The organism is Flavobacterium xylosi (assembly GCF_042787345.1).
GTDB classification, from domain to species: domain Bacteria; phylum Bacteroidota; class Bacteroidia; order Flavobacteriales; family Flavobacteriaceae; genus Flavobacterium; species Flavobacterium xylosi.
Window position 1 is genome coordinate 1 of the sequence record NZ_JBHZPZ010000021.1, and the last position, 55,079, is coordinate 55,079.

48 protein-coding genes and 3 pseudogenes are annotated in these 55,079 nt (G+C 33.3%); 50 read left to right on the plus strand and 1 reads right to left on the minus strand.

Annotated features, from left to right (window positions below; genetic code table 11):
* The first annotated feature begins 209 nt into the window (after nucleotides 1-209).
* From ACFX5E_RS14460 to ACFX5E_RS14705, 50 genes and pseudogenes are all read left to right on the plus strand, one after another.
* Nucleotides 210-1,217 carry a mannose-1-phosphate guanylyltransferase gene (locus ACFX5E_RS14460; RefSeq protein ID WP_379855868.1) on the plus strand — a complete coding sequence of 336 codons (1,008 nt, stop codon included), beginning with the start codon at nucleotides 210-212 and terminating at the stop codon, nucleotides 1,215-1,217.
* Nucleotides 1,218-1,567: 350 nt separating this feature from the next.
* A complete protein-coding gene (locus ACFX5E_RS14465; RefSeq protein ID WP_379855869.1) occupies nucleotides 1,568-2,518 on the plus strand; it encodes a GDP-L-fucose synthase family protein in 951 nt (316 codons plus the stop codon).
* A gap of 873 nt (nucleotides 2,519-3,391) precedes the next feature.
* Nucleotides 3,392-3,784 carry a four helix bundle protein gene (locus ACFX5E_RS14470; protein WP_379855870.1) on the plus strand — a complete coding sequence of 131 codons (393 nt, stop codon included), beginning with the start codon at nucleotides 3,392-3,394 and terminating at the stop codon, nucleotides 3,782-3,784.
* A 736-nt stretch (nucleotides 3,785-4,520) separates the two neighbouring features.
* A complete protein-coding gene (locus ACFX5E_RS14475; protein ID WP_379855871.1) occupies nucleotides 4,521-4,838 on the plus strand; it encodes a four helix bundle protein in 318 nt (105 codons plus the stop codon).
* Between the two features lie 342 nt (nucleotides 4,839-5,180).
* Nucleotides 5,181-6,266 (plus strand): GDP-mannose 4,6-dehydratase, encoded by a 1,086-nt coding sequence (gmd, locus tag ACFX5E_RS14480; RefSeq protein WP_379855872.1) that lies wholly within the window; start codon nucleotides 5,181-5,183, stop codon nucleotides 6,264-6,266.
* A 337-nt stretch (nucleotides 6,267-6,603) separates the two neighbouring features.
* Nucleotides 6,604-6,756: pseudogene (gene rhuM, locus ACFX5E_RS14485) on the plus strand (RhuM family protein); the annotation flags it as partial.
* Nucleotides 6,757-6,908: 152 nt separating this feature from the next.
* The gene (locus ACFX5E_RS14490; RefSeq protein ID WP_379855873.1) at nucleotides 6,909-7,664 is read left to right on the plus strand and encodes a hypothetical protein; all 756 of its coding nucleotides are present in this window, start codon (nucleotides 6,909-6,911) and stop codon (nucleotides 7,662-7,664) included.
* Nucleotides 7,657-7,842, plus strand: a complete 186-nt coding sequence (locus ACFX5E_RS14495; RefSeq protein WP_379855874.1) for a hypothetical protein — start codon at nucleotides 7,657-7,659, stop codon at nucleotides 7,840-7,842. The genes ACFX5E_RS14490 and ACFX5E_RS14495 overlap by 8 nt, the downstream gene beginning before the upstream one ends.
* A gap of 197 nt (nucleotides 7,843-8,039) precedes the next feature.
* The gene (locus tag ACFX5E_RS14500) at nucleotides 8,040-9,566 is read left to right on the plus strand and encodes an oligosaccharide flippase family protein (RefSeq protein ID WP_379855875.1); all 1,527 of its coding nucleotides are present in this window, start codon (nucleotides 8,040-8,042) and stop codon (nucleotides 9,564-9,566) included.
* Nucleotides 9,567-9,631: 65 nt separating this feature from the next.
* Nucleotides 9,632-10,906: a glycosyltransferase family 4 protein gene (locus tag ACFX5E_RS14505; protein WP_379855876.1), complete on the plus strand. Its 1,275-nt coding sequence runs from the start codon at nucleotides 9,632-9,634 to the stop codon at nucleotides 10,904-10,906.
* Between the two features lie 44 nt (nucleotides 10,907-10,950).
* Nucleotides 10,951-12,093 (plus strand): acyltransferase family protein, encoded by a 1,143-nt coding sequence (locus tag ACFX5E_RS14510; RefSeq protein WP_379855877.1) that lies wholly within the window; start codon nucleotides 10,951-10,953, stop codon nucleotides 12,091-12,093.
* A gap of 8 nt (nucleotides 12,094-12,101) precedes the next feature.
* The gene (locus ACFX5E_RS14515) at nucleotides 12,102-13,208 is read left to right on the plus strand and encodes a glycosyltransferase family 4 protein (protein WP_379855878.1); all 1,107 of its coding nucleotides are present in this window, start codon (nucleotides 12,102-12,104) and stop codon (nucleotides 13,206-13,208) included.
* An 88-nt stretch (nucleotides 13,209-13,296) separates the two neighbouring features.
* Complete coding sequence (locus tag ACFX5E_RS14520) at nucleotides 13,297-14,583, plus strand: hypothetical protein (RefSeq protein WP_379855879.1); 1,287 nt, start codon at nucleotides 13,297-13,299, stop codon at nucleotides 14,581-14,583.
* A gap of 18 nt (nucleotides 14,584-14,601) precedes the next feature.
* Nucleotides 14,602-15,435, plus strand: a complete 834-nt coding sequence (locus tag ACFX5E_RS14525) for a glycosyltransferase family 2 protein (RefSeq protein ID WP_379855880.1) — start codon at nucleotides 14,602-14,604, stop codon at nucleotides 15,433-15,435.
* Between the two features lie 75 nt (nucleotides 15,436-15,510).
* Nucleotides 15,511-16,416 (plus strand): glycosyltransferase family 2 protein, encoded by a 906-nt coding sequence (locus ACFX5E_RS14530; protein WP_379855881.1) that lies wholly within the window; start codon nucleotides 15,511-15,513, stop codon nucleotides 16,414-16,416.
* 38 nt (nucleotides 16,417-16,454) lie between these two features.
* Nucleotides 16,455-17,354, plus strand: a complete 900-nt coding sequence (locus tag ACFX5E_RS14535) for a sugar transferase (RefSeq protein WP_379855882.1) — start codon at nucleotides 16,455-16,457, stop codon at nucleotides 17,352-17,354.
* A gap of 323 nt (nucleotides 17,355-17,677) precedes the next feature.
* Nucleotides 17,678-17,842 (plus strand): annotated as a pseudogene (locus ACFX5E_RS14540) (DapH/DapD/GlmU-related protein); the annotation flags it as partial.
* A 145-nt stretch (nucleotides 17,843-17,987) separates the two neighbouring features.
* Nucleotides 17,988-18,746, plus strand: a complete 759-nt coding sequence (locus ACFX5E_RS14545) for a WecB/TagA/CpsF family glycosyltransferase (protein WP_379855883.1) — start codon at nucleotides 17,988-17,990, stop codon at nucleotides 18,744-18,746.
* Between the two features lie 210 nt (nucleotides 18,747-18,956).
* On the plus strand, nucleotides 18,957-19,202 hold the full coding sequence (locus ACFX5E_RS14550) for a type II toxin-antitoxin system RelE/ParE family toxin (protein WP_379855915.1): 246 nt from the start codon (nucleotides 18,957-18,959) through the stop codon (nucleotides 19,200-19,202).
* A gap of 6 nt (nucleotides 19,203-19,208) precedes the next feature.
* Nucleotides 19,209-19,520, plus strand: coding sequence for a helix-turn-helix domain-containing protein (locus ACFX5E_RS14555; RefSeq protein WP_379855884.1), 312 nt, complete (start codon nucleotides 19,209-19,211; stop codon nucleotides 19,518-19,520).
* Nucleotides 19,521-19,866: 346 nt separating this feature from the next.
* Entirely contained in the window at nucleotides 19,867-20,073 is a 207-nt protein-coding gene (locus tag ACFX5E_RS14560) for a DUF2683 family protein (RefSeq protein WP_379855885.1), read from the plus strand.
* Nucleotides 20,064-20,333: a Txe/YoeB family addiction module toxin gene (locus tag ACFX5E_RS14565; protein ID WP_379855886.1), complete on the plus strand. Its 270-nt coding sequence runs from the start codon at nucleotides 20,064-20,066 to the stop codon at nucleotides 20,331-20,333. The genes ACFX5E_RS14560 and ACFX5E_RS14565 overlap by 10 nt, the downstream gene beginning before the upstream one ends.
* 219 nt (nucleotides 20,334-20,552) lie before the next feature.
* Complete coding sequence (locus ACFX5E_RS14570; protein ID WP_379855887.1) at nucleotides 20,553-21,971, plus strand: undecaprenyl-phosphate glucose phosphotransferase; 1,419 nt, start codon at nucleotides 20,553-20,555, stop codon at nucleotides 21,969-21,971.
* 2,581 nt (nucleotides 21,972-24,552) lie between these two features.
* Nucleotides 24,553-25,347, plus strand: a complete 795-nt coding sequence (locus ACFX5E_RS14575; protein ID WP_379855888.1) for a polysaccharide biosynthesis/export family protein — start codon at nucleotides 24,553-24,555, stop codon at nucleotides 25,345-25,347.
* A 7-nt stretch (nucleotides 25,348-25,354) separates the two neighbouring features.
* Nucleotides 25,355-27,730 (plus strand): GumC family protein, encoded by a 2,376-nt coding sequence (locus ACFX5E_RS14580; RefSeq protein ID WP_379855889.1) that lies wholly within the window; start codon nucleotides 25,355-25,357, stop codon nucleotides 27,728-27,730.
* 388 nt (nucleotides 27,731-28,118) lie between these two features.
* Complete coding sequence (locus ACFX5E_RS14585) at nucleotides 28,119-30,545, plus strand: SLBB domain-containing protein (protein WP_379855890.1); 2,427 nt, start codon at nucleotides 28,119-28,121, stop codon at nucleotides 30,543-30,545.
* A gap of 280 nt (nucleotides 30,546-30,825) precedes the next feature.
* Entirely contained in the window at nucleotides 30,826-31,899 is a 1,074-nt protein-coding gene (locus ACFX5E_RS14590; RefSeq protein ID WP_379855891.1) for a Wzz/FepE/Etk N-terminal domain-containing protein, read from the plus strand.
* Nucleotides 31,900-31,912: 13 nt separating this feature from the next.
* Nucleotides 31,913-32,935 carry a polysaccharide biosynthesis protein gene (locus ACFX5E_RS14595; RefSeq protein ID WP_379855892.1) on the plus strand — a complete coding sequence of 341 codons (1,023 nt, stop codon included), beginning with the start codon at nucleotides 31,913-31,915 and terminating at the stop codon, nucleotides 32,933-32,935.
* 6 nt (nucleotides 32,936-32,941) lie between these two features.
* A complete protein-coding gene (locus ACFX5E_RS14600; RefSeq protein WP_379855893.1) occupies nucleotides 32,942-34,030 on the plus strand; it encodes a DegT/DnrJ/EryC1/StrS family aminotransferase in 1,089 nt (362 codons plus the stop codon).
* Nucleotides 34,030-35,094, plus strand: a complete 1,065-nt coding sequence (locus tag ACFX5E_RS14605) for a DegT/DnrJ/EryC1/StrS family aminotransferase (protein WP_379855894.1) — start codon at nucleotides 34,030-34,032, stop codon at nucleotides 35,092-35,094. The genes ACFX5E_RS14600 and ACFX5E_RS14605 overlap by 1 nt, the downstream gene beginning before the upstream one ends.
* A gap of 4 nt (nucleotides 35,095-35,098) precedes the next feature.
* Nucleotides 35,099-36,073 (plus strand): DapH/DapD/GlmU-related protein, encoded by a 975-nt coding sequence (locus tag ACFX5E_RS14610; RefSeq protein WP_379855895.1) that lies wholly within the window; start codon nucleotides 35,099-35,101, stop codon nucleotides 36,071-36,073.
* The gene (locus ACFX5E_RS14615) at nucleotides 36,042-36,266 is read left to right on the plus strand and encodes a phosphopantetheine-binding protein (protein WP_379855896.1); all 225 of its coding nucleotides are present in this window, start codon (nucleotides 36,042-36,044) and stop codon (nucleotides 36,264-36,266) included. The genes ACFX5E_RS14610 and ACFX5E_RS14615 overlap by 32 nt, the downstream gene beginning before the upstream one ends.
* Nucleotides 36,266-37,486 (plus strand): ANL family adenylate-forming protein, encoded by a 1,221-nt coding sequence (locus tag ACFX5E_RS14620; protein ID WP_379855897.1) that lies wholly within the window; start codon nucleotides 36,266-36,268, stop codon nucleotides 37,484-37,486. Before ACFX5E_RS14615 ends, ACFX5E_RS14620 begins: the two co-directional genes overlap by 1 nt.
* Nucleotides 37,483-38,205, plus strand: a complete 723-nt coding sequence (locus tag ACFX5E_RS14625; protein WP_379855898.1) for an SDR family oxidoreductase — start codon at nucleotides 37,483-37,485, stop codon at nucleotides 38,203-38,205. Before ACFX5E_RS14620 ends, ACFX5E_RS14625 begins: the two co-directional genes overlap by 4 nt.
* A 44-nt stretch (nucleotides 38,206-38,249) precedes the next feature.
* Nucleotides 38,250-39,737 (plus strand): oligosaccharide flippase family protein, encoded by a 1,488-nt coding sequence (locus ACFX5E_RS14630; RefSeq protein ID WP_379855899.1) that lies wholly within the window; start codon nucleotides 38,250-38,252, stop codon nucleotides 39,735-39,737.
* On the plus strand, nucleotides 39,724-40,887 hold the full coding sequence (locus ACFX5E_RS14635) for a glycosyltransferase family 2 protein (protein ID WP_379855900.1): 1,164 nt from the start codon (nucleotides 39,724-39,726) through the stop codon (nucleotides 40,885-40,887). The genes ACFX5E_RS14630 and ACFX5E_RS14635 overlap by 14 nt, the downstream gene beginning before the upstream one ends.
* A gap of 4 nt (nucleotides 40,888-40,891) precedes the next feature.
* Nucleotides 40,892-42,064, plus strand: a complete 1,173-nt coding sequence (locus tag ACFX5E_RS14640) for a hypothetical protein (RefSeq protein WP_379855901.1) — start codon at nucleotides 40,892-40,894, stop codon at nucleotides 42,062-42,064.
* Between the two features lie 7 nt (nucleotides 42,065-42,071).
* Nucleotides 42,072-43,265: an oligosaccharide repeat unit polymerase gene (wzy, locus tag ACFX5E_RS14645; RefSeq protein ID WP_379855902.1), complete on the plus strand. Its 1,194-nt coding sequence runs from the start codon at nucleotides 42,072-42,074 to the stop codon at nucleotides 43,263-43,265.
* A 230-nt stretch (nucleotides 43,266-43,495) separates the two neighbouring features.
* Nucleotides 43,496-44,617 (plus strand): glycosyltransferase, encoded by a 1,122-nt coding sequence (locus ACFX5E_RS14650; protein ID WP_379855903.1) that lies wholly within the window; start codon nucleotides 43,496-43,498, stop codon nucleotides 44,615-44,617.
* A 69-nt stretch (nucleotides 44,618-44,686) separates the two neighbouring features.
* Nucleotides 44,687-45,649: an NAD-dependent epimerase/dehydratase family protein gene (locus ACFX5E_RS14655; RefSeq protein ID WP_379855904.1), complete on the plus strand. Its 963-nt coding sequence runs from the start codon at nucleotides 44,687-44,689 to the stop codon at nucleotides 45,647-45,649.
* A 5-nt stretch (nucleotides 45,650-45,654) separates the two neighbouring features.
* Entirely contained in the window at nucleotides 45,655-46,398 is a 744-nt protein-coding gene (locus ACFX5E_RS14660; protein ID WP_379855905.1) for a glycosyltransferase family 2 protein, read from the plus strand.
* Nucleotides 46,368-47,300, plus strand: coding sequence for an NAD-dependent epimerase/dehydratase family protein (locus tag ACFX5E_RS14665; RefSeq protein ID WP_379855906.1), 933 nt, complete (start codon nucleotides 46,368-46,370; stop codon nucleotides 47,298-47,300). Before ACFX5E_RS14660 ends, ACFX5E_RS14665 begins: the two co-directional genes overlap by 31 nt.
* 10 nt (nucleotides 47,301-47,310) lie before the next feature.
* Nucleotides 47,311-47,859 carry a dTDP-4-dehydrorhamnose 3,5-epimerase gene (gene rfbC, locus ACFX5E_RS14670; RefSeq protein WP_379855907.1) on the plus strand — a complete coding sequence of 183 codons (549 nt, stop codon included), beginning with the start codon at nucleotides 47,311-47,313 and terminating at the stop codon, nucleotides 47,857-47,859.
* A 391-nt stretch (nucleotides 47,860-48,250) separates the two neighbouring features.
* Nucleotides 48,251-48,646 (plus strand): nucleotidyltransferase substrate binding protein, encoded by a 396-nt coding sequence (locus tag ACFX5E_RS14675; RefSeq protein ID WP_379855908.1) that lies wholly within the window; start codon nucleotides 48,251-48,253, stop codon nucleotides 48,644-48,646.
* 1 nt (nucleotide 48,647) lies between these two features.
* Entirely contained in the window at nucleotides 48,648-48,968 is a 321-nt protein-coding gene (locus ACFX5E_RS14680; RefSeq protein WP_379855909.1) for a nucleotidyltransferase domain-containing protein, read from the plus strand.
* A gap of 240 nt (nucleotides 48,969-49,208) precedes the next feature.
* On the plus strand, nucleotides 49,209-50,063 hold the full coding sequence (gene rfbD, locus ACFX5E_RS14685; protein WP_379855910.1) for a dTDP-4-dehydrorhamnose reductase: 855 nt from the start codon (nucleotides 49,209-49,211) through the stop codon (nucleotides 50,061-50,063).
* 995 nt (nucleotides 50,064-51,058) lie between these two features.
* The gene (rfbA, locus tag ACFX5E_RS14690; RefSeq protein ID WP_379855911.1) at nucleotides 51,059-51,928 is read left to right on the plus strand and encodes a glucose-1-phosphate thymidylyltransferase RfbA; all 870 of its coding nucleotides are present in this window, start codon (nucleotides 51,059-51,061) and stop codon (nucleotides 51,926-51,928) included.
* A 198-nt stretch (nucleotides 51,929-52,126) separates the two neighbouring features.
* A complete protein-coding gene (locus tag ACFX5E_RS14695) occupies nucleotides 52,127-53,080 on the plus strand; it encodes an MraY family glycosyltransferase (RefSeq protein WP_379855912.1) in 954 nt (317 codons plus the stop codon).
* 48 nt (nucleotides 53,081-53,128) lie between these two features.
* Complete coding sequence (locus tag ACFX5E_RS14700; protein ID WP_379855913.1) at nucleotides 53,129-53,704, plus strand: sugar transferase; 576 nt, start codon at nucleotides 53,129-53,131, stop codon at nucleotides 53,702-53,704.
* 99 nt (nucleotides 53,705-53,803) lie between these two features.
* Nucleotides 53,804-54,943 (plus strand): DegT/DnrJ/EryC1/StrS family aminotransferase, encoded by a 1,140-nt coding sequence (locus ACFX5E_RS14705; protein WP_379855914.1) that lies wholly within the window; start codon nucleotides 53,804-53,806, stop codon nucleotides 54,941-54,943.
* A 28-nt stretch (nucleotides 54,944-54,971) separates the two neighbouring features.
* On the opposite strand, the pseudogene ACFX5E_RS16275 reads toward ACFX5E_RS14705, so the two are convergent.
* Nucleotides 54,972-55,079 (minus strand): annotated as a pseudogene (locus tag ACFX5E_RS16275) (IS30 family transposase); the annotation flags it as partial.

Here is a 55,079-nt window from a genome sequence, read left to right on the forward strand (position 1 = left end):
TTTTTTTATTTGAACATTGAACATCGAGGTAGGAATAGTTAACGTCAAAATTGCTTGTAAAGCTGTTAAGTAAAACTTCAAAATTCGTTATTGAGCATTCAACATTGAACATTTTTTAATTTTGAACATCTAACAACGAACATCTAACAACGAACATCGAATGTTGAATATAGAACAACGAACAACGTCCATCGGACCAACAATATTATATGGAAAATAAAAAATCAATTATACATGTCATTCTTACCGGAGGCGTAGGGAGCAGATTATGGCCGTTGTCCCGTAAAAGCCAACCCAAACAATATTTAGACATTTTTGACGGGAAGTCTCTATTTGAAATGACCGTAGATCGCAATCGCAATATAGCTGATAAGGTGATGGTTGTCGGGAATATTGACAACTGTCATTTGAGCAGAAATATTTTAGAAAAAACGAGTACTTCCTATATTGACATTATTGAATCTACGCCTAGAAATACGGCTGCAGCGATAGCGTTTGCTGCTTTTGCCGCTGATCCGGATGATATTTTGATTGTCACGCCATCCGACCATATTATTGGCGATATGGCGGAATATGAAACAGCGATACAAGAAGCAGTAGAAAAAGCATCTCAAGGAGCGATTGTTACTTTTGGTATTGTGCCTACCAAACCGGAAACGGGATACGGGTACATTGAACGCAAAGGAGACGATGTAATTTCTTTTAGAGAAAAACCCAACCAGGTTTCGGCTCGAGATTTCATAGCCAAAGGGAATTTTCTGTGGAACAGTGGGATGTTTTGTTTTAAAGCAGGGGTTTTGTTGGAAGAATTGAAAGCTTTTCATCCTGAGGTGTATGATAAATCGAAATTGGTTTGGGAAAGTAACACCAATGGGAATTTAGATTTAGCCTTATCTATGGATATTCCTTCCATCAGTATTGATTATGCGGTGATGGAGCGAAGCAAGAAAATAAAAGTCGTATCCTCTAAATTTGCCTGGTCTGATTTGGGTTCTTTCGAATCGGTGTATGATTATTTAGTTACCATTGGTCATACCGTGGATGAAAACGGGAATATGGTTATTGGGACTACCAATTATACTGCTTTTATAGGGGTTAAGGATACTATTTTTGTTTATACGCCTACGGCGAATTTGATTTTGAAAAAGGAATTTTCACAGGATGTCAAAAGTGTGTATAATGCGCTTGAAAGGGATAAATCTGATTTATTGAATTAACAATGATAATCTTTGCTGTTAGTTTGTCATCTCGACGAAAGGAGAGATCACATAATTAGCTATGTAATTATAACACATCTGATTTTTGATGAACATTTTTACTTTTTTCCTTGATGAAAAAAGTAACAAAAAAATCAAGCCTGAATATTTTTACACCAAAAATCATCGAACGAATTTCCCTATCGCGACCCCAGCCGCTCGTGTTTCACACTCGACTCGGGGGTCACTCCCTGCTGCCGGCGCTAAAATTCTTACCGTGATTTTTTAGTTTAAAAATATAAGGGCGGGTCATTATTTTGTTTGCGGTACTTAGATAATTGGTACGCACAAGTAGATTAAAAATAATAAATATGAATATAGATACTAAAATATATATAGCAGGACATAACGGTATGGTGGGCAGCGCGATCTGGCGCACCCTTACCGCTAAAGGCTACACTAATTTAATTGGCGCTTCCAGCAAGGAATTGGATCTGAGAAACCAGCAAGCGGTTGCAGCTTTTATGGCTGCCGAAAAACCGGAAGTGATTATTGACGCTGCCGCGAAAGTGGGAGGGATATTGGCCAACAATGATTTTCCGTACCAATTCCTTATGGAAAATATGCAAATCCAGAATAATCTAATCGATACCGCATTACAATCCGGTGTGGAGAAGTTTATTTTTCTGGGGAGTTCTTGCATCTATCCAAAACTGGCACCACAACCCTTAAAAGAAGAATACCTGCTTACCGGTCCTTTGGAACCTACCAACGAATGGTACGCTATTGCCAAAATTACCGGGGTGAAAGCCTGTGAGGCGATCAGAAAACAATTCAATAAGGATTACGTAAGTCTGATGCCGACAAATCTTTATGGAACCCATGATAATTTCGATTTAACATCCTCGCATGTTTTACCGGCGATGATGCGAAAATTTCACGAGGCGAAGGAAAATAACCACGCTCCCGTAACCCTTTGGGGCAGCGGAACGCCTATGAGAGAATTTCTTTTTGTGGATGATATGGCTCAGGCGGTTGTTTTTGCGTTAGAAAATAAATTGCCAGAATATTTATATAACGTAGGAACAGGGGAAGATTTAACGATCAAGCACTTGGCTGAAACGATACAAAAAATCACTGGACATCAAGGAGAAATCGTTTGGGATGCTACAAAACCGGATGGCACGCCAAGAAAATTAATGGATATATCCAAAATGCACGCTTTAGGATGGAAACATCAGGTGCAGCTGGAAGAAGGAATACAGAGAACGTATGACTGGTTTTTGGAGAATATTAATCGGTTTAAGGAAGTGAAAATGTAGTGGAGGGTTAATCGGTTAAAAAAGAGGTTAATCGGTTAGGAAAAGTTTAACTGTTTAGAGAAAGGTTAATCGGTTAGGAAAAGTTTAACTGTTTAGAGAAAGGTTAATCGGTTAGGAAAAGTTTAACTGGTTAGAGAAAGGTTAATCGGTTAGGAAAAGGTTAATCGGTTAACTGGTTAGTAAAAGGTTAATCGGTTAGGAAAAGGTTAACTGTTTAACTGTTTAGGAAAAGTTTAACTGTTTAGAGAAAGGTTAATCGGTTAGGAAAAAGTTAATCGGTTAACTGGTTAGGTAAGGGCTAATCGTTTAGGAAAAAGTTTAACTGTTTAATCGATACGAAAACAATTAACCGATTAAACAAATAAGCGATTCTACATTTCCGAAAACAATTAACCGATTAAACAAATAAGCGATTCTGCATTTCCGCCAACAATTAACCGATTAAACAAATAAGCGATTCTACATTTCCGCCAACAATTAACCGATTAAACAAATAAGCGATTCTACATTTCCGCCAACAATTAACCGATTAAACAAATAAGCGATTCTACATTTCCGCCAACAATTAACCGATTAAATAAATAAGCGATTCTACATTTCCGCCAACAATTAACCGATTAAACAAATAAGCGATTCAACATTTCAGCCAACAATTCACCAATTAAACAAATAAGCGATTCTACATTTCCGCCAACAATTAACCGATTAAATAAATAAGCGATTCTACATTTCCGCCAACAATTAACCGATTAAACAAATAAGCGATTCTACATTTCCGCCAACAATTCACCAATTAAACAAATAAGCGATTAAACTTTTCAATTACCTGATAACAAACGAATAAACAATTAACCAGTTAAACAATTAAACGATTTGAGCTATCACATCTATTCTTTCGAAAAATTAGAAGTTTATCAACTGGCCAGAAAGTTCAAAATTGATATAAAGTTGATTAGTCACTTATTTCCAAAAGAAGAGCGATTTGATTTAATCAGTCAAATTAATAGGGCATCAGCCAGCATCTCAGCTAATTTAGCAGAGGGTTCCGGAAGATCTTCTAATTTTGACCAAGCACATTTTACTAATATGTCTTATTCGACGGGGCTTGAAACGATAGATCATTTGAATACCGCCTTGGATATGAAATATATTAATGAAGAGAAATATACGGAACTTCGAATAAAGCTGGATGCTATTCTAAATAAACTCAATTCACTTTATAAATATCAAATCAATAATAAGGAGACATTGAAGAAAAAAGTTTAACTGTTTAGGAAAAGGGTTAACTGGTTAGGTAAAGGTTAATCGTTTAGGTAAAGGTTAATCGGTTAACTGTTTAGGAAAAGGTTAATCGGTTAGGAAAAGTTTAACTGTTTAGAGAAAGGTTAATCGGTTAGGAAAAGGTTAACTGTTTAGTGAAAGGTTAATCGGTTAGGAAAAGGTTAATCGGTTAACTGGTTAGTAAAAGGTTAATCGGTTAGGAAAAGGTTAACTGTTTAACTGTTTAGGAAAAGTTTAACTTTTTAGAGAAAGGTTAATCGGTTAGGAAAAAGTTAATCGGTTAACTGGTTAGGTAAGGGTTAATCGTTTAGGAAAAAGTTTAACTGTTTAATCGATACGAAAACAATTAACCGATTAAACAAATAAGCGATTCTACATTTCCGCCAACAATTAACCGATTAAACAAATAAGCGATTCTACATTTCCGCCAACAATTAACCGATTAAATAAATAAGCGATTCTACATTTCCGCCAACAATTAACCGATTAAACAAATAAGCGATTCTACATTTCCGCCAACAATTAACCGATTAAACAAATAAGCGATTCAACATTTCAGCCAACAATTCACCAATTAAACAAATAAGCGATTAAACTTTTCAATTACCTGATAACAAACGAATAAACAATTAACCAGTTAAACAATTTGAGCTATCACATCTATTCTTTCGAAAAATTAGAAGTTTATCAACTGGCCAGAAAGTTCAAAATTGATATATAGTTGATTAGTCACTTATTTCCAAAAGAAGAGCGATTTGATTTAATCAGTCAAATTAATAGGGCATCAGCCAGCATCTCAGCTAATTTAGCAGAGGGTTCCGGAAGATCTTCTAATTTTGACCAAGCACATTTTACTAATATGTCTTATTCGACGGGGCTTGAAACGATAGATCATTTGAATACCGCCTTGGATATGAAATATATTAATGAAGAGAAATATACGGAACTTCGAATAAAGCTGGATGCTATTCTAAATAAACTCAATTCACTTTATAAATATCAAATCAATAATAAGGAGACATTGAAGAAAAAAGTTTAACTGTTTAGGAAAAGGGTTAACTGGTAGGAGAAAGTTTAATCGTTTAGGTAAAGGTTAATCGGTTAACTGTTTAGGAAAAGTTTAATCGGTTAGGAAGAGATTAACTGTTTAGGAAGAGGTTAACTGTTTAATTTTTTAAAAAAGCTTAATTGTTTAATCGATACGAAAACAATTAACCGATTAAACAAATAAGCGATTCAACTCTTCATCAAACGATTAAACAATTAACCAGTTCACCAATTAAACCTTCCAACTAAATTTCTCAAAAAAAAACATAACAATTAGTTAATCGAGAGGCAAAACAATTAAGCAAATAATCGATTAACCGTTTAAACAAAAAAAATGAGTACCACACAAAAAACAGCACTAGTAACAGGAATTACAGGTCAGGACGGATCTTATCTAGCAGAATTATTATTAGAAAAAGGATATATGGTTCATGGTGTTAAACGCCGTGCTTCTTCTTTTAATACGCAACGGATCGATCATATCTATCAGGACCAGCATGAAGTACATGTTAACTTTAAATTGCATTATGGAGATTTGACTGACTCCACGAACATCATACGAATCATTCAGGAAGTACAGCCAGATGAAATCTATAATTTAGGAGCGATGTCACATGTAAAGGTTTCTTTTGATTCCCCTGAATATGTTGCTAATGTGGATGGGATAGGAACTTTAAGAATCCTTGAAGCAGTTCGAATATTAGGTTTATGTAAAAAAACCAGAGTGTATCAAGCTTCGACTTCTGAATTGTATGGAGGATTAGCAGAGAATAAAAACGCAGAAGGTTTTTATGACGAAAATTCTCCTTTTTATCCGCGTTCCCCTTATGGAGCGGCTAAGATTTATGCTTATTGGATTACTAAAAACTACCGTGAGGCTTATGATATGTTTGCTTGTAACGGAATTCTTTTTAATCATGAATCTCCAAGACGTGGTGAGACTTTTGTAACCCGCAAAATTACGATGGCAACTGCAGCTATTGCAAAGGGAAAGCAAGAGTGTCTTTTTCTAGGGAACTTAAATTCGCAAAGAGATTGGGGGCATGCCAAAGATTATGTAGAAGCGATGTGGCGTATTTTACAGCAAGATGTAGCTGAAGACTATATAATTGCAACGGGTGTTACCACTTATATTAGAGATTTTGTTCGTATGGCCTTTGCTGAGGTTGGTGTTGAATTGACTTTTGAAGGGGAGCAAGAATGCGAAACTGCAAAAGTAGCTGCTTGTAATAATCCTTTGTATCAGTTGGAAATTGGTACCGTGGTTGTACGTGTTGATCCTGAGTATTACCGTCCTACTGAAGTAGATTTATTAATTGGAGACCCTACCAAATCTAAAACGCAATTGGGGTGGAAACCGCAATATGATTTGGCTGCTTTGGTTAAAGAGATGGTGGTGAGTGATTTGAAATTGTATTAGTTTAAAAACCGTTTTTAAAAGACTTTGGGTAAAAACTTTGAATTATTTCGAGTAAAAGGTTAATCGTTTAACTGGTTACCAAAAGGTTAACTGGTTAGAAAAAGTTAAGTAATTAATCGTTACGAAAACTATTAACAGACAACCGAATTTCAATGGACACCAACGAAATTATTATATACCAGTCAGATGCTCTTTCAAGCCAAATTGAGTTTAGGATAGAAGATGAAGCGGTATGGCTTACACAAATGCAAATGGTAGATTTATTTAAGGCTACTAAATAAAATATCAGTTTGCACATTCATAATATTTTCAAAATGATGAATTTTCAACTGTCAAGGAATACTTAACAGTTCAACAAGAAGGTGGCAGAAGGATAAAAAGAAAAGTTAAAATATACAATCTTGATGTAATTATCTCAGTTGGATACCGTGTCAAATCGCAACGAGGAACACAATTGCGTATTTGTTCGAGTAAAGTTTTAAAAAGCTAGCTGCTAAGAGAATGCGCACTTAATCATCGAATGGAAGTATTAGAGCATAAAGTCAATTCGCTTGAAATAAAAAACAATGAATTGCTTGGTCTTCGCAATGACAGGTGGAATGTTTTATACTATCTTAGTTCCAATTACTAAAGATACTATTTATGGCCAAAGTTATCGGAAACATTAAAATTAAAGGTACGCTCGATGATTTGGTCTTTTATGAGGGTCAAGATGGGGAAAACCTTTTACGGACTAAAGGTAAATCGTCATTAAGCTCCGCCGAGTTTTACAGTAACCCGATTTATCAGCGGATTCGAGATCATGGAAAGGAATTTGGTCAAGCTGCTAAACTGTCCAGAACATTCAGGGCATTGGTTCATGCCTTTAATGAAAAGGCAAAAGATCAAAGTTATCCGGGTCGTGTAAATCAATTGTTGCTTGAAATTATAAAAGAAGACTTGGTACATCCAGTAGGTCAAAGGACATTGGCCCAAGGAATACAAGAAGAGGAGGTTGCTTCTTATTTATTAGGTTTTGAGGGAAATAAACTGCGCCCTTTAGATAAAGTATTGTTAGCACCCTGGCAATGGAATGTAGCGGCTTGCCAAGTTGAAGTTCCAGAATTTGATCCTTTAGTTCATATTGACTGGCCAGCGAATGCGAGTCATGTTGAACTTTGTGCCGGCAGAACGAATTGGGATTTTGAAAGCACCCATTTTGTTACCCACTACAGCGAAACGTTTACTTTTGAGAAAATAAGCGAAGTAGTCGATTTACAATTGGCCGTGGCCGAGCCTGAGGCTAGTGGTTTGTCTTTTTTGTATTTTTACATCGGGTTTTCAGAAAAGCAACGAAAAAAAATGAAACCCTTAAAAAGAATTCATAATACGGTTTCCTTATGTAAGGTCTATGAATGATTCTTACCTTATTGCAAATAATCTAGGAACTACTATTTTAACGATGGAAAAACAGTTCAATGTTACGCAAAGAACTATAGAGCGCTGGATGCAACTATTAAGAGAAGAAAATAAAATCGAGTTCAAAGGCGTACCTAAAACAGGGGGTTATTGGAAAATCAATACTAATATAGAGTGAAGGCTTCGGTGTAAATGAGTAAGTAAAAGTCAACAATTATAAGTTCTCGATAAGGTAGAAATAGAAAAGGTTAACTGGTTAGGAAAAAGCTTAATTGTTTAATCGACACGAAAATAATTAACCGATTAATTAAATAGCTTCTTCAACTTTGTGCGGATAATCAAAAGATTAATCAATTCAATGATCATATATAAAATATGAAGGGTTCTAAGCTTATTATTAAAAATACAGGAATACTCTATGTAAAAACTTTTATTACAATGGGTATTGCATTGTATTCTACAAGAGTTATTCTTAATACCTTAGGGGCTGTTGACTATGGATTATTTAGTTTAATTGCCGGTGTAATAGCAATGCTAACGTTTTTGAATAATTCATTATCATCCTCTACACAGCGGTTTTTGGAATTTAATTTAGGTGCAGGACAACAAAAAAAACTAAGCGAAGTATTCAATGCCAGTGTTTTTTTACATCTTTTAGTTGGTCTCATTGTTGTTTTATTGGTTGAAGGTGTAGGCTATATTGCATTCGAAAAAATTCTTATAATTCCCGTTGATCGAATGTATGCAGCCAGAGCCATCTTCCATTTTATGGTGATTAGTACCTTTTTTACCATTATTTCGGTTCCTTATGATGCGATTATAAATGCGCATGAACATATGTTATTTGATTCTATAGTCGGTATAATTCAATCCTTTGGAATACTTTTTATTGCTATATTCATACAGCAGGTGAATACTGACAAACTCATATGGTATGGGTTACTTATGGCTTCACTTATTTTTGTATTGCTGATCATCCGAAGAATCTATTGCCGTGTTTTATATGCGGAGAGTAAAATAAATTTCAAAACACACCTTAATAGGGCTACCATTAAAGAAATGCTTACTTATGCTTCTTGGACTTTTTTTGGGGCAATTACAAGTATGTTTGGAGCATATGGAATGATAATCGTTTTAAACTCCTTTTTTGGAGCCAAAGTAAATGCGGCATACGGTATTGCAGCACAACTCAATGGACAGATAAATGTTTTTTCAGCAACTATGATGAAGGCTTTAAACCCGCAAATTGTAAAAAGTGAAGGAAGTGGTGAAAGAAATAGAATGATTAAAATAGCAATGACGGGATCTAAAATGTCCTTTTTTTTATTGGCTTTTTTTGCAATTCCATTCATACTTGAGGCTCCTTATGTTTTAAAGTTATGGCTAATAAATCCACCGGAATATACCATTGTATTCAGCCGTTTAGTTTTAATTGTAGCAATGTTTAGTCAACTTTCAATGCCTATAGGAAAAATTGTAAATGCCGTAGGAAATATTAAGCATATAGAAGTATACTCCTCAATAATTTATATAATGGTTTTACTTGTGGCTATCCTTTTATTTAATCTAGGTTTTCCACCATTTTATGTGTATTTCATACAAATCCTCTCCGAGATTTTACTATTAGTGATAAGGACTCGATTTGCTAATAAAATGGCGGATATGAAAATTCAGGACTTTATTGATTTAGTATTGAAACCTGTATTGATTGTAACATTATCTGCATTGATAATTACATTTTGTATACAGTTCTTTATGAATGAAAGTTTTTTAAGATTATTGATAACAATCTCTATTTCTTCTGCTGTATTTTTGATTAGTTTAAATTTTTGGGGACTCGCATTGGAAGAAAAACAATATATAAATGATGTTTTTTGTAAGATTAAAAAAAAAGTATATTAAGTTGATAAATGTTAACATAATAATAAATATAAATTTTTTACTAATCTGTCATAAAACTAAATAAAATGAAAATTCTTTGGATTACACATGATGTTTTGGAACCCTTTTTTCCTTTTGTCGAAGGAAAACCAACAAAAGGAGGTTCCTGGATTGATCCTTTATTTTTTGGATTGGCTAGCTTTAAAGATGCACAGATGGGTATGATTAATCCAGTTATAGAAGGTAAAAATCAAAAAAAGTTAATTTCAGGTATTACATATTATACGATACCCATTCGAAAAGGAGATAACAAGACCGCTCTAGCAAAAGAATTGGTGGAAAATTATTTATCGGTTATAATCGATTTTAAACCGGATATTATTCATATTCATGGCACCGAAAATAATTTTGGGTTAATTAGACAATTTGTGCCGCTTCATATACCCATTGTTTGTTCTATTCAAGGAATTATTAGTTCAATTTTGCCCTATTTTTCTATAAGCGTATCCGATTTTCAATACAAATACTTTAAATCAATAAAGAACTGGTTAGGTAGAGGAGGAATAGATGGGTATAAAAATAGATGGCAAAGTTATTCAATAATCGAAAAAAAGATTATCTCTATAAATAAGTATTTTATCGGTAGAACGCTTTGGGATAAAGCTCAAGTATTAGGTTTAAATTGTACAGCATTTTATTATCATGGCGAAGAATTATTACGGACTGATTTTTTAAACTCTTCATGGGATATTAAAATATGCAATAGAGAAACTATTTTTATGTCATCTGGATCCTATTCTCTTAAGGGACTACATGTATTATTGAAGGCAGTTGCGGTTCTCAAAGAAAAATATCCAAATATTAAGGTTCAGATTCCTTTAGCCAACATAAACATCAAAACTTCAATTAGAGATTATTTTTTTGGAGAAGATTATTCTATTTTTATTGCAAAATTAATTTGTAAGTTAAACTTAGAGAATAATATTGTTTTTTTTCAAAAGTTAAATGCTGCTGAAATGGCTCTACAATTTAAAAACAGCCATGTCTTTGTCCTTTCATCATTTATTGAAAACAGCCCTAATTCACTTGGTGAAGCAATGATGCTAGGGACACCTTCTGTTGTTTCAGCAGTTGGAGGTACATTTTCGATGGTTAAAGATGGGGAGAGCGCTTTATTGTTTCCATCAGGTGATCATTTTTATTTAGCTCATCAGATTGATCGAATTTTTTCTAATGATGATTTAGCTATAAGTCTTAGTATCAAGGCTAAAGAAATAGCTTCATTGCGTCATAATGTTAATTTAGTAACAAATCAATATTATAATAATTATAAGGAAATAATTAAATTACATCATATATAAATTAACTAAGTTTAAATTGTTATATAAATTAAGATTTAAAAAATATGCGTTATAAAGAATTGGATGGTTTAAGAGGAATTGCTGCCTTGTCAGTTTATTTTTCTCACTTGATTGGAGTTTTCGTCATAAATTCTTCGATATTTGATTACTTGTCAAATAGCCCATTTCATATTCTTTGGCATGGTGAAGCTGCTGTAACTCTCTTTTTTTTACTTAGTGGTTTTGTTTTAACATTACCCTACATTAAAAACCCAGTCGATTTAAATATGGCATCTTTTTACCTAAAAAGGATTTTTAGAATCTATCCTGCATTTATTTTTGCAGTTCTTTTATGCATCTTTTTAAATTTTTTTTTGTATGATTCTTCACAATTGACGGGATATTCCGATTGGATAAATGAATTCTGGAAATGGGATATTAAGGAAATTTCTAATGCGGAGTTTTTTAACACTTTTATTTTAGCAGGCTTCACATTTAACACTAAATTATTTGACCCAGTTATAGGAACTTTGAGAACCGAAATGATAATTTCTTTTGTTTTGCCTTTTTTGATATTCATTGTATTAAGATTAAAATTAGCATTCAATTTATTGTTTCTTTTTTTACTTTTTTTTGTAGGGAAAGATACATTGGGGATTTTTTATTTAGGTACTATTATGGCTATTTTTAGAAACGATATTTTAGATTATGTAAATTCGAAAAGTAAGCCTTTTTATACAATAATATTTTTTGTAACTGCATCTATATTGTATACAAGTAGATTTAGTCTCAATTTTATATTTGGTAATCAAGATAAGAGCATTTTACTAATGTCGATATTAGGCTGTGTCTTTTTTTTAATTCTAGCTATGAAAAATGGATTCTTTTCTTACATACTAAATACATGGGCTATACAATTTTTGGGTAAGATTTCTTATAGTCTATATTTACTTCATTTTCCTATTTTATTAATAGTGTGTTCATATACTCCAGCTAATGTTTATTTGGTATTTCCAATTTCGTTAATTGTCACATTATTGGTAAGTCATTTGGTTTATAAATTTATAGAACTTCCATTTATACAATTAGGCAAACGAATACAAACTCAAAGGCTTGATGTTATATCAAATATTTTTTTTAAAGGTTTATCAATATTTGATTTACGGACAATAGTTAATTTAAAGAATGTAATTTTAAAGAAGCAATAGTATTTCTAATGAAAGTAATCCATATCCTTCACAGTTTAAAATTTTCTGGAGCTGAAATAATGTACGTTGATGCCGCCCCCTTTTTTCAGAAAAAGGGATGCAAATTGACGGTAATGGCAACAGCAACAGAATTAGGGGAATACGCTCTTTTTTTTGAACGTGCAGGATATAAGGTTATACATCAGCCAATGCCTTCATTAAAAAATTATATAAGTCGTATTAAATTTTATACGTCAATGATAAGGTTATTAAAAAAGGAAGAATTTGAAGTGGTACATATCCACAGTTCTATTGCCATGTGGGGGCTTTCATTGTGTGCTTGGATAGTCAACATTAAATCGGTTTATACTTTTCACGCCGTATTTCCTACTCGATTGCTTACCTATCCTTACCATTGCTTGATTCGCTGGTCGGCAAAAACTATCTTTAAATGTAGGTTTCAAACCATTAGTGATTCAGTATATGATCACGAATTAAAATTGTATCATAATAAAACTACCAAAGTGTATAATTGGTATGGAAATACTCGATTTTTCCCTGCATTGGTAAAAGAGAAATTTGATGTACGAAAAGAATTAGGAATTGACGAGCAAACCTTAGTATTGATTTCAATAGGTGGTTGTAATCATAACAAACGTCATGTGGATATTATTAAAGCCTTACCTTTAATTCTTAATAAAATTCCGGATACCTTATATCTACATTTAGGCAAAGGCTGTACGGAATCAGAAGAAATTAAAATGGCAAATGATTTAGGGGTGGTTAATCAAATTCGTTTTTGTGGAAACCAAGAGTTTGTTCGAAAATATCTAATAGCGGCAGATGTCTATCTAATGACCAGCTTTTTTGAAGGAATTTCAATTACCACTATTGAAGCAATGGCTTGCAATATTCCAACAATTTTATATGACGTGCCGGGCTTGCGTGACTTTAACAAACAAGGCAAGAACAGTATTTTAATTCCAGCAGATTATCGATTGCTTGCCGAGGCAGTTATCAAATTGGGAGCTAATAAAAAATTGGCTTTAGAAATGGCGGTTAGGGCTAAAAAAACAGTAGATATATTGTATAATATGCGAAATAACGCAACCGAAATTTATAACTTATATTTGTAGGAGCTTGTTCTGTGGTAACTAAGCACATTCCAGCCAATGAGATTTGAACAGGAAATCCTAAACAATTTAATAAAAAAGATTGGCTTCTATGAAGAAAATAAAATTACAACAACGATACCTCCCATTCAGCATATTATTGGTTTCCATATATTCAATTTTACCATCTATTGAATATAAAGCAGGTTCACAGATCTTTAATCCTGCTGTATCGTGGATTTTACAAATATTCATTTTATTTGCTTTTTATAAAGGCAAAGAATATTTTGTTAATCAAAGTCAGACTTCATTGTTGCTAATCGTAAAATTGTATTTGTTTTGGAATGTATTAAGTATTCTTAGAGGATTTTTTGTTGCAGAAACTTATTGGGATTGGAAAGGATTAACGGTAAATGGTTTAGCCTTAACAACTCCTATTGTCGTTTATGTTGCTACTAATGAATCATTATTGCAATTTATTCTTAGATTTTATGTTAAATACACTCTACCCCTTTTTATTTTTTTTTATTTTTTGATATCTACTGATGCGTATGGATTTTATTTAGTCCCTATTAGTTTTTTAGCATTGTTTCTTCCTGTAATAAAGACACCGTGGAAATGGATTGTATTTTCAATATGTCTTTTCGTTATTTTTGTCGACTTTGGGGCGAGAAGTAATGTCATAAAATTTGGATTGCCAATCGGATTAAGTTTTATTTATTATTTTCGTTTTATCCTATCAAATAAGTTCTTTGAGTTCATACGAAAGATGTTATTTGTTGCTCCTTTAATACTTTTTTTACTGGCCGTAAATGGTATTTTTAATGTCTTTAATATGGATGAATATATAAAAGGTAATTATGTTGAGAAAAAAAGAGACGAAAGGGGACAAATGATAGAAGATAAACTCACTGCAGATACGCGTACTTTCCTATATGTTGAAGTTTTAAAAACAGCTGTGGAATACGACAGTTGGTTAATTGGTAGAAGTCCAGCAAGGGGAAATAAATCAGAATGGTTTGGTGAAGAAGATATGAATAAAAGAGGAGAACGTCTTACAAATGAGGTTGCTATCTTGAATGTTTTTACTTGGACTGGTATTGTTGGGGTATTACTTTATTTTCTCATTTTTTATAGGGCTTCTAATATTGCAATAAACCAATCCAATAATATTTTCAGTAAGATATTGGGATTGTTTGTTGCATTTCGCTGGCTGTATGCTTGGGTGGAGGATGTCAATATTTTTAATCTTACCACTTTTTTCCTTTGGATTATGATAGGACTCTGTTTTTCTAAATCATTCCGTTATATGTCTGATAAGGAAGTAGCCTTCTGGGTTCGAGGTATTTTTGAAAAGAAGAATGCCAATAAGAAGAGGATCATTACAAAAATTATATAACAAACCTATATACAAATTTTGAAACTACAACCCACTATAGGCGTCCTACTAACTTGCCACAACCGCAAAGAAAAAACCTTGAAATGTCTAGAAGCTGTGTATGCGCAACAAGGTTTGAATAATGATTTCTTCATCGAAGTTTTTTTGGTAGACGACGCGTCAACGGACGGCACAGCCACAGCAATACAAATCCAATTCCCTTTAGTAAATATCATCCAAGGAGACGGAAACCTTTTTTGGAACCGTGGCATGTATAAGGCTTGGCAAACCGCTGCGATTACAAAAGATTTTGACTATTATTTATGGTTGAATGACGATACTTTTTTAAGAGATAACGCCATTAAAATCCTAATGACGGAAACGACTGAAAAAGCAATCGTTTGCGGTACTACTCAATCTTTGGAAAACCAAAAGGCTACTTACGGAGGTTATAGAAAAAATCCAGACAGACTAATTATTCCCAATGGGACATTTCAGGAATGTGATTATTGTAACGGTAATTGTGTGTTGATACCTAAAAAAGTATTCGATTTAGTGGGGAATTTAGACCCTGTTTTTCACCATGCAGTAGGGGATTTTGATTATAGTCTCAGAGCAAAAAAACTTGGTATTGCACTTTATGTGGCTCCCGCTTTTATTGGCACCTGTGAAAGTCATACTGAGTTGCCAAAATGGAGATCTCCTACTGTAAGCGTGTTCACAAGAGTAAAGAGCTTATATACAGCATCGAGCGGTTGTTACCCGCCTCAGTTTTTTGTTTTTGATAAAAGGCATAATGGTTTATTACTTGCCACTATTCATTTTTTTTCCATCCATTTGAGGGCAATAATTCCTTCATTGTGGAAGAAATAATTTTCTGGTTAATTCCTAAAATGTTATAATCATTTTACATAATTAGCTAATTTAATCAATTAAATAATTTCCATTTTGAATTCTGCCCCTATAATTTTATTTACCTATAAGCGATTAGATACGCTAGAGCGATGCATTGCTTCCTTGCAAAAGTGTCCCGAAAGTAAACAGTCTAATTTAATTATAGTTTGTGACTTTGCAGCTAAAGAAGCCGATATTGAAAAAGTGAATGCGGTTCGGCAGTTTTTACCAACAATAAGCGGTTTTAAGGATATTGAAATCATTGAAAGAGATAAAAACTATGGTGTTGATTACAATATTATAGACGGAATCCAACTTATGGCCGAACGTTACGATCAGTTTATTGTAGTGGAAGATGATTTAGTCGTAGCACCAGGTTTTCTTCGCTTTCTCAATGTTTCTCTTAATTTTTACAAAAAAAATACTGATGTACTCTCTGTTAGCGGGTTCTCTTTTGTGGATAAAATTCCTGAAAATTATCTATACGATGGATACTTTGCAAAACGTACGTGTCCATGGGGTTGGGCTACATGGTCTGATAAAATTAAAGAAGTTGACTGGGAAATAAAAGATAAAAATGCCTTTTTGAATTCCAATAAAGTACAAAAAGATTTTAATGAATGGGGCAGTGACAGAAGCAGGATGTTGATGAATACACTGCAGGGTAAGATTCGGGCTTGGGATATTCGTTTAGACTATCACCAATTTTTATGCGGATCTTGTACGCTTTATCCTGTTGCTACTTTGGTTCAAAACATAGGGTTTGGTAGCGAAGATGCTTCTAATACTTTTGGTTATAATAGGTTTAAAACAAAATTCAAGCCCAATAGTAAAGATGCCATAACATTGCCGGATTCTGTTCTTTTTAATAAAGTAATTTCTAAAAATTTTATTTCAAAAAACTCTCTTGAGCAAAGAATTTTCACAAGAGTAATGAAATTGATAAATTATAAGAATTAATAGTATAATTGGTTTACCAATTAAATTAAATAATTGACATGAAAATAGCTCCGATAGTTCTTTTTACCTACAAACGTTTAGATACTCTACAGCATACCGTGGAGGCACTGCAGAAAAATTATCTTGCCTTGGAGTCTGATTTATATATCTTTTCGGATGCTGCTAAAGCGGAACTTGATGCTGATGCTATTGGTGCCGTAAGAAAGTACATTCACTCCATTAATGGTTTCAACTCCATTACTATTTATGAATCGCAATTGAATAAAGGATTGGCAACTTCCATTATTGAAGGAGTTAGTCAGATCTTAAAAGTTCATGATTCCGTAATTGTATTGGAAGATGATTTAGTGAGCACCAACAACTTTTTAGATTTTATGAATCAGTCTCTAGTGAAATTTGAAAAGGAAAAGACTGTTTTCTCGATTTCGGGTTTTTCATTTAACTTAGGAATTGAAGACAAATATAAATTTGACACCTATTTTCTAAATAGAGGATGGTCATGGGGGTGGGCAACTTGGCGAGATCGATGGAATGAAATTGATTGGGAGATTCAGGATTACAGTGAATTCATCAAAGATAGAAGAGCACAAAAACTATTTTCAGAAGGAGGCTCAGATTTGAATAGGATGTTAAAAAATCAAATGACCAACAATCTTGATTCTTGGGCAATCCGTTGGTTCTATAATCAGTATAAATGCCAGGGATTAACAGTTTATCCAATAAAGTCAAAGATTCTTAATGAAGGATTTGGTATTAATGCAACTCATACAAAAGGTTCATCAACACGGTATCTGCCATTTTTGGATACAAGTAATAAAAGAACTTTTATACATCCTTCAATGATAGAAATGACAGGAATAGCGCAGCAAAAATTCCAAATTAAAATGGGTTTGTTTTCTCGATTAAAGTCAAAAATAGAAACCTACCTTGGATTATGATTTTAGTTAAGGTTCTAAAAAAAATAAGAAATCAATACCTTATTAAGGTTAAATATCGAAGGTATATGATAGGAAATGGTTTCCATTCTGGAGTACGTGTAAGACTTTGGGCTAAATCGAAATTGGAAATCGGTAAAAATTTTTATATCGGTAGGGATTCTTTTATTGAGACAGATTGTATCATTGGCGATAATGTCATTTTTGGTAATAGGGTTGCAGTTGTAGGGAAATACGATCACCATTATCAGCAAGTTGGTACTTCTATCAGATTAGCTTCCGCTATTCGTGATATTGATTACTCTTGGAAAGGTTTAAATCTTGTAACAAAGATTGGTAGTGACGTTTGGATAGGATATGGCTGCACTATAATGCAAGGTGTTCAAATAAGTGATGGTGCTATTGTTGCGGCGGGTTCGGTTGTTACTAAGGATGTAGAAGCTTATGGTATTTATGGAGGTAATCCTGCAAAAAAAATCACTGATCGTTTCGGATCTATAAAAGATTTAGAAGAACATTGTAAACTTCTTTTGAAGCCGTCTATTTAATAGATAAATTGTTGGATTAAAAACAAAAAAATATTCTAAATTTTTTTGACTAGAAAAAAATATTAGATATAATAAGTAATTAAAAATAATGACTAATCCAATTACTACCGTTCCGTTGCTAGACTATTCCATTTTCAGTGGCGATTTGTCTGGTTGTATTGCTACCGGCAAAACGCTCATCAACACCATTAATCAATATTCCTTTTGCATTGCCGAAGAGGATGCTGAATTTAAAAATGCCTTACAGCAATCGGATATTTTATTGCCGGATGGTATGGCTATTGTGGCGGCAGTTAAATTGTTGAGTGGTCGGAAAACAACAAAAATTGCAGGAGCTGATTTGCACAACTTCCTTTTGGATGATTTAAATAAAAAAGGAGGAAGTTGTTTCTATTTGGGTTCGTCGCAAAATACATTACTAAAAATTACAACACGTCTTGCCAAAGAATTTCCAAATATCAAAGTGGGGACTTTTTCGCCACCCTATAAATCGAAGTTTTCAGATGCTGATAATCAACAAATGTTAGAGGCGGTCAATGCATTTCAACCCGATGTGTTGTTTGTAGGGATGACTGCACCCAAACAGGAAAAATGGAGTTTTACACATAAAGCAGCATTAGATGCCAAAATTATCTGTTCCATCGGTGCCGTTTTTGATTTTTATGCTGGAACGGTAGAACGCCCTTTCCCTTTTTGGATCAAATTGCGATTGGAATGGTTTATCCGTTTGGTAAAGGAACCCAAGCGTATGTGGAAAAGGTACCTGTATTATGGTCCCGTTTTTATCAAGTTGATATTGGGAAAGAAAATAAAGGGTGAGGGTAGAAAAAAAATGGTGGTGATTTAATCTTATTAATTTGACTAAAGCCCTTTTCCATTTAAGTGATAGCAATAAAAAAGCTAAAAACCAATTATTTTGTTTCCTATTAAAGAAACTTCTATCTTTGTAAAAAAACAGTACAGAATGGGTTATAAATTTAAAGTTGAATTCCTTGAAAGTGCTTTTGAGTTTTTGGAAAGTCTCGAGTAGAAATCAAAAGAAAAAATACTTTATAATATTTGGAAATCAAGAAGTGTAAATGACAAGGAACTTTTCAAAAAACTAGATGGTGAAATCTGGGAATTTAGAACTCTATATAACAAACAATACCTAAGATTATTTGCTTTTTGGGACAAATCTGTCAAGCAAGATACAATTGTGATTGCTACTCACGGAATTATAAAGAAAACAGACAAGACGCCGAAAACAGACATTGAACGTGCAGAATCGTTGCGAATAAAATATTTTAACGAAAAAAAATAAAAGAGTATGAAAACCTATAGTTTAGATGAAGTAACAGATAAATTCGTTGGAGAAAAAGGGACCGCAAACAGAGAAGCTTTTGAAAACGAACTAAAAATAGATTTGATTGGACAAACTATCAAACAAATCCGAAAAGAAAGAAACTTAACTCAAGAACAATTAGGAGAATTAGTGGGAGTAAAAAAGGCTCAGATTTCGAAAATAGAAAACAGCTTAACTGACGCCAGATTTGATACTATAATCAAAGTTTTCAAAGCCCTAAATGCAAAAATCAATTTTAATGTTGAATTATTAAATCAAAAAGTAGTTATTCCATAAATAGTACTGATTACACAACCAAGGTTTGGAGCTCGTTACAATTGAAGTGATTCATCCGCTTAATCAAAGAACCCAAACGAATGTGGAAAAGGTATTTGTATTATGGTCCTGTTTTTATCAAGTTGATTTTAGAAAAGAAAATGCAAAATGTTTTTGAAAGGATTTAATAAGCCACACAATGATAATAAATAATGACTACATCAATATCTTAGGTTCACTTTATGTGCTATTCCATCAACATTGGCAATCTTTCCGGATAAAAAACGAAAGACTTTTTTCATAATGTTCGATTTGCCGGTTGTCTATCCAAATTGTAAAATAACTATCTTTGTAAAAATATCTGATTATGACTGTATTAGCTGTTACACCTAAAAACAAAAGAGAGCTTTTAATGGTAGAAAAATTTCTGGAAGCTTTCAATGTGAAATTTGAACCTATTGAAATGGAGGATAAACCGTACAATCCAGAATTTGTTGCAAAAATACTTCAGGGAGATGAAGACTTTAAAAACGGAAAATCTATAAAAATAGCCCTTGAGGATTTATGGAAATAAAATTTACCCCTCAAGCAATAGAAGATATTATTTTTTGGAAAAAAACGGGTAATAAAACAATCCACAAAAAAATAAGTACTTTGATTGGGGATATTTTGAAACATCCTTACGAAGGAATTGGAAAACCTCATGGTTTGAAATATGAATTAACGGGAAAGTGGGCAGGAGAAATAAATAAAAAAGATAGACTAATTTATCAAATGCTAAATGATGATGTATTAGAAATTAAATCGGCAAGGGGATATTATAACGATAAATAAAAAGACGAAAAATAAATAAGGGCGATCTGCGATGGGTCGCCTTTATGTTACCTTACTTAAAAATCAACTAAAATAATGACTAAACCCATTGCTACAGTTCCATTACTGGGCTTTCCATTTACAGTGGCAATTTTTCCAGTTGTGTTCCTGAAGGCTCTGTTTTTTTTGATCTACATCAGAATATACCCCAATAATTAAATAATACCCTTTTCGCTTTATATGTCACTATTAAAAGATCTATCCGCATACCGTTTTTCCCGTTATTTCAAACTTTGTTTTATACTATGGGATACATTGTTATTAAACGGAGCCATCATTCTGTCCTTTGTGATTCGCTATGATAATTTCGACCGGATGCATCTGAAGGAAGTCCGGACTGTTTCTTTATTATCTAATCTGTTTTGGGTTATTTTATTGCTTTATAAAGATGCGTATAGAATCATCCGAATTGAGCGTATTGAGACTATACTTATACGAATGATCAAGCATATCTCCATTCATGTGTCTTTGATTGCCGTATTCGTGACTGTTTTGAAATATTCGGATATATCGCGTTTGCGTTTGTTGTATTTTTATCTGATCTTTTTTATCTTACTTTTTGTGTCCCGTGTGGTGTTTATGAAATTTTTAAAGTACATCCGATCCGAAGGATATAATTTTAAAACGGTAATAATAGTAGGGGCCAATGATGCCGGGGAGAACATAAGAAGGATTCTTTCAAAAGACCTGACGTATGGGTATCGGATCCTTGGTTTTTTTGATGATACAGTAGATCCATTTGCGCGGGTTTCATTACCTGTGCTGGGTAAATTTGTTGATATTCAAGACTATATCAGCACGAACAATGTAGATGAAATGTATATTGCGTTGCACATTGATAACATTAAAATAATCCATCAATTAACGGCCTTGTGTGAACGGTATATGGTGCGTATCAAATTCATTCCTGATTTCCAGCAGTACACCCGATCCCGTAAAGTGGAAATCACTTTTTACGAAAACACGCCCGTACTGATGTTGCGTAAGGAGCCTCTGGAAGGATCCCTTAATCGGTTGTTGAAAAAAACAGTTGATGTTTGCTTTTCTCTTGGGGTTATCGTTTTGATTTTTCCCTGGTTATTCCCCATACTGATTATCCTAATAAAAATGGATTCTCCGGGACCCATCTTTTTCAGACAAAAGCGCTCCGGCAGAGATAATAAAGAATTTTGGTGTTTGAAATTCCGAACGATGCGGGTGAATAAAGCAGCAGATGAGTTGCAGGCGACACTTGGAGATAAAAGGGTAACCAAGCTTGGGGCTTTCATGCGCAGAACCAATATTGATGAATTGCCACAATTTTTCAATGTTTTTTGGGGTACAATGTCGGTGATAGGACCGCGTCCTCACATGCTGATGCATACCGAACAATACTCGGAATTAATCAATAATTATCTGGTGCGTCATTATGCCAAGCCTGGTATTTCGGGATGGGCACAGGTAAACGGTTTTCGTGGAGAAACCAAAGAACTGATCGAAATGAAAGACCGTGTGGATTATGATATTTGGTATATCGAAAACTGGAGTCTTTTACTGGATATGAAAATTATTTATCTTACCGTTTTTAATGTGTTTAAAGGGGAGGAGAAGGCTTATTAGTGTTCAGTGTTCAGTGATCAGTGATCAGTGTTCAGTCTCAGTTTTCGGGATTATGTTTAGTGGTCAGGGTTTAGTGTTCAGTCTCAGTCTCAGTTTTCAGTCTCAGTTTTCAAGGATTAGGTTTAGTGATCAGTGGTCAGTGATCAGTGGTCAGTGATCAGTGTTCAGTGTCAGTTTTCGGGATTATGTTTAGTGGTCAGGGTTTAGTGTTCAGTCTCAGTCTCAGTTTTCAGTCTCAGTTTTCAAGGATTAGGTTTAGTGATCAGTGTTCAGTGTTCAGTCTCAGTTTTCGGGATTATGTTTAGTGGTCAGGGTTTGGTGTTCAGGGTTTAGTGTTCAGTGTTCAGTCTCCGTTTTTAGTAATAAATTTTTAGTGGTCAGTTTTCAGTCTCAGTCTTAGTTTTCAGTCTCAGTTTTCAGTGATCAGTTTTCAGTTTTTAGTGATTAGTCATCAGTGAGTAGTGTAAAGGGGTTTGTGATCCGTTTTTAGTTTCCGTTTTCAGTGGTTGGTGAAAACTGAGGAGGAGTTGTATGTAAAGTATTCAAAGAAGAGTAATAAGCGCACTAGTTATGAGGATTATTCGGTTATGCGGACATAAAAGCACTAAAGTTGTAATTAACGCGGTACTATTCCCTTATTGAGAGGGGTTAGGGGTGTGTTCTTTTATTTTAAGTCACTATTCGGTGTAATGTCCCCGACCGCTATCAGAACATCCGAACGGACGGTTCTATAAAAACTCAGAGAGGCTCAATTAAATCCTGAATACGGGTTATCGCACAGTAAACGCATCACTATCTATCGAGACGATTTTAGGATATTTTGGTGCTTTTCCGCTGATGATTAAAAATTAACACACCCCTAACCTCCCGTCCTAAAAACGGGACAGGCTCTCTGAAGAGGGGAATCTGCCCCTGCCTTTCCATTTATTCAGGGTTAAAACAAATTCCAAATTCTAAAATCTGCAATTTTTACAGCTCTATTCTTTAAAAGCGAACTGCATATAGGATATTTTTGTGCTTTTCATCTCATGAAAAAAAAATTAACACACCCCTAACCTCCCGTCCTAAAAACGGGACAGGCTCTCTGAAGAGGGGAATCTGTCCCTGCCTTTCCATTTATTCAGGGTTAAAACAAATTCCAAATTCTAAAATCTGCAATTTTTACAGCTCTATTCTTTAAAAGCGAACTGCATATAGGATATTTTTGTGCTTTTTCGCTCAGGATTGAAAATTAACACACCCCTAACCACTCTTAAGAGGGGAATCTGTCCCTGCCTTTCCATTTATTCAGGGTTAAAACAAATTCCAAATTCTAAAACCTGCAATTTGTGCAGTTCGGTTTTTAAAAGCGAACTGCATATAGGATATTTTTGTTCTTTTTCGCTCATGATTAAAAATTAACACACCCCTAACCTCCCGTCCTAAAAACGGGACAGGCTCTCTTAAGAGGGGAATCTGTCCCTGCCTTTCCATTTATTCAGGGTTAAAACAAATTCCAAATTCTAAAACCTGCAATTTTTACAGTTCTATTCTTTGTAAGCGAACTGCATATAGGATATTTTTGTGCTTTTTCGCTCATGATTGAAAATAAACACACCCCTAACCTCCCGTCCTAAAAACGGGACAGGCTCTCTGAAGAGGGGAATCTGTCCCTACCTTTCCATTTATTCAGGGTTAAAACAAATTCCAAAATTCTAAAACCTGCAATTTTTACAGTTCTATTCCTTAAAAGCGAACTGCACATAGGATATTTTTGTTCTTTTCATCTCATGATTAAAAAATAAACACACCCCTAACCTCCCGTCCTAAAAACGGGACAGGCTCTCTGAAGAGGGTAATTTGTCCGTGCTTTTGTATTTATTGAGAGTTAAAACAAATTCCAAATTCTAAAACCGGCAATTTTTACAGCTCTATTCTTTAAAAGCGAACTGCATATAGGATATTTTTGTTCTTTTTCGCTCATGATTAAAAAATTAACACACCCCTAACCTCCCGTCCTAAAAACGGGACAGGCTCTCTGAAGAGGGGAATCTGTCCCTGCCTTCCTATTTATTCAGGGTTAAAACAAATTCCAAATTCTAAAATCTGCAATTTGTACAGCTCTATTCTTTAAAAGCGAACTGCATATAGGATATTTTTGTTCTTTTCATCTCATGATTAAAAAATAAACACACCCCTAACCTCCCGTCCTAAAAACGGGACAGGCTCTCTGAAGAGGGGAATCTGTCCCTGCCTTTCCATTTATTGAGAGTTAAAACAAATTCCAAATTCTAAAACCGGCAATTTGTGCAGTTCGGTTTTTAAAAGCGAACTGCATATAGGATATTTTTGTTCTTTTTCGCTCATGATTAAAAAATAAACACACCCCTAACCTCCCGTCCTAAAAACGGGACAGGCTCTCTGAAGAGGGGAATTTGTCCGTGCCTTTGTATTTATTGAGAGTTAAAACAAATTCCAAATTCTAAAATCTGCAATTTTTACAGTTCTATTCCTTATAAGCGAATTTTCTGGTCGTATTACTTTTTTAACTTTAATAAAAATTTTAATCGCTATATTTGCGGCTTTTAAAAATTAAAAACGTATGAAATATTTTTCTTTATTACATAAAACAGTTCCATTGTTTTTAGTGCTGTTCTTTTTTTCTTGTGCTTCCCGAAAGGATGTGGTCTACTATCAAGGTATTGATGGAATGGCTCCCGCCGATAAATCTAATTCGTATGAAATTAAAATACAACCGGATGATTTGTTGATGATCATTGTTTCTGCCGAAGATCCGGAAATTGCCGCGCCCTTTAATTTGAAATCAATTTCAGTGCAAACTCCGGGCAAATTAGATGCTGCTGCTGGCCTACAAACCATGCAATTGTATTTAGTCGATTCTAATGGGTCAATAGAATTTCCAGTTTTAGGGAAACTAAAAGTAAGCGGATTAATTCGCTCTGAAGTTATGAAAATGCTTCAGGACAAAATTGCCGTCTATATTAAAAATCCAATAATCAATCTTCGTATCATGAATTTCAAAGTTTCAGTGCAGGGAGAGGTGAATGTACCCGGCACATTTCCTGTGGCTTCTGATAGAATCACCTTGATTGAAGCGTTGACGTTAGCTAAGGATTTGACTATCTACGGGAAAAGAAATAATATATTAGTTATTCGTGAAATAGACGGAGTGAAGTCCTATAACAGAGTAGATATTACCAAAGCGGAGTTTATTAATTCTCCTTTTTATTATTTGGCCCAAAATGATGTGGTTTATGTGGAGCCAAATAAAACTAAGATAAACGGAGCAGCAATTGGTCCCAATACCGGAGTTATTATTTCTATAACGTCTATATTGATTACCTTGATTACCCTAATAATTACGACTACAAAATAAATTTTGAATGGAAAATAACAACTTTGACGAAGATTATGAAAACGATTTTGATTTAAAAGCATTTTTTAATAAGTATTTGATTCACTGGCAATGGTTCGTATTGGCCGTGACTATTGGTTTAGTGGGTGCGTACATATATTTGAGATACACTATACCACAATATCAGGTGGCCACTACAATATTGGTAAAAGACGATAAAAAAGGGGGTATGCTCTCCGAACTTTCGGCATTTGCTGACCTAGGAGTGGGTGGAGGTATGAAAAGTAATCTCGATAACGAGATCGAAATTCTAAAGTCACGCACATTGGTTGAAAGTACGGTAAAAAAGTTAAATTTAAACACCAGTCTGGTCATGGCAGGGCAAATCTCTGACAGGGAAATCTATGATGAAGCCCCTATTTCTGTTAACTTTATGGATAAAACGAATGAGTTTTATCAAAGTTCGATTCAATTAAATTTTAAGGAATTGACACCTTCTACTTTTGAATTAGTTAATGTAGCAACTAATGATTCTCCCAGAATAATTTTAAGTGGAAAAAATGAATTTCAATATGAAAAACCCATAATGACCAAATACGGAGTTTTGATCATTAGTAAATTAGTGCAACATGTAGAGGCGAAAAAGTTCTATGATAAATCGGTTAAAATACGTGTTAGCCCTCTCGAAGATGTAGTAAGAAGTTTTCAAGGCCGCTTAAAAGTTGAGCCAGTCAGCAAAACCAGTAGTGTTGTGACGCTTTCCATAATCAGTCCGGTAATAAGAAGGGCGGAAGATTTTTTAAATAATTTAACCGTAATTTACAATGAAGATGCCGCTGCCGACAAAAATTTTATATCTGAAAATACCTCCGTTTTTATCGCCGATCGATTAAAATTGATTACGCAAGAATTGGATGGAGTGGAACAGGATGTGCAAAGTTTTAAAAAATCGAATCAACTGACTGATATCGAATCAGAAGCAAAGTTGTTTATCGAAGGTTCTAATGAATACGATAAAAAAGGGGTAGAGACAGAGATTCGGTTGAATATGGTTAGCTCTATGTTGAATTTTCTGAAGAAAAGTACAAATGCAGATTTATTACCAACAAACATTATTTCTGGGGATGTTAGTGCAGCGGGAATGATTAATTCTTACAATCAATTGGTTTTAGACCGCAATAGAGTTTTGAAATCTGCTACGGAGGTCAATCCATCGGTGGTAAAAATGGATCAGGAAATTACCTCCTTGAAAAGTAATGTTCAAGGAAGTTTGCAGAGGATGCAGTCCAATTTAAACATTGAAAAAAGAAACCTAAATAGCGAAGAAAATATATTGAATGCCAAAATTAGCAAAATTCCGGTGCAGGAGCGTCAGTTCAGGGTGATTGCAAGACAACAAAAGGTCAAAGAAGAATTGTATTTGTATTTGTTGCAAAAAAGGGAAGAAACGGCCATCTCACTAGCAGCTACAGAGCCCAATGCCAGAGTAATTGACGTAGCCAAAGCAGATAAAAATCCTATCTCCCCAAAGAAAAATATTATTTATCTAGCTGGTTTATTATTAGGACTCCTTATTCCATTTGGAGTTATTTATACGGATGATTTATTGGATACTAAAATAAAAAGCCGCCTAGATTTAGATGGTAAAACGCTTATCCCATTTATAGGGGATTTGCCTACTTCTGACAGTCCTTCGGAAATTATAAAATCAGAGAGTCGAACCAGTTCTGCTGAAGCTTTGCGAATCATCAGAACCAATCTGGAGTTTATGTTGAGTAAAGCGGAGGAAGGGCAAGCCAAAACACTATTTTTAACATCTACTTTCCCTAAAGAAGGAAAGACGTTTGTATCGGCTAATCTTGCCGCAACATTTGCCTTGTCTGGAAAAAAAGTGTTGCTAATTGGTATGGATATCAGGAATCCAAGATTAGACGAATATTTTACTTTGCCAGAAAGAGGATTTACCAATTATTTGTCTTCGAAAGATTTAAAATTAGAAGATCTGATTATTAAACAGGATGGATTTGAAGATTTTCATATTCTCCCTGCAGGTATAATTCCTCCCAATCCGGCCGAGTTATTAATGAGTAAAAAAGTGGATGTACTTTTTAACGAATTAAAATTACAGTACGATTATATTATGGTGGATACAGCCCCGGTAAGTTTAGTGACGGATACCTTATTGATTGCGAAACATGCGGATTGTTTTATTTATGTAGCGCGAGCTAATTTTTTAGAAAAACGTATGCTGAGCATAGCCAATACACTATACAAGGAGCAAAAATTGCCTAATATGTGTCTGCTTCTTAATGATACGGATTCCACAAAAGGGTATGGCTATGGCTATGGCTATGGAGCAAAAGTGGTGAATGAACCTTGGTATAAAAAAATATTGAAAATATAGTACTATTTATTTCGAATTGAAACAGGTTTAAAAGTTTACAAGATGTTTTTATTTTGTAAACTTTTTTCTATTTATTAGTACTAATACTTATAGAATTCACTTTTTTTTGTCATTTGGGAGTAAATGTGTTTACTTTCGCAAAGGTAAAGAAAGGTTAATTCTCTAGTACCTTGATATATGTCAAAAAATTTTATTTTTTGTTTTATATTTCCTACTGAAAGTATAGATTTTCCTGTAATTTAGGCTAGATTTGTAAAAATTTTAAAAAATAAGTGTGCTCACTATGTGGCTTACAATGGCGAAGCCATGTGGAGTTAATAATAGCAGGGTCATCTTAAGAATAGATTTCCAAGTAGAATACATATAAATTGTAAATTTTAGAATAGACATGAGAAAAATAATTATTGTGGCTGTGTTTTTTATAGCCCTTTTTCAATCCTCCACCATGCTAGCGCAAGACTTACTTAAAAGTACCGATTTGAGTACGTTGAAAGTAGATTATTTATCGGATAGTGATATTGCTAAGATTAAAACTCAGTTGCAAACTAATAATATGACTATTGAGCAAGCGGAACCAATGGCTTTAGCTAAAGGAATGCCGGCATCGGAGTTTGCTAAATTGAAAACTCGTTTGGGAGAAATAAAAAATGATGCTACCAATGCTAAAAAAGAGGATGTAAAAGACGAGAAAGAATCGAATGAACTGACCCGAAAGCAGGATAAGATCGTCAATAAAAAAGTAAAAGATTCAATCAATGCTTTGATTTTCGGCTCGGAATTGTTTGACAATCCTACCTTAAATTTTGAGCCCAATTTAAAATTGGCTACGCCAGTTAATTATGTGCTTGGACCCGGTGATGAATTGCAAATTAGCGTTTATGGCGTGCAGGAATTTAATGCGTCTGTGCCGGTAACCATGGAAGGTAAGGTAAATATTCAGTACGTGGGTCAGATTCCGGTTTCGGGGATGACTATCGAAGCTGCTACCCAAAAAATAAAAACAGCTATTGCCAGAGTGTATAGCACAGTTGGATCCGGGCAATCACAAGTAGGGATCAGTTTGAGCCGTATACGGACGATTCGAGTAACCATAATAGGCAGCAGACAGCCGGGTAATTATTCGATATCTTCTTTGGCAACCGTTTATAATGCCTTGTTTTTGGGTGGTGGTCCGGGAAAAAATGGTAGTTATCGAAATATTGAATTGTTAAGGAATGATAAAATATATCGTACTATTGATATTTATCATTTTTTAGTGAATGGTGATCAATCGGATAATGTGGGATTAAAAGACAACGATGTTATTCGTATTCCGGCATATAATCAAAGAGTTACTGTGGAAGGGCAGGTGAAACGTCCCGGTATTTTTGAAATGAAAAAAGGAGAAACTTTTACTGATTTATTATCTTTTGCTTCAGGATTTAATGAATTTGCCTATACAGCTTCGGTAAATGTATTGCAAAAAACGGATAAAGAATTTAAAGTTCGCGATGTCAAATTCGCGGAATTTAATACTTATAAACCTTCCTCGGGGGATGTATTTAGAGTTACAAAAATTTTAAACCGTTTTGAAAACCGTGTCAAAATTGACGGTGCTGTCTTTAGACCTGATACCTATTCTTTTTATGAAGGAATGCGTATCTCCGATTTGATTGCAAAAGCGGATGGGTTGAAAGAAGATGCGTATAGTAACAGAGCCAGAATCATTCGATTACAATCAGATTTGACAACGGAAATTGTCAATGTGAATTTGGCGAAAGCCTTGGAGGGAGATCTTGAAGCAGATGTGGCTTTGAAAAGAGAAGATGTCGTAACGGTGTATTCTATTTTGGATTTTGTTGAAGAGTATAAGATAACCATTGACGGGGAGATTAAAAAGCCAGGTATTTATGATTATCATGCAGGTTTAACGTTAAATGATTTATTGGTGCAGGCAGGCGGATTGACTGGCTCTGCTTCTAAAAGAGTGGAAGTAGCGAGAATGATCAAGTCGGAAGAAATTGATGACACCAATCCAAGTAAAGCGCAATTGTTTAATTTAGAGATCACAGCAGACAACAATGAACAGTTGAAAAACTTTGACTTACAGCCATTTGATGTGGTGAATATCCGCAAAATGGCCGTGTATGAAAAACCAGAGATGGTAACCATAAGCGGTGCGGTGAATTATTCCGGAAAATATGTTTTGGCAACCAAAAAAGACAGGGTCTATGATATTGTTGAAAGGGCAGGTGGCTTGACGTCCTTAGCCAATATAGAAGGAGTTAAAATTAAAAGACCGATACAAGCCAAACAAATTGAAGCGGTAGAAAGTGTTGATTTGAATTTGGGTAAAAAGGACAGTATTCAAAAAAAACTGACCAAAAAATTAAAAGAAGATTTAAAATTTGCTACAATACCCGTAGATTGGAAATCGATTGTTAAAGATCCGAAAAGTAATACTAATGTAACGCTGTTTCCGGGAGACGAAATTGAGGTGGCGGCTTTTAATGAAGGCGTAAAAGTTACCGGAAATGTACTGTTGACTTCTGAGATACCTTATCAAAAAGGGAAAGGGTTTAGGTATTATATAGGTTCTGTTGGTGGAGTTGATAATAAAGGTTGGAAAAAGAAGGCATATATCATTTATCCAAACGGTAAAGCGGCAGTAGCGCATTCGTTCTTGTTTATACGTTCCTATCCTAAAGTAACTCCGGGGTCTCAGATCATTGTTCCGGAAAAGCCAGAAGTTAAAAAGATGAGTACTGGTGAATTTGTAAGTATAGCGGGGGTTTTGGCCAGTTTGGCGGGTGTTATTATAGCGATATTGAGGTAGTGATCAGTGGTCAGTGTTCAGTGGTCAGTTCACAGTGTTCAGTTTGCAGTGATCAGTGATCAGTGATCAGGTTGCAGTGGTTAGTGTTCAGTAATTAGTGCAGGTTTCACAGTGTTCAGGTTTCAGTGTTCCGGGATCAGTGATTAGTCTCAGATAGGAGATTTCATTTGTTCTACCCTTCCTTCGACTTGCTTAGGATGACATTAGAGACAAATGATCGACACTGTTTAAAATATACATTTAAATAATAAATAAAATACAGGCGTAAAATCTTGAAACAATGAATAAAGAAATACCTAACGACGAAATCTCTTTAAAAGAATTGCTTGAAAAAGCCAAAGATTGGTTTTCGTATTTACTTTTGCAATGGAAAATTATACTCTTGGCAGCAATTGTTGGAGCTGGTTTAGGATTAGCCTATTCCTATATTAAGAAACCTATTTACACTGCTACTTTGTCTTTTGCGTTAGAAGACGAAAAATCCGGTGGAGGGTTAGGAGGCGCTTTGGGTTTAGCGAGTCAGTTTGGACTGGATCTTGGTGGTGGTGGTGGTAGTATTTTTACCGGTTCTAATTTGACGGAGTTGTTTAAGTCCCGTAGTATGGTCGAACAAACTTTATTAACTCCTGTTGCTTCTAGCGATAAAAGTATTTCTTTGGCCGAAATGTATATCCAGAATATAGGATGGAGGGATAAATGGAGCGATAATCCTAAATTTGCAGCCATTCAGTTTTTGCCCAATGTGAAACGCAAATACCTTAGCAGAGTGCATGACAGTATTTTGGGTGTGATTTATGAGGATTTGTCAAAAAGTGGATTGTCCGTTGGACAAAAAGACAAGAAAGTAGCTATTATAAGTATTGATATGGTTTCTACTAACGAATTGTTTGCTAAATATTTTACTGAAGCACTTGTTAAGGAAGTGTCCAATTTTTATGTTACTTCTAAAAGTAAAAAGGCACGAATGAATATGGATATTCTCGAACGTCAAACTGATTCGATTCGCAGGGAACTCAATGGAGCAATTACCGGTGTAGCTGTAGCCAATGATAATACCTTCAATTTGAATCCTGCATTGAATGTAAGACGTGCTCCTTCTGCCCGAAGACAAGTTGACGTGCAGGCGAATACGGGTATATTAACCGAATTGGTGAAACAAACAGAATTAGCCAAAGTTACTTTGCGCAAGGAAACGCCATTAATTCAGTTAATAGACAGGCCAATTTTACCATTGAAGAAAGAAAAATTTGGGAAAGCTGAAGGAATTGTGATGGGAGGATTTTTAGCGGGGTTCTTTGTTATTGTAGTTTTGGTAATTAAACGAATTTTGAATATAATAAATAAAGATTCATAAAAATATAATATAAATGTTTAAAGATAAAGTATTATTAATTACCGGTGGAACAGGTTCTTTTGGTAATGCCATGCTCAGAGGTTTTTTAAATTCGGATTTAAAAGAAATTCGGATTTTTTCAAGGGATGAAAAGAAACAAGAAGATATGCGTATCGAGTACAAAAATGATAAATTAAATTTCATTATTGGAGATATTCGTGATTTTGATAGTATTAATAATGCCATGAATGGTGCTAATTTTGTTTTTCATGCTGCCGCATTAAAACAAGTTCCATCATGTGAATTTTATCCTATGCAAGCCGTGCAAACTAATATTTTAGGTGCTGAGAATGTACTAGAGGCTTCCGCTAGAAATAACGTTGAAAAAGTTGTTGTATTAAGTACTGATAAAGCAGTTTATCCAATCAACGCAATGGGAATTTCTAAAGCTTTTATGGAAAAGTTAGCTGTTTCTAAAGCTAGAGATTCAAGAGTAAAAAATGCTAATGCAATATATACAGCCACACGTTATGGAAACGTGATGTGCTCCAGAGGATCTATAATCCCTTTATTTATCAAGCAAATTAAAGAGGGTCTACAACTTACAATAACCAATCCTAAAATGACTCGCTTTATGATGTCTTTAGACGATTCGGTTACTTTAGTCATGTATGCGTTTACACATGGCAATCCTGGAGATATTTTTGTTCAAAAATCACCTGCTTCTACGATTGCTGATCTAGCTCAAGCCTTAAAAGAAATTTTTAACTCTGATAACGAAATTAAGATTATTGGAGAACGTCATGCTGAAAAAATGTATGAATCTTTGTGCTCTAAAGAAGAAATGTCAAAAGCAGATGATTTAGGAGATTTTTATAGAGTTCCTGCTGATTTTAGAGATTTGAATTATACTAAGTACGTACAAGAAGATGGTCCAAAATTATTAAATGAAGAGTATAATTCTGACAATACGTACAGGTTAAGTATTCCAGAATTGAAAAAATTACTATTGACTTTAGATTACGTTCAAGAGGAATTAAAATCACATAATAAATAATACATTATGTTACCATTAATTAAAACCAGTATTCCACCTCGTAATATTTTAATGCCAAGACTAGAGGAGGTTCTTTATAGCGGTTATGTTGCTCAAGGAGAAATAGTAGAAGAATTTGAAAGGAAATTTGAAGATTTTATTGGCGGTGGTAACACGCTTTCATTGAATTCAGGTACTGCTGCACTTCATATTGCCTTAATTCTTGCAGGTGTTCAGGAGGGAGATGAAGTCATAAGCACTGCTATGACCGCAGAGCCCACTAATGTTGCAATAAAGATGGTTGGTGCTAAAATTAGATGGGCTGATATTGATTATGAAACAGGAAATATTTCTGCTGCTGCTATACAAAACGTAATTAATGAAAAAACAAAGGCAATTATTGTTGTCGATTATGCGGGGACAGGGGTAGATGTAAAGGGAATTCAAGAAATTTCACAACAATACAATATACCTGTAATTGAAGACGCTGCGCATGCTTTGGGTACTACTTATAATGGTAAAAAAGCAGGTACACATTTTCCTTTTACAGTATTTTCTTTTCAAGCTATAAAACATTTAACCACAATAGATGGTGGTGCTTTGCAAATTCAAGACAAGCAGTTATATGAAAAAGGAAAGTTAATTAGATGGTTTGGGCTCGATAAAAAGTTAAGCAGATTGGATAATGATATTCATTTCCAAGGCTATAAGTACCATATGAATAATGTAAACGCGGCAATCGGATTGGTTCAACTTGAGACAATCGATGAATTGTTACAAAAGTATCGTTTAATAGGTAAATATTTAGACTTGCATTTGTCTGATTTATTTGGAGTAGAGACAGTAAAGCATTATCCAAATACTGAATCTTCTTATTGGTTGTACACTCTTAAAGTTGATCGAAGAGATGATTTTGTTAAAATGATGACCGAGAATGGTTTTATGGCATCAGAAATTCACAAGCGAAACGATTTGCATAGTTATTTGAATGATCATCCAGCAAAAATGCCTAATTTAGATAGATTTTACTCGAGATTAGTACACATACCTTGCGGGTGGTGGGTAACTGTAGAAGATTGTGAAAAAATGATTCAATTAATTAAAAAAGGCTGGTAATGATTCCAATTTATAAGCCTTATATGCCCCAAAATATTAGTGATGACATAACTGAAATACTTTATTCCGGACAATTAGGCTATGGAAAATATGGAAGAAAGTTTGAGAGCCAATTGCAAAGTTTTATAGGATGTGAATATGTACTATCCGTTAGTTCCTATAATATTGCGATGCAAATTGTTTTGTCAACATTAGGTTTGCAATTTGGTGATGAAGTTATTGCTAGTCCCGTGAGTTGTTTGGCCTCCAATCAACCTTTTGCGGTAAAAGGATTAAAAGTAGTTTGGGCAGATGTTAATCCTGAAAATGGAAGTATGTGTCCAGACGATGTGAAATCTAAAATTACTATAAATACCAAAGCCATTTTTCACAATCATTTTTGTGGTTATTTAGGAAATATTGACCAAATAAATGAATTAGGAAAATCTTATGGAATTCCTGTTGTAGATGATGGAATTGAGGCGTTTGGTTCTGAATATAAGGGTAATAAATTGGGAAATGTCGGCACAGATGTTACAGTTTTTTCGTTTCAAACAGTTCGCTTACCCAATACAATTGATGGTGGTGCTATTGTTTATAAAGACAAAAAATTATATAAGAAAGCATTATTAATTCGTGATTATGGAATAGATAGGACTATCTTTAGAACCCCAAATGGAGAAATAAATCCAGACTGTGACATCAAGTTAGAAGGCTATGCTGGATTGATGAGCGATTTAAATTCATATATAGGAACCAGACAAATGGACGATATAGAAAGTCTTTTGGTTGTTCAGAAGAATAATGCTGTGATTTGGAATTGTAAATTCACAAATATAGACACCATTAATTCATTGAAAATGACGTCAGATTCCACACCTAATTATTGGGTTTATGGGACTTTATGTAAAAATAAAACACAAGCTATAAAAGATTTTAAGGAAAGTGGTTTTTATTCCACAGGGGTACATATTAATAATAATGTGTATACTGTTTTTGATAATAAAGTTTCTTTACAAGGGGTAAATGAATTTATGAATCATTTTGTAGCCATTCCTTGTGGGTGGTGGTTTGAAAATAAATAATTATATGAACAATCAAATTATTAAGATTTCAGAAATAGCAAATCTTTTGAATATAAATTATTACGGAATAGATTCTGATCTTGATGGATTGAATCTATGTAATAGAGAAATAATAGCCGATTCAGTAGTTTCATATATTGCGCATGAAAAGTTTATTTCTAATGGGATTTCAAATACTAAGATTAGGGGATTGTTTGTTACTAAAGACGTGTATGAAATTATCTTGAAAAAAGAAGGTTTTAAAAGCGATATTACTTTTTTTATTGTGGATTATCCAGAAGTTGAATTTTATAAATTACATGAAATTTTATATTCGGTAACTTCTTTTTATAAGAAATTTAATTTTGAATCCGTATTGGGACAAAATTGTATTATACATCCGACTTCAGTAATAGAAGAGGGGGTTATTATAGGGAATAATGTTAGAATTGGTGCAAACAGTGTTATTAAGAAAGGAACTATAATTAATGATGACAGCGCAGTTGGGTCTTGTACTGTTATTGGAGCAGAAGGGTTTCAACTAATATATAATGAATACAATGTGCCATTTACTGTTACTCATGTAGGGGGTACATATATTGGTAAAAATGTTTTGATTAATGACAATTGCACAATTAGCAATGCCTTATTTGAAGGGAATGTTATAATAGGTGATAATTGCAAAATAGACAGTCAAGTTCATATAGGACATAATTGTAAAATTGGTAAAAATTCGGTAATTACAGGTAATTCCTTGTTGATGGGGACAGTAGAATTAAAGGAAAACGTATGGATTGCTCCTAGTGCAACTATATCTAATAAGTGTATTGTTCATAGTAACTCTTTTGTAGGTTCAATGTCTCTTGTAGCTAATAATATTTCTGAAAATTCTCGTGTCTGTGGAATTCCAGCAATTCCAGTAGATGAGTATATAAAAATGATTATACAACAAAAAAAATTAATTAAAAATGGAAGAAAAAATTCTAACGATAGTAAATAGTGTAAGGCAAAATAATCAATTGGCACCTCTTTCAAAATTGAATGAGAGTGATGATTTAAGAAATGATATCGGCTTAAATTCTTTTGATTTAGCAGAATTGACAGTGTGTATTGAAGATGAATTTGATATTGATATTTTTGAAAATGGACTGGTAAATACAGTTGGGGAAATTTATAAAAAACTTGCTGAATAATGCAAACATTTTTAATTAGTAAAGATCACATAATTCAATATGATGAGTTGTTAAATGATATAAATAACAGTAACTTTTATAATTTTGCTTTAAAATCAAATAGTTTATATTCTTTTTTTTTAAATTTTATTATTGCAATTGCTTCTGAAAATGATATCGTTTTATTAGACTCAGACTTAAGTACTTCTGAATTAATTAATTCAGGTTTGGGAGATAATGTAAACACTGAAAAGAGAATTAAACCTTTGTCTTTTAAAACAATTGATGAGTTGTTGGAGACAATTATTTTATCTAAATCTGCGATAACAATTTTTACATCTGGTACAACTGGTCAACCTAAAAAAATAATTCATTCAATATCGACTTTAACTAGAGCTGTAAGAAAATCTGACACTAATATTGGTCAAATTTGGGGTTTAGCATATAATCCTACGCATATAGCAGGATTGCAAGTGTTTTTTCAGGCATTTTCAAATCAAAATACTTTGATAAACATTTTTAATTTTTCTAGAAGTGAAGTATACGAAACAATTGAAAAGTATTCTATAACAAATGTTTCAGCAACGCCAACTTTTTATAGATTATTATTACCTTTTGAAAAGGAATTTTTGACTTTACAAAGAATTACATTTGGAGGTGAAAAATCAAATGAAAAATTGCATGAAAATATCATGAAAATATTTCCAAATGCAAGAATAAATAATATATACGCTTCAACAGAAGCAGGATCATTGTTAGTTTCTAAAGGAGAATTGTTTAAGATTCCTTTGGAATTAAAAGATAAATTTAAAATTACAAATCAAGAATTATTGATTTGTAAGAGTTTGTTGGGGCAATCTGAGGATTTATTATTGGAAGATGGTTATTATAAAACTGGAGATATAATTGAGTTTGTAGATGAAACTAATGATTTTTTTCGATTTATAAGTAGAAAGAATGAATTGATAAATGTAGGAGGGTATAAAGTGAATCCTTCTGAGGTTGAACAGGTTATTTCAAATATGCAGGAGGTACAACAGGTAATGGTCTATGGAAAACCTAACTCGGTATTGGGAAATATATTGTGTGCTGAAATAAAATTAATGGAGGGTAATAGTATTGATGAATCTAAAATAAGATCTTATTTGTCCGAAAATATTCAAGATTTTAAAATACCAAGACGAATAAAATTTGTAGTATCATTCACATTAACAAGAACAGGAAAATTGAAGAGATTATGAATATATTATTGACAGGAGCTTCAAAAGGAGTTGGTTTAGAAATATGTAAGGTTTTATTAGAAAAAGGGAATACGGTTTATGCAATTAGTCGAAGTCATACTCCTGAATTGGCAGAGTTGGAGGTTACTTATAAAGGCAGATTGTTTTTTAAAAGCATTGATCTAGCGGATACAGATTTGATTCATCAAAGTGTTTTTAAAGAATTTGTAACAAATTCGATCCCTTTACATGGGTTTGTAAACAATGCGGCACACGCGTACGATGATATTATTACAAATTTAAATTTATCGAAATTAGAGGAAATGTATAGAATAAATGTTTTTTCACCTTTAATTTTAGTCAAGTATGCAATCCGAAATATGATTTTTAATAAAACTAAGGGTAGTTTAATACATATTTCTTCCATCAGCGCACATACCGGTTATAAAGGATTAGCTATGTATGCTTCGAGTAAGGGAGCTTTAGAGGCATTTTCTAAAAATACAGCGAGAGAATGGGGAGGGGTAGGTATCCGTTCTAATGTGGTTGTGCCAGGTTTTATGGAAACAGCTATGAGTGAGAAGTTATCAGAAGATCAAAAGAATAGAATATATAAAAGAACTTCTATGAAAGAAGCAACAAATGTTTTGTCTGTTGCTAAAACAGTAGCTTTTTTACTATCAGATGATGCGTGTTCAATTACGGGCCAAAATGTTCACGTAGATAATGGTACCATTTAAAAAATAATTATTGAGAAAGCTTTTTTTGATACAAATTCATGTTTATGTTTAAAAACATAATAGCCAATTACGTTGGTAAAATTTGGGGGATTATATCTGTATTCGTTTTTGTTCCTTTTTATATAAAAATATTAGGTATTGAGTCTTATGCTGTAGTTAACTTCTATACTGTTATTTTAACAATTATGTATTTTGCTGATGGGGGGCTTTCCGCTACTCTAAACAGAGAAATTGCTAGAAGTACAGATAAAGAATATATAGGGAATATGCTTTTCACAATTGAAAAAGTGTATTTAGCAATTTGCCTGTTTATTATCGTTTTTGTTTTTTCGTTGTCAGGAATAATTGCAAGAAACTGGCTAAATTCCGACACGATAACTTCAGATGATTTATCGTTGTATGTCAGTTTGATGGGGGTAAGTGTTGCTTTTCAGTTGTTTACTACTTTGCAAAACAGTGGTTTGATGGGACTTGAGAAACAGGTGTTATCTAATGGAATCCAAGTTTCAAGTAGTATTTTTCGTTCTGCGGTTGTCTTGATACCTCTTTATTTACATCCATCTTTGTTGACTTTTTTTATTTGGCAGTTATCTACGAATATTATTTTCTTTTTTATTACCAGATATAATCTATGGAAATATATAAAGACAAATATTTCTTATAGGTTTGATAAGCAGGTTTTAAAAACAGTAGGGAAATTTGCAGGAGGAATGATGTTGATGGCAATTATTTCTTCTTTAAATTCACAAATTGACAAATTAGTAATTAGTAAACTATTATCCTTAAAAGAATTTGGCTATTACGCTCTGGCTGGGATTCTTTCTCAAGTGCCAGAAATGATAATCACGCCAATTGCAATGGGTATACTACCTAGAATGGTCAAATATTCTGAAAAAACGGAAAGAGATAAACTCACAAAGTTATTTCATGTGAATTCTTTTATATTGTCGTCATTGGCAACCTCTGGGGCTATGGTTCTTTTCCTTTTTACCAAGGATTTTATTTTCATTTGGACCCATGACATCGACATCGCTAATACAATTGAAAATGTAACGAGGGTGCTTTTAATTGGGGGGGTATTTTTAGCTTTCCAGTATATGCCTTATTACTTGGCAATTGCAAATGGTCACACCAGAACTAATGTCAGATTAGGTATAGTTGCTTTAATTTGTATAGTGCCTTCATTAATCTTCTTTGTAAAACATTACGGGTTGATAGGGGCAACTTATACTTGGCTAATCATGAACTTGTTTGCATACATTTATTTAGGGTATTTTTTAATCTCTAGGTTTTTGAAAAATGAGTTTAAAAGATGGTTTATAAATGAAACGTTGATTCCTTTAGTTATTGCTATAGTAATTGGTGTTGCAAGTTATTTGCTAACATTCGATTTGCAAAAAGGATATTTTGTGCTTCTATACTCGGTAATAATCGGTTTGATTTCTTTAGCGGTAAATTTAGTAGTTTTTAATAAAATGAATCCAGAATATAAAATTAACATACGACAAGCAATAACTGATGGGAAAATATAACAATTTACTTTCTATAATAATACCTACTAAGAATCGATACGAATGTCTTATACCGGTGGTTTCTGCTTTATTAAAATATATAGAAAATGATGATGTTGAACTGATTATCCAAGATAATTCCGATGACAATAAAGAAGGATTGTTATTTTTTGAGCAATTAAAGGATCAACGTGTTAAATATTTTTATCATCAAGAAAGTCTGTCAATTCAAGACAACACCATTTTTGCAATTGATAATGCGAAAGGTAAGTATTTGATTTTTATAGGAGATGATGATTTGGTGTCTCCGTATATTTACGACATAGTTAAGTTTATAGATAAAAAAAATATTGAATGTCTCGTTTTTAATGCTGCTTATTATTGGTGGAATACTGTAGATTTTGAAAAAGAAAATTACTTTCATCGAAAAAATGCATTATGGTTACCTATTAATCAATCTCTAGAAATTGTTGAAAGATATACACATAATGAACTTGAAATAATGCTTCAAAGTGGTGCAGGAATTTTTTCAAGATTACCTAAGTTTTACCACGGGATCGTAAGGAGGGATGTGTTAGAAAAAATTAAAGAGAGAACAGGGACTTATTTGCCCGGTTCTAGTCCTGATATTGCTTTTTCAACAGCATTATCTTTAGTTCTTGATAAATATTATTTTATTAATTTTCCGTTGAGTGTTTTTGGTGCATCAAGAAATAGTGGAGGAGGTATGACTGCAAGAAAACAACATTATGGTAAAATTGAAGATCAAAAATTTTTGCCAAAAAATATAGTCGAAAATTGGAATCCGTTGATTCCAAGAATTTGGTCTGAAAAAACAATTTATGCACAGACAGTTACGGAGGTTTTAAAAGTTTTTAAATCTAATAAAGATTTTAATTATATTAATTTTTATGGAACGATGTTGGCATATGAGCCTTATTTATTAAAGGTATTAGTTCCAGTTGTGAAATCGTATTGTGGGTTGAGTTTTTATGATTACTTTAAAGTAGTAAGTGCTTTTGTTAAAAAGAAACTTGGAATGTGGTACAGGAAACTAAAGTTCTTCTCAAAAACTTATGATTATGAGGTGCTTTTAGCAACAGATGTAGATTTTGTTATGAAAACACTGAAGGATTCAAAAACTGATGTAAGTAAGCTAAACACAAAATAAGAGTATGATTATTTTTGCTGAATTGCAAATGCAAGGTGATAAACATGTACACGTAAACAGTGGTTTGTTAAATATTGTAAAAACTTCGTTTGATGAACAAGAAGTACTCGTTTTTTGCGATAGCATACATAAAGATAAATTGTTGAAATATGTAGCCGATTCGGAATTACTTCATTTTAATACTTTTGTATATACTGGTGTAAAAGAATTAAAAAAAAGAGCTTCTTTAAGTAAAACACTGAGGGAATCATTGTTAGCTTATAAAATTTTTAGAATTGCGATGGAAGATAAGGCTGAATTGATAGTCTTTGCTTCTGCTTTTCCTTTTACAGCATTATTATTGAATTTATTTTCAAAAATATTTAAACAGAGAATTATTGTTTGTTTACATGGTGATTTAGGTGTTTTAAGTTTAAAAAGAAATAAGCCTACAACTGTTGTTTTTCGTTCAGCTATTAAAGTCTTTTTTAAGAATCGGGGGCTTAAAACAGTTGTTTTATTTTACGGAAAATCTATAGAAGAGGGACTTTTTAAAATGTTTTCAGATTATGAACAAAAAAATGTTATTTCCATAGACCATCCGTATAACTATGATAGACAAAGTAATTATGACGAACCTAGTCTTGGCAAGAAAGTTACGGTTGCTAACATTGGAACAGGATTAATGAATAAAAACTCACAATTGTTATATAGACTTTCGGAGCTTCAAAAAAATAATATAATAAATAACAAAATTAAATTTATTCAAATCGGTAATGTATCTAAAGAAGTATTAAGCTACTCGAATAAGTACGTTGAGATCCTTAACAATAATGAATTTATACCCTTTGAAATATTTGAGGAAAATATAAAAAAGGCAGATTATTTTATCTATTTCTTCACAAAAAACTCGGTGTATGATTTATGTCCGAGCGGTACATTTTTTGATGCAATTAAATATAGGAAACCTATTATCTCTTTACATAACCCGTTTTTTGAATATTATTTTAAAAAATTGGGGAATATTGGGTATCTATGTGATTCTATTGAAGAAATGGATCAAATAATTAATAGTATTCTTGAAGGAAAAGATGATGTTTATGCTGAACAAATTAAAGCATTGTCTGGAGCAACTGCATTACTATCGATTGATAAAATACAAAAGTCGTTTTTAGAGCAATATTCAAATATTAATTAAGGAATCTATGATAGATGAATCAGTTTTAAGAAAATCTGTAAGACACATCTATTTGTTTTTTGTTATAGCTGCTGTTTTATCTTTTTTATATGCCATAGTTAAAAACAGGTTAAATGGAGATTTCTTAGGGGTAGAAGTGACATTACCATTTTGGTTACTTCTTTTGAATCTTATTTTTTCAATATTGCCTTTTTTTCTTACTTGGAGAGTTTATTTGTACTTTAATAGAAGAGCCATAAAAAGAAGAATTACAATTCCTATTACTTTTTTTGGTTGTTTTTTGGCAGCTATTATAATTTGGAATATTATTGTCACCATTATATTTGGAGTTGGTGTAATGGGTGCTCCCCCGTATGAAGCCCCTTCTTATATTAAACCTATTATTCAGATAATGAATAGGTTTAACGCTTATTATGGTGTTTTTCTCTATTTTTTATTAGTTCCAAAAAAAAACAAAACCCAATTTATACTAGTAATTATGGCGCTAGTTTTGGCTTACTTAAGGGCGGGTTTAGGTTTGTTTTTGTACTTAGCAATGTTTGGTTATTTAAAATACTTTATTGAAATTAGTAGTTTTATCAAAAAGCAAAAGATGGTAGTTATAACGCTTTTGTGTTTATTTCCTATATTGTTTAGTGGGTTATATGAATTAAGAAATACTTTAAGAAATCAAGAAAGTACAGAAGCTATTACAGACCCTATATTTGGAGTTTTAGTTGGTAGACTTTCTAGTTTTTCAGATTCTGCATTTATTTTACAAGAAGCGCCATATTTTTTTTTAGGGGCTAAAAATCTGGATTCTTTCTATTTTCAAAAACAGGCTTTAGGAGGAGTTATTAGCCAAGATTTCATGCCTGAAATTAGACCGGAAATAATGCTATTTAAATTTTACTACGAAAATTCGGAAGATAATGTTGCTTATATGGCAGGGACCCAAGGAAATTTATATTTGTCATTGTTTCATTCTGGCTTTACATTTTTTTTAAATCTAACAACAATTATTCTATTTATATATATAACTTTTTACGTTTTTAGATTACTGCGGTTTAATTATTCAAATGAGATGGCATTTATTTTATTACTTTATGTCTTAATGAGTGGTGTCTCCAATGAGTATGCTTTCTTAATATTTTCAATTTTCATTTATTTATTTTTATTTTTGATTGTTAATTTATTAGGAAATTTAAAAAATAATAATTAAAAACATTTATTTTACTATACAAACTATTGAAATCTAGTTTTTGCTAAAGATTGATTAAATTCAATACAAAGTATGTTTTAATATATAATTAAAACATACTTGTAAAATTAAACTTTCTTGATAGTTTAATGTTTATCCATAATAAAAGTTCAAATTAATTCTTTGAAGCAACTAATTTGAAAGATAATTACGTAAAATACGTAATTATTAAATAATCTATTAAAAAATATATGTTTACTAAAAAAATTAAAATTGTCTTTTTAATTTCTTATTTGCCAAAACAAGGTCCAGTACAAGTAATCTTTGATATTGTTAAAAACATTGATTTTTCTTCTTTTGATATAACAATAATAACTTTTAAAGTCGAAAGTGAATATAGTGTTTTAGAACAGTTTGAAAATCTTCCAGTTAAAATAGTTAATCTTAACAAAACCGGTAAATTAAATATTCTTGCTTCATACTTGAAATTGAAATCTTTTGTAAAAAGTAATGAGATACAGTTAGTTCACTCTCATTGTTTTTCGTCTCTTTTTTTAAATAATTTTTTGAATAATGTAAAAAGCGTTCATACAATTCATATTTATCCAGGCTTACAAACGGTAGCTATGAAAGGTTATTTCTTAGGAAGTATAATGAATATTTTAACTAAACAGTTGATTAGGCGTCTGCAGACTCCAATTGCTTGTTCTGAAAGTGTCAAAAATGAGTTGAAATTAGCAGATGGTATAAACGTTAATTATATCCAGAATGGTGTTTCACCATTGGTGATGCCAACAATGACCAAGCATGATTTATTAAAGAGTCTTAATCTTAATCCCAATTTTAAATATTTTATAAGTGTGGGCCGTTTTTCTAAAGAAAAAAATTTTTCTTTTTTGATTGAACAATTTATGCAAATGAATTTGAAGGGTTATAAGCTAATAGTTTTGGGAGAAGGTATTCTTTATGATCAAATAATAAGTGTTATCGATGAATCTGTAATATTACCAGGATTCAGATATAACGTCAGTGATTATTTATTTGCGGCGGATTATTATATATCCTCTTCGTTGACAGAAGGAATGCCATTGTCTGTTTTGGAAGCGATGTCGGCCGGACTACCAATATTGCTTTCCGATATTTCGCCACATAAAGAAATATTTAAAAAAGCAAATGCTAAAGACGTCGGATTCATCTACAGTTGTGATATAGACAATGACTTTAAAGGTAAAATTAAAAAAATATTAGATATGCATTACTCTTCTTTACAAGAAAATGTACTGTCTGTTTATAATGATAATTTTTCAGCTGTGAAAATGTCTAATGCTTATCAGGAGCTGTATTCGAAGCTAATTAGTGAAAAACAACTTTAGATTAATTAAATTAGTACTGTTTTTAATACTTGTTTAATTAGTTTTAATGAACTATAATAATAAAAATCTATGAAGCATTATAAAATTCTCGTAACTGGAGGTTCAGGATTTATAGGAACTAATTTAATCGAAAAGTTTATATCAGATGGTCATGACGTTTTAAACATAGATATTGCTGAGCCCAAAAAAAAAGAATTGTTTAAATTTTGGAATGAAGTTGACATAAATTGTTTTGATATTTTAGAACAAAGTATAAAGAGTTTTTGTCCAGATTACATTGTTCACTTAGCTGCTCGTACCGATTTGGATGGGATGAGTTTAGAAGCATATAAAACAAATGTTATTGGGGTTAAAAATCTGCTTAATATATCAAATGAATTAACGTCTTTAAAGAAGATCATTATTACATCTTCTATGCTAGTTTGTCATGGAGGATATTATCCAAAAGATCAGTTCGATTATGCTCCAACAACAATTTATGGAGAAAGTAAAGTAGAAACTGAAAGAATTGTCTGGGAAAATAAACCGACGTGTGATTGGGCAATAATAAGACCAACGTCAATTTGGGGTCCATGGTTCGGAATTCCTTATAAGAATTTTTTTGATATGATTATTTCAAAAAAATATTTTCATATAGGAAATAAAGGGTGTACTAAAACGTATGGATATATTGGTAATGCTATTTACCAGATAGAAAAAATCCTATTTGGTGAAACTAGAAATGAGTTGGGAAAAGTGTTTTTTATTGGAGATAATCCAGCAACCAATATTGAAGAGTGGGCTAATGAAATTGGGACTGAATTGAACATTAAAATTATAAAGATGCCTTATTTATTAATTAAAATTGCCGCTTTTTTTGGAGATAGTTTGAAGTTAATTGGTTTGCCATTTCCTATGAATTCATTTCGACTACATAATATGACCACTAATAATGTTATAGATTTAAAAAACACCTATGAAATTGCTCAAACGTTGCCTTATACCAGAAAGGATGGCATAGAGAGAACATTAAAATGGATAAATAAACATTAAAACTCATGAAAATTTCCATAATAACGGTTTGTTATAATAGTGCTGCAACCCTTGAAAAAACTATTCTTTCCGTTTCCACACAAACCTATAAAAGCATAGAATATATCATTGTTGATGGTAATTCAAAAGATAATACTTTAGCTCTTATTAAAAAACATGAAGATAAAATCTCAAAATGGATATCTGAGCCAGACAAAGGTCTTTATGATGCAATGAATAAAGGTATTGGCATGGCAAGTGGAGATTTAATTGGAATATTGAATTCAGATGACACCTTTAATTCAGATATGGTTGTTGAACACATTGCTAGTTTTCATTTGCAAAATACTATTGATGCTTCGATAGGAAATATTGTCCAACATCAAGAAAATGGTAAAATTATTAGGTTATATTCTTCGAAATATTGGAATCCAGAAAAGCTTACAATTGGATTTATGCCACCTCATCCTTCCATTTTTTTTAAAAGAAAACTTTTTAATAAATATGGAAATTATGATCTTGGTTTTAAAATAGGAGCCGATTATGAATTAATTACACGGTTTTTTCTGAAAAATAGAATTAGTTGGAAATATTCTGGGATTACAACCACCGCAATGCTGGTTGGCGGTTTAAGTAGCTCGGGTTCTTCATCGTATAAGTTAATAACCCAAGAAATTCAAAAGGCTTTAACTATGAGTGGGATTGTTTTTGATCCATTTAAGATTAGAATTCGGTTTTTATGGAAGATAATTGGATTTTTAAAGAAATGAAAAAACAAAATAATGTTGTAATAACTGGAGCGTCAGGATTTGTCGGGCAAAATCTTCAAGAGTATTTAAAAGACTCACATGTTTTGAATGGTATGAGTGTGCGTTATATACTCAATCAGCAATTTGATATAGATGCGGGTGCTATCATTCATTTGGCAGGGAAAGCGCACGATTTAAAAAAGGTTTCTAATCCAACGGATTATTACGAGTCTAATTTAGAGTTAACAAAACAATTGTTTGAGGCTTTCTTAAATTCAGAGGCTTCTGTATTTATATTTATGAGCACTGTGAAAGCTGTAGCCGATAAGGTCGAAAGTATTTTGACAGAAGATGCAGTTGCTAATCCCAAAACCCATTATGGGATAGCGAAACGGATGGCAGAAGAATATATTTTAAGTAAAGAACTCCCTGAGGGAAAAAGAGTCTATATTCTTAGACCTTGCATGATTCACGGTCCGGGAAACAAAGGAAATCTCAATTTATTATACCAATTGGTTGCTAAAGGTTTGCCATGGCCATTAGGAGATTTCAAAAATGAACGTTCCTTTTTAAGCATTGAAAATCTTTGTTTTGTAATCAAAGAATTACTTAAAAACACAGCGATTCCTTCGGGAGTCTATCAAGTTTCGGATGATACAGAATTATCGACCAATGAATTGATTCAGTTGTTGGGTGTAATTTTGGGTAAAAAAAACAGAATTTTAAATATTCCATCCTCTTGGATTAAAGGTGTTGCGAGACTTGGTGATCATTTGCATTTACCACTTAACTCAGAACGTTTGCAAAAATTAACTGAGAATTATGTGGTAAGTAATAAGAAGATAATAAATGCGATAGGAAGGCCTTTGCCAATAGAATCAAAAGAAGGTTTGTTGAAAACATTCCAATCATTCAAAAAATAATAGATACAATATGACCATTGAAAAAACAACAATACAAGATTTAGTGATTATAACTCCCAGAGTTTTTGAAGATTCGCGTGGGTATTTTTTTGAAGCTTATAATCAAGCTAAATTTAATGAAGATGGAATAATGTGCCAATTTATTCAGGACAATCAGTCCTTTTCAAAAAGAGGAGTGATAAGAGGATTGCATTTGCAAATTAATCCTTTTGCGCAAGCTAAATTGGTGCGTGTATTAGAAGGAGAAATACTTGATGTGGCAGTAGATTTACGTAAAAATTCGGCTACTTACGGGCAACATTTTAGTGTAATTCTTAGTGCCGATAATAAAAAACAATTGATGGTTCCTCATGGCTTTGCACACGGTTTTTCCGTTTTGAGCGAAACCGCTTCCGTGCTTTATAAAGTGGATCAATTGTATCACAAAGAAAGCGAAAGAGGGATTCGTTATGATGACCCTACTTTAGCGATTGATTGGCAGTTGAGTCCTGAAGAGGTACTAGTTTCTGAAAAGGATTTGGTGTTGCCGGGGTTTGATGATGACGATTGGGAGTTTTAGGTTTGAAATTTTCGATTTGTCTTGATTAAAAAAGAAACAAAAAATATTCATGGGTTAGTAGTACTTATATTATTACTGAAGAACAATTTTTTCTTTTTTGCTTGATCAAAAAAGAAACAAAAAAATCAAGCCTGCAAATTAAAAGCTTAAAAATTTAAAAACTGTTATGGTTATTTACCTGACTGCCACTGGCAGTCCTCCTTTTAATTTCAAATGTTGTTTTTTGATGCTTTTTATTTAAGGGCGGGGCAGAAGTTTTTAGATGGGTTTTTGGTTGCTTTTTGTATGGTGCGATGTTATATAAACAATTTTTTTGTTAGACATAACGAACAATAATTTAATATTTTGTATTGTTTGTTGAACAAAAAAGATATTTAAATTGAATTGAATTATGGAAGAAGATATTCGATGGAAACAATGTTTTGAAAAGTATCTTAAAGCACTAGGACAGTTGCAGAAATTTATAGTGAAAGGTAATTTGAACGAACTGGAAGAGCAGGGACTTATTCAAGCTTTTGGATTCACACACGAGTTGGCTTGGAATGTAATGCAGGATTATTTTGAATATCAAGGAAATACGGCTATTACGGGGTCTAGAGATGCTACAAGAGAAGCGTTTCAAAAAGGATTGATTCAGGACGGGGCACAATGGATGGAAATGATAAAAAGTAGAAACCAATCTACACATACTTATAACGAAAGTATAGCAAACGAGATTAGAGATAGAATATTGAATTATTATTACGATTTGTTTGTGTCTTTTAAAGAGAAAATGAAAGAACTTTAGAATGATACAATTTGGCTTAAAACAGGAGGATATAGACAAAATAAATCATGTCTTTGCCAGGTATAATGGTATTGATAGCGTGATTATTTATGGTTCCAGAGCGAAAAGAAATTTTAAAGTAGGTTCTGATATTGATTTAACCATCATCGAGAATTCAATATCTTTTCCAAAATTTTTGGAAATAGAGAATACATTAGATGATTTATTATTGCCTTACAAAATAGATTTGTCTCTAAAACGAAAAATATCAAATGTCGATTTGCTTTTGCATATTGACAGAGTTGGGAAATTGTTTTACAAAAGAGGAAATAGCCCAGAGTGACAATCGATTCCATTTAAGATTACCTAAAGTTTTAAAAAAAGTTTAAGGTTTAAAGTTTAAGGTTTAAAGTTGTAGGTTAGATTGGGAATTTAATACGTAATCACAAAGTTCACAAAGAAGGTTAAAGAAGAAGTTTAACGTTGTCGGTTAGATCGGGAGTTGTGACGTAGTATCAATATAATAGAAAAACACAACCGTTTTCTTGATTTTCTAAGATCTTAGCGGTAATAAAATATAAAAATGCAAAAAATTTTAGTCACAGGTGCATCGGGTCAATTAGGCTCGGAATTAGCATTATTATCCAAAAACTATTCCCAATTTGAATGGTTTTTTGCGGACAGAACACAAGTTTCTTTAGATAATTTATCCGTTTTATCTAGTCAATTAGAAAAGATAAAACCGAATATTATTTTGAATTGTGGTGCCTACACAGCAGTTGATAAGGCTGAAACCGAGTACGATTTAGCAGACGTCGTAAATCATTTGGCTGTGGCAGTAATCGCCACCCACGCCAAAGAAAATAACGCGAAATTAATTCACATTTCAACCGATTATGTGTTTGATGGGACATCCTCCATTGCATTGACGGAGGAAGCCGTAACTAAACCGATTAATGTATATGGAGCCAGTAAAAGAGCTGGTGAGATAGCTTGTTTTGAAAAGAATTCGGATGCTATTATCATTCGGACTTCTTGGGTTTACAGCAGGTTTGGAAACAATTTTGTGAAAACCATGCAACGATTGCTTCAGGAGCGCGACAGTATTGGGGTGGTCAACGATCAGATTGGATCTCCAACTTATGCGGCTGATTTAGCGCAGGCCATGATGGACATAGTATCAGCTAAAGAATGGATTGCAGGAATCTACAATTATTCTAATGAAGGGGAAATCAGTTGGTATGAATTTGTGTTGGCTATCAAGGAAATTGGAGATTATACTTGTGAAGTGAATGGTATATCTTCATCGGCATATCCAACACCAGCTAAACGTCCGGCTTATTCTTTATTGGATAAATCAAAGATTAAGCTGTTGTATGGGGTTAGTGTTCCGGATTATAAGGAAAGTTTAGCTATTTGTTTAAAGTTTAAAGTTTAAAGTTGTTCAATTGTTCTCTAATGATTTTCGTTAGACCCCGACCCTAAAGGGAGCCGAAAATTTGAAAGTTAATTTCAAAGTTTAAAAAATGTTTAAAGTTTAAAGTTTTTCAATAGTTCTTGATATGATTTTCGTTTTGCCCAGGCCCTAAAGGGAGCCGAAAATCTAGGATGTTATTTTGAATAGGATGATAGGAATGCTTTAAATAGCACTACCAGTGATTTTTTATTAAAAGTAAAAAAGTTAAGGCTTACTAATTTTCTTTTTTGCTTGATCAAAAAAGAAACAAAAAAATCAAGCCTGTAAATCAAAAGCTTAAAAACTACCTTGAAGTTCCGCTCCGCACCCCGAGCCGTTCGTCCTGCGGACTCAACTCGCGGAGTGCTGCCACTTCACTTCATCGTTGTTTTTCTATACTTTTTATTTAAGGGCGGGGTTAGAAGTTTTCGGTTTTGAGAGATCAGTTGTAAAATTTTCGCTTTGCCCAGGCCCTAAAGGGAGCCGAAAATCTAGGATATTATTTTGAATAGGATGATAGGAATGCTTTGAATAGCACTACCAGTGATTTTTTATTAAAAGTAAAAAAGTTAAGGCTTACTAATTTTCTTTTTTGCTTGATCAAAAAAGAAACAAAAAAATCAAGCCTGTAAATCAAAAGCTTAAAAACTACCTTGAAGTTCCGCTCCGCACCCCGAGCCGTTCGTCCTGCGGACTCAACTCGCGGAGTGCTGCCACTTCACTTCATCGTTGTTTTTCTATACTTTTTATTTAAGGGCGGGGTTAGGAGTTTTCGGTTTTGAGAGATCAGTTGTAAAATTTTCGCTTTGCCCAGGCCTAAAGGGAGCCAAAAATTCAGAACTTAATTATAAATTATTACCCCTACCGTAAAGGGAGCCGAAAATGGGCAGTTTTCGTTTTAAGAATAGTTGTCGTGACGGGAGCCAATGAATTTATTATCAATTCATTCAATACAAATTTGAAAATATAAAATATATATGAAAGGAATTATATTAGCAGGAGGTTCTGGAACCCGTTTGCATCCGTTAACGCTTGCTATGAGCAAGCAAATGATGCCGGTTTATGACAAACCGATGATTTATTATCCATTGTCTACTTTGATGATGGCGGGAATAAACGAAATATTGATTATTTCGACACCGCATGATTTGCCTAATTTCAAGAAATTGTTAGGAGACGGCTCGTCAATAGGTTGTCGATTCAGTTACGCGGAGCAAGCTGTTCCGAACGGTTTGGCTCAAGCCTTTGTTATTGGTGAAGAATTTATTGGAGAAGACAGCGTAGCATTGGTTTTAGGGGATAATATTTTCTTTGGGTCTAATATGGATGAGTTGTTGCAATCTAACACCAATCCTGAAGGTGGGGTTGTGTTTGCGTATCACGTTTCGGATCCCGAGCGGTATGGTGTAGTAGAATTTGATACTGATTTCAAAGCACTTTCGATTGAAGAAAAACCATTGGAACCCAAATCAAATTATGCGGTGCCCGGTTTGTATTTTTATGATAATTCGGTTGTGGAAATTGCCAAGAATATCAAACCAAGTGCCCGTGGTGAATACGAAATTACAGATGTTAATAAAGTATATCTTGAAAAAGGAGCTTTGAAAGTGGGTATTTTAAGCAGAGGAACCGCTTGGTTAGATACCGGAACTTTTAACAGCTTGATGCAAGCGGGGCAATTTGTACAGGTTATTGAAGAACGTCAGGGACTGAAAGTGGGTTGTATTGAAGAAATTGCCTGGAGACAGGGTTTTATTTCGGAGCAACAATTGAAAGATCTGGCAGAACCTTTGAAAAAATCGGGTTATGGGGAGTATCTTTTGGGATTGCTGAAGCATAAGTTGTAGTGGTCAGTGTTCAGTGATCAGTGTTCAGTATTCAGTGTTCACTATTCAGTATTCAGTGTTCAGAGATCAGTCTTTTTAGTGATCAGTTTTCAGTTTTCAGTGATCAGTGGTCGGGGATCAGTGTTCAGTGCTCAGTTTTCAGTCGCAGTAATCAGTGATAAGTGTTCAGTTTTAGATTATTATATAGCGTTAAAAAATATGGTTTATATTGCATTATTATTTTTATTGGTTGGTATTGAACTCCTTTATTTCAAAATTGCGGATAAATACAATATCATCGATAAACCCAATTCCAGATCCTCCCATACTTCCGTTACTTTAAGAGGCGGCGGAATTATTTTTCCTATAGCGGTAAGCATCGCTTTTTTTTTAGGATACGTTTCCTGGTTCGTGACAGTGGCAGTAGTTTTAGTTGCGGTCGTTAGTTTTATAGACGATATCAAGCCGTTATCCCAATTGCCTCGATTTGTATCACATGTTATAGCCGTAGGTTTGATTTTTTATGAGTTAAATTTGTTTTATGAACCCTTGTGGGTGCTCCCCATCGTTTTTGTGCTTATGATTGGTTGGGTCAATTCCTTTAATTTTATGGATGGTATTAATGGAATAACGGTTTTATATGCTCTTACCGCCATTGTCAGCTTTTCTTTTTTGCCCATCAACGAAACAAGTCTGCCCTTGCTTATTACGATGGGATTGTCTTGTTTTGCTTTTGGGCTTTTTAATGTTCGAAAAATAGCAAAAACTTTCGCAGGGGATGTTGGCAGTATCAGTATGGCTTTGTTCTTAGGCTATTTTATGATAAAAAGCATTATTGATTCGGGACAGTTAGGATATATCCTTTTCTTTTCCGTTTATGGGATTGATGCCATTATTACCATAATCAACCGCTTACTTAGAAAGGAAAATATATTCCAGCCACACCGTTCTCATTTGTACCAATATCTGGCCAATGAAATGGGCTATTCCCATATTTTAGTTGCCTTTATTTATGCGGGGCTGCAATTAGTAATCAATGCACTGGTTATTTATATGGGTGCCAAAGGGTATTTAACCTTGTTCTTTATGGGTGGATTTTTAGTACTGCTGACTTTTATTTATTTACTAGCCCGAAATTTCGTCACTCGTAAAATGGTTCTGAGAAATTCGTAATTCGGTTTTTGTTTGCATTTTTATCAAGAATGAAATATTTCGAAAAGTATGATAAAACGTTTTTTTGATATTATTTTCTCTCTCTTTTCACTTCTCTTCTTTTTTTGGGTGGTATGTATTGCGTGGCTACTGGCTGCTATCGATACGCATACAAGTGGAATTTTTATCCAAGCGCGCATAGGTCAATTTGGTAACACATTCAAAATTTATAAACTTCGTACGATTCAATTTGCACCGTCTCCAGAAAGCGCCCGTATTTCGAAAATAGGGAAGTTACTTCGGGACTACAAACTAGATGAGTTGCCTCAACTTTTTAATGTTTTAAAGGGGGAAATGAGCATAGTGGGACCAAGACCTGATTTGCCTGGTTATTATGATTTGTTAGAAGGGGAGAACCGAAAAATATTGGAATTGAAACCGGGATTGACTAGTCCGGCTGCTTTAAAATACAGTAATGAGGAGCAGCTGTTAGAAAAACAAGAATTGCCGTTACTTTATAACAACAACTCCATTTTTCCGGATAAGGTGCGGCTGAATTTAGTCTATTACTACCATCGAAGTTTTTGGGGTGATATGGTTATTATTTTGAAAACCGTTTGCTATACCTTTTTTAGAAAAAAATAGTACGATAACCGTTATTCGTTAGTCAGTCCGGATCAGAATCCAGAAGTTATTTTTATTATTTTAGCGTGCTGCAATTTCTATCTTTTTAATTTTCAGAAGATGTATAAAAACAAAATTTGGCTTTCGGCTCCACATATGGGAGGAAGCGAACAAAAATACATACAAGAAGCATTTGATTCGAACTGGATTGCTCCGGTAGGTGATAACATAAATTATTTCGAACACAATATAGAGACTTACCTTGGTTCAGGGTATGTTGCGGCTCTAAATTCAGGTACATCAGCCATTCATCTGGGATTAATTCTTTTAGGGGTTCAGGCAGGAGATGCTGTACTTTGTCAAAGTATGACTTTTTCAGCTTCGGCAAATCCCATTCTATATCAAGGGGCAATCCCTATTTTTATTGACAGTGAGTCCGACACCTGGAATTTATGTCCAATTGCGCTGGAAGAAGCCATCGTAGACAGCATAACTAAAGGTAAAAAACCAAAAGCAATAATCGCGGTTCATTTATATGGAATTCCCTATAAAATTGATGAGGTTAGGATGGTTGCAGATAAATATTCTATTCCCATTCTGGAAGATAGCGCCGAAGCTTTAGGAAGCAGCTACAATGGGAAAAAGTGCGGTACTTTTGGTGATATTGGCGTTTTTTCTTTTAATGGGAGTAAAATCATAACCACTTCAAGTGGAGGAGCGATTGTAACTAATTCGGAAAAATTAAAAGAGAAGGCGATTTTTTTAGCTACACAAGCCCGAGACGAAGCGCCACATTACCAGCATAGTGAAATAGGATATAATTACAGAATGAGTAATATCTGTGCGGGTATTGGTCGCGGTCAAATGGAAGTGTTGGAGGAATATATTGACTTAAGAAGAAACATGCATGCGTTTTATGTCGATTTATTTGCAGCTATTGAAGGTGTTACCGTTTTTACTGTGCCCAATGCCAATTATTTTTCAAATTATTGGTTGAGTACGATTTTAGTGCATCCATCAGAAACCAATGGGATCAGCAGGGAAACTTTACGATTGGCACTTGAGACAGCTAATATTGAATCCAGACCTTTGTGGAAACCGATGCACTTGCAACCTGTTTTTTGTAAATACGTGTATTATGGCAGTAACATTTCTGAAACACTTTTCAATAATGGTCTTTGTTTGCCATCCGGGTCGAATCTTTCTGAGACGGATCGAGCCCGGATAAAATCTATTGTATTGAAATTATTTAATAAATAAGAATTTTATTTTTAAATAAAAGCAGGATTCAAGTTATAAATGCAACTTTTTGATTAAACATATAATTAGGTGTTTCAAAATTAAATCTTTTTCTTGGTCTATTGTTTAATTTCTCTTGTATTTCTATAATTTTCTC

Bases quoted from the DNA above. Each gene is read 5' to 3' on its own strand.
- ACFX5E_RS14460 (WP_379855868.1), top strand. From the start codon at position 210: ATGGAAAATAAAAAATCAATTATACATGTCATTCTTACCGGAGGCGTA.
- ACFX5E_RS14465 (WP_379855869.1), top strand. From the start codon at position 1,568: ATGAATATAGATACTAAAATATATATAGCAGGACATAACGGTATGGTG.
- gmd (WP_379855872.1), top strand. From the start codon at position 5,181: ATGAGTACCACACAAAAAACAGCACTAGTAACAGGAATTACAGGTCAG.
- ACFX5E_RS14490 (WP_379855873.1), top strand. From the start codon at position 6,909: ATGGCCAAAGTTATCGGAAACATTAAAATTAAAGGTACGCTCGATGAT.
- ACFX5E_RS14495 (WP_379855874.1), top strand. From the start codon at position 7,657: ATGAATGATTCTTACCTTATTGCAAATAATCTAGGAACTACTATTTTA.
- ACFX5E_RS14500 (WP_379855875.1), top strand. From the start codon at position 8,040: ATGAAGGGTTCTAAGCTTATTATTAAAAATACAGGAATACTCTATGTA.
- ACFX5E_RS14505 (WP_379855876.1), top strand. From the start codon at position 9,632: ATGAAAATTCTTTGGATTACACATGATGTTTTGGAACCCTTTTTTCCT.
- ACFX5E_RS14510 (WP_379855877.1), top strand. From the start codon at position 10,951: ATGCGTTATAAAGAATTGGATGGTTTAAGAGGAATTGCTGCCTTGTCA.
- ACFX5E_RS14515 (WP_379855878.1), top strand. From the start codon at position 12,102: ATGAAAGTAATCCATATCCTTCACAGTTTAAAATTTTCTGGAGCTGAA.
- ACFX5E_RS14520 (WP_379855879.1), top strand. From the start codon at position 13,297: ATGAAGAAAATAAAATTACAACAACGATACCTCCCATTCAGCATATTA.
- ACFX5E_RS14535 (WP_379855882.1), top strand. From the start codon at position 16,455: ATGAAAATAGCTCCGATAGTTCTTTTTACCTACAAACGTTTAGATACT.
- ACFX5E_RS14545 (WP_379855883.1), top strand. From the start codon at position 17,988: ATGACTAATCCAATTACTACCGTTCCGTTGCTAGACTATTCCATTTTC.
- ACFX5E_RS14555 (WP_379855884.1), top strand. From the start codon at position 19,209: ATGAAAACCTATAGTTTAGATGAAGTAACAGATAAATTCGTTGGAGAA.
- ACFX5E_RS14560 (WP_379855885.1), top strand. From the start codon at position 19,867: ATGACTGTATTAGCTGTTACACCTAAAAACAAAAGAGAGCTTTTAATG.
- ACFX5E_RS14565 (WP_379855886.1), top strand. From the start codon at position 20,064: ATGGAAATAAAATTTACCCCTCAAGCAATAGAAGATATTATTTTTTGG.
- ACFX5E_RS14570 (WP_379855887.1), top strand. From the start codon at position 20,553: ATGTCACTATTAAAAGATCTATCCGCATACCGTTTTTCCCGTTATTTC.
- ACFX5E_RS14575 (WP_379855888.1), top strand. From the start codon at position 24,553: ATGAAATATTTTTCTTTATTACATAAAACAGTTCCATTGTTTTTAGTG.
- ACFX5E_RS14580 (WP_379855889.1), top strand. From the start codon at position 25,355: ATGGAAAATAACAACTTTGACGAAGATTATGAAAACGATTTTGATTTA.
- ACFX5E_RS14585 (WP_379855890.1), top strand. From the start codon at position 28,119: ATGAGAAAAATAATTATTGTGGCTGTGTTTTTTATAGCCCTTTTTCAA.
- ACFX5E_RS14590 (WP_379855891.1), top strand. From the start codon at position 30,826: ATGAATAAAGAAATACCTAACGACGAAATCTCTTTAAAAGAATTGCTT.
- ACFX5E_RS14595 (WP_379855892.1), top strand. From the start codon at position 31,913: ATGTTTAAAGATAAAGTATTATTAATTACCGGTGGAACAGGTTCTTTT.
- ACFX5E_RS14600 (WP_379855893.1), top strand. From the start codon at position 32,942: ATGTTACCATTAATTAAAACCAGTATTCCACCTCGTAATATTTTAATG.
- ACFX5E_RS14605 (WP_379855894.1), top strand. From the start codon at position 34,030: ATGATTCCAATTTATAAGCCTTATATGCCCCAAAATATTAGTGATGAC.
- ACFX5E_RS14610 (WP_379855895.1), top strand. From the start codon at position 35,099: ATGAACAATCAAATTATTAAGATTTCAGAAATAGCAAATCTTTTGAAT.
- ACFX5E_RS14615 (WP_379855896.1), top strand. From the start codon at position 36,042: ATGGAAGAAAAAATTCTAACGATAGTAAATAGTGTAAGGCAAAATAAT.
- ACFX5E_RS14620 (WP_379855897.1), top strand. From the start codon at position 36,266: ATGCAAACATTTTTAATTAGTAAAGATCACATAATTCAATATGATGAG.
- ACFX5E_RS14625 (WP_379855898.1), top strand. From the start codon at position 37,483: ATGAATATATTATTGACAGGAGCTTCAAAAGGAGTTGGTTTAGAAATA.
- ACFX5E_RS14630 (WP_379855899.1), top strand. From the start codon at position 38,250: ATGTTTAAAAACATAATAGCCAATTACGTTGGTAAAATTTGGGGGATT.
- ACFX5E_RS14635 (WP_379855900.1), top strand. From the start codon at position 39,724: ATGGGAAAATATAACAATTTACTTTCTATAATAATACCTACTAAGAAT.
- ACFX5E_RS14640 (WP_379855901.1), top strand. From the start codon at position 40,892: ATGATTATTTTTGCTGAATTGCAAATGCAAGGTGATAAACATGTACAC.
- wzy (WP_379855902.1), top strand. From the start codon at position 42,072: ATGATAGATGAATCAGTTTTAAGAAAATCTGTAAGACACATCTATTTG.
- ACFX5E_RS14650 (WP_379855903.1), top strand. From the start codon at position 43,496: ATGTTTACTAAAAAAATTAAAATTGTCTTTTTAATTTCTTATTTGCCA.
- ACFX5E_RS14655 (WP_379855904.1), top strand. From the start codon at position 44,687: ATGAAGCATTATAAAATTCTCGTAACTGGAGGTTCAGGATTTATAGGA.
- ACFX5E_RS14660 (WP_379855905.1), top strand. From the start codon at position 45,655: ATGAAAATTTCCATAATAACGGTTTGTTATAATAGTGCTGCAACCCTT.
- ACFX5E_RS14665 (WP_379855906.1), top strand. From the start codon at position 46,368: ATGGAAGATAATTGGATTTTTAAAGAAATGAAAAAACAAAATAATGTT.
- rfbC (WP_379855907.1), top strand. From the start codon at position 47,311: ATGACCATTGAAAAAACAACAATACAAGATTTAGTGATTATAACTCCC.
- ACFX5E_RS14675 (WP_379855908.1), top strand. From the start codon at position 48,251: ATGGAAGAAGATATTCGATGGAAACAATGTTTTGAAAAGTATCTTAAA.
- ACFX5E_RS14680 (WP_379855909.1), top strand. From the start codon at position 48,648: ATGATACAATTTGGCTTAAAACAGGAGGATATAGACAAAATAAATCAT.
- rfbD (WP_379855910.1), top strand. From the start codon at position 49,209: ATGCAAAAAATTTTAGTCACAGGTGCATCGGGTCAATTAGGCTCGGAA.
- rfbA (WP_379855911.1), top strand. From the start codon at position 51,059: ATGAAAGGAATTATATTAGCAGGAGGTTCTGGAACCCGTTTGCATCCG.
- ACFX5E_RS14695 (WP_379855912.1), top strand. From the start codon at position 52,127: ATGGTTTATATTGCATTATTATTTTTATTGGTTGGTATTGAACTCCTT.
- ACFX5E_RS14700 (WP_379855913.1), top strand. From the start codon at position 53,129: ATGATAAAACGTTTTTTTGATATTATTTTCTCTCTCTTTTCACTTCTC.
- ACFX5E_RS14705 (WP_379855914.1), top strand. From the start codon at position 53,804: ATGTATAAAAACAAAATTTGGCTTTCGGCTCCACATATGGGAGGAAGC.